Origin of the sequence: Pseudomonas sp. S11P7 (genome assembly GCF_023195435.1) — a bacterium.
In the GTDB taxonomy this organism is placed as follows: Bacteria; Pseudomonadota; Gammaproteobacteria; order Pseudomonadales; family Pseudomonadaceae; genus Aquipseudomonas; species Aquipseudomonas fluorescens_G.
The window spans coordinates 3,938,420-3,996,090 of sequence record NZ_JALPKS020000002.1 but is presented as its reverse complement, the minus strand read 5'-3'; the positions used below and the strand labels follow the sequence as shown (position 1 = coordinate 3,996,090).

Annotated in this window: 44 protein-coding genes and 1 pseudogene (2 of these 45 running past the window's edge); 23 read left to right on the top strand and 22 right to left on the bottom strand. The window is 60.9% G+C overall.

Features of this window, described 5'->3' with window-relative positions; genetic code table 11:
- Positions 1 to 677 carry the 3' portion of a DMT family transporter gene (locus tag M0746_RS18335; protein WP_258450139.1) on the top strand. The gene continues 190 nt to the left of window position 1, outside the view, so only the last 677 of its 867 coding nucleotides appear in the window; its start codon lies off the left edge, out of view; its stop codon occupies positions 675 to 677.
- A 112-nt stretch (positions 678 to 789) separates the two neighbouring features.
- On the opposite strand, the pseudogene M0746_RS18330 reads toward M0746_RS18335, so the two are convergent.
- Positions 790 to 1,676 (bottom strand): annotated as a pseudogene (locus tag M0746_RS18330) (DMT family transporter).
- Positions 1,677 to 1,882: 206 nt separating this feature from the next.
- On the opposite strand from M0746_RS18330, the gene aceK reads away from it, so the two are divergent.
- From aceK to M0746_RS18305, 5 genes are all read left to right on the top strand, one after another.
- Positions 1,883 to 3,604, top strand: coding sequence for a bifunctional isocitrate dehydrogenase kinase/phosphatase (aceK, locus tag M0746_RS18325; RefSeq protein ID WP_258450138.1), 1,722 nt, complete (start codon positions 1,883 to 1,885; stop codon positions 3,602 to 3,604).
- A gap of 341 nt (positions 3,605 to 3,945) precedes the next feature.
- Positions 3,946 to 7,857 (top strand): ATP-dependent RNA helicase HrpA, encoded by a 3,912-nt coding sequence (gene hrpA / locus M0746_RS18320; RefSeq protein ID WP_258450137.1) that lies wholly within the window; start codon positions 3,946 to 3,948, stop codon positions 7,855 to 7,857.
- Between the two features lie 327 nt (positions 7,858 to 8,184).
- Positions 8,185 to 9,306 carry a beta-ketoacyl-ACP synthase III gene (locus M0746_RS18315; RefSeq protein ID WP_258450136.1) on the top strand — a complete coding sequence of 374 codons (1,122 nt, stop codon included), beginning with the start codon at positions 8,185 to 8,187 and terminating at the stop codon, positions 9,304 to 9,306.
- A 137-nt stretch (positions 9,307 to 9,443) separates the two neighbouring features.
- A complete protein-coding gene (locus M0746_RS18310; protein WP_258450135.1) occupies positions 9,444 to 10,055 on the top strand; it encodes an RNA polymerase sigma factor in 612 nt (203 codons plus the stop codon).
- Positions 10,049 to 10,285 (top strand): anti-sigma factor family protein, encoded by a 237-nt coding sequence (locus M0746_RS18305; RefSeq protein ID WP_258450134.1) that lies wholly within the window; start codon positions 10,049 to 10,051, stop codon positions 10,283 to 10,285. Before M0746_RS18310 ends, M0746_RS18305 begins: the two co-directional genes overlap by 7 nt.
- A 145-nt stretch (positions 10,286 to 10,430) precedes the next feature.
- On the opposite strand, the gene M0746_RS18300 is transcribed toward M0746_RS18305, so the two are convergent.
- Positions 10,431 to 11,753: a putative porin gene (locus M0746_RS18300; protein ID WP_258450133.1), complete on the bottom strand. Its 1,323-nt coding sequence runs from the start codon at positions 11,751 to 11,753 to the stop codon at positions 10,431 to 10,433.
- 279 nt (positions 11,754 to 12,032) lie between these two features.
- Between M0746_RS18300 and M0746_RS18295 the strand changes: the two genes are divergently transcribed.
- A complete protein-coding gene (locus tag M0746_RS18295) occupies positions 12,033 to 13,157 on the top strand; it encodes a GNAT family N-acetyltransferase (protein ID WP_258450132.1) in 1,125 nt (374 codons plus the stop codon).
- Positions 13,158 to 13,213: 56 nt separating this feature from the next.
- Here the strand turns inward: M0746_RS18295 and M0746_RS18290 are convergent, their stop codons facing one another.
- The 4 genes from M0746_RS18290 to M0746_RS18275 all read right to left on the bottom strand — a co-directional run bounded on the left by M0746_RS18290 (position 13,214) and on the right by M0746_RS18275 (position 17,443).
- Positions 13,214 to 15,046 carry an ABC transporter ATP-binding protein gene (locus M0746_RS18290; protein ID WP_203421141.1) on the bottom strand — a complete coding sequence of 611 codons (1,833 nt, stop codon included), beginning with the start codon at positions 15,044 to 15,046 and terminating at the stop codon, positions 13,214 to 13,216.
- 88 nt (positions 15,047 to 15,134) lie between these two features.
- Positions 15,135 to 15,698 carry a peptidylprolyl isomerase gene (locus M0746_RS18285; protein WP_053118162.1) on the bottom strand — a complete coding sequence of 188 codons (564 nt, stop codon included), beginning with the start codon at positions 15,696 to 15,698 and terminating at the stop codon, positions 15,135 to 15,137.
- 3 nt (positions 15,699 to 15,701) lie between these two features.
- Complete coding sequence (locus M0746_RS18280) at positions 15,702 to 16,505, bottom strand: alpha/beta fold hydrolase (RefSeq protein WP_258450131.1); 804 nt, start codon at positions 16,503 to 16,505, stop codon at positions 15,702 to 15,704.
- 14 nt (positions 16,506 to 16,519) lie between these two features.
- Complete coding sequence (locus M0746_RS18275) at positions 16,520 to 17,443, bottom strand: LysR family transcriptional regulator (protein WP_090282261.1); 924 nt, start codon at positions 17,441 to 17,443, stop codon at positions 16,520 to 16,522.
- Positions 17,444 to 17,492: 49 nt separating this feature from the next.
- Here M0746_RS18275 and M0746_RS18270 point away from each other — a divergent pair, with 49 nt between their 5' ends.
- From M0746_RS18270 to M0746_RS18260, 3 genes are all read left to right on the top strand, one after another.
- Positions 17,493 to 17,807, top strand: a complete 315-nt coding sequence (locus M0746_RS18270; RefSeq protein ID WP_258450130.1) for a 3-phosphoglycerate kinase — start codon at positions 17,493 to 17,495, stop codon at positions 17,805 to 17,807.
- A 235-nt stretch (positions 17,808 to 18,042) separates the two neighbouring features.
- Complete coding sequence (locus M0746_RS18265; protein WP_258450129.1) at positions 18,043 to 18,642, top strand: FMN-dependent NADH-azoreductase; 600 nt, start codon at positions 18,043 to 18,045, stop codon at positions 18,640 to 18,642.
- A gap of 334 nt (positions 18,643 to 18,976) precedes the next feature.
- Positions 18,977 to 19,834 carry a carboxylate/amino acid/amine transporter gene (locus tag M0746_RS18260; protein ID WP_258450128.1) on the top strand — a complete coding sequence of 286 codons (858 nt, stop codon included), beginning with the start codon at positions 18,977 to 18,979 and terminating at the stop codon, positions 19,832 to 19,834.
- A 106-nt stretch (positions 19,835 to 19,940) separates the two neighbouring features.
- Here the strand turns inward: M0746_RS18260 and M0746_RS18255 are convergent, their stop codons facing one another.
- Positions 19,941 to 21,239 carry a mechanosensitive ion channel family protein gene (locus tag M0746_RS18255; RefSeq protein ID WP_208938309.1) on the bottom strand — a complete coding sequence of 433 codons (1,299 nt, stop codon included), beginning with the start codon at positions 21,237 to 21,239 and terminating at the stop codon, positions 19,941 to 19,943.
- Between the two features lie 191 nt (positions 21,240 to 21,430).
- Between M0746_RS18255 and M0746_RS18250 the strand changes: the two genes are divergently transcribed.
- Positions 21,431 to 22,771, top strand: coding sequence for a DEAD/DEAH box helicase (locus tag M0746_RS18250; protein WP_203421146.1), 1,341 nt, complete (start codon positions 21,431 to 21,433; stop codon positions 22,769 to 22,771).
- 49 nt (positions 22,772 to 22,820) lie between these two features.
- Here the strand turns inward: M0746_RS18250 and M0746_RS18245 are convergent, their stop codons facing one another.
- Both M0746_RS18245 and M0746_RS18240 read right to left on the bottom strand, forming a co-directional pair.
- Complete coding sequence (locus tag M0746_RS18245) at positions 22,821 to 23,096, bottom strand: hypothetical protein (RefSeq protein WP_258450127.1); 276 nt, start codon at positions 23,094 to 23,096, stop codon at positions 22,821 to 22,823.
- A gap of 76 nt (positions 23,097 to 23,172) precedes the next feature.
- Positions 23,173 to 23,907: a DUF899 domain-containing protein gene (locus M0746_RS18240; protein WP_258450126.1), complete on the bottom strand. Its 735-nt coding sequence runs from the start codon at positions 23,905 to 23,907 to the stop codon at positions 23,173 to 23,175.
- A 174-nt stretch (positions 23,908 to 24,081) separates the two neighbouring features.
- Between M0746_RS18240 and M0746_RS18235 the strand changes: the two genes are divergently transcribed.
- Positions 24,082 to 24,474 (top strand): transcriptional regulator, encoded by a 393-nt coding sequence (locus M0746_RS18235; protein WP_258450125.1) that lies wholly within the window; start codon positions 24,082 to 24,084, stop codon positions 24,472 to 24,474.
- A 121-nt stretch (positions 24,475 to 24,595) separates the two neighbouring features.
- Here the strand turns inward: M0746_RS18235 and M0746_RS18230 are convergent, their stop codons facing one another.
- From M0746_RS18230 to M0746_RS18220, 3 genes are all read right to left on the bottom strand, one after another.
- Entirely contained in the window at positions 24,596 to 25,465 is an 870-nt protein-coding gene (locus tag M0746_RS18230) for a DUF6279 family lipoprotein (protein WP_258450124.1), read from the bottom strand.
- Positions 25,466 to 25,542: 77 nt separating this feature from the next.
- Positions 25,543 to 26,259, bottom strand: coding sequence for a TorF family putative porin (locus M0746_RS18225; RefSeq protein ID WP_208938304.1), 717 nt, complete (start codon positions 26,257 to 26,259; stop codon positions 25,543 to 25,545).
- Between the two features lie 204 nt (positions 26,260 to 26,463).
- Positions 26,464 to 26,652 (bottom strand): hypothetical protein, encoded by a 189-nt coding sequence (locus M0746_RS18220; protein ID WP_016985943.1) that lies wholly within the window; start codon positions 26,650 to 26,652, stop codon positions 26,464 to 26,466.
- Between the two features lie 340 nt (positions 26,653 to 26,992).
- Here M0746_RS18220 and M0746_RS18215 point away from each other — a divergent pair, with 340 nt between their 5' ends.
- From M0746_RS18215 to M0746_RS18205, 3 genes are all read left to right on the top strand, one after another.
- Complete coding sequence (locus M0746_RS18215) at positions 26,993 to 27,829, top strand: CvfB family protein (RefSeq protein WP_258450123.1); 837 nt, start codon at positions 26,993 to 26,995, stop codon at positions 27,827 to 27,829.
- Between the two features lie 44 nt (positions 27,830 to 27,873).
- The gene (locus tag M0746_RS18210; RefSeq protein ID WP_258450122.1) at positions 27,874 to 28,278 is read left to right on the top strand and encodes a DUF2177 family protein; all 405 of its coding nucleotides are present in this window, start codon (positions 27,874 to 27,876) and stop codon (positions 28,276 to 28,278) included.
- Between the two features lie 177 nt (positions 28,279 to 28,455).
- The gene (locus M0746_RS18205; protein ID WP_258450121.1) at positions 28,456 to 29,388 is read left to right on the top strand and encodes a DMT family transporter; all 933 of its coding nucleotides are present in this window, start codon (positions 28,456 to 28,458) and stop codon (positions 29,386 to 29,388) included.
- On the opposite strand, the gene M0746_RS18200 is transcribed toward M0746_RS18205, so the two are convergent.
- Positions 29,333 to 30,514: an MFS transporter gene (locus M0746_RS18200; RefSeq protein WP_258450120.1), complete on the bottom strand. Its 1,182-nt coding sequence runs from the start codon at positions 30,512 to 30,514 to the stop codon at positions 29,333 to 29,335. The genes M0746_RS18205 and M0746_RS18200 overlap by 56 nt on opposite strands.
- Before the next feature lie 104 nt (positions 30,515 to 30,618).
- Between M0746_RS18200 and ptrR the strand changes: the two genes are divergently transcribed.
- Both ptrR and M0746_RS18190 read left to right on the top strand, forming a co-directional pair.
- Entirely contained in the window at positions 30,619 to 31,512 is an 894-nt protein-coding gene (gene ptrR, locus M0746_RS18195) for a putrescine utilization regulator PtrR (protein WP_258450119.1), read from the top strand.
- Positions 31,513 to 31,654: 142 nt separating this feature from the next.
- Complete coding sequence (locus M0746_RS18190) at positions 31,655 to 31,783, top strand: PA1414 family protein (RefSeq protein ID WP_003198971.1); 129 nt, start codon at positions 31,655 to 31,657, stop codon at positions 31,781 to 31,783.
- A gap of 169 nt (positions 31,784 to 31,952) precedes the next feature.
- Here M0746_RS18190 and M0746_RS18185 read toward each other — a convergent pair whose 3' ends face one another.
- The 4 genes from M0746_RS18185 to speB all read right to left on the bottom strand — a co-directional run bounded on the left by M0746_RS18185 (position 31,953) and on the right by speB (position 36,441).
- Complete coding sequence (locus M0746_RS18185) at positions 31,953 to 33,332, bottom strand: sodium:solute symporter (protein WP_208938299.1); 1,380 nt, start codon at positions 33,330 to 33,332, stop codon at positions 31,953 to 31,955.
- A 162-nt stretch (positions 33,333 to 33,494) separates the two neighbouring features.
- Positions 33,495 to 35,006 carry a purine-cytosine permease family protein gene (locus M0746_RS18180; RefSeq protein ID WP_258450118.1) on the bottom strand — a complete coding sequence of 504 codons (1,512 nt, stop codon included), beginning with the start codon at positions 35,004 to 35,006 and terminating at the stop codon, positions 33,495 to 33,497.
- 51 nt (positions 35,007 to 35,057) lie between these two features.
- Positions 35,058 to 35,480, bottom strand: a complete 423-nt coding sequence (locus tag M0746_RS18175; RefSeq protein WP_258450117.1) for a YybH family protein — start codon at positions 35,478 to 35,480, stop codon at positions 35,058 to 35,060.
- Positions 35,481 to 35,490: 10 nt separating this feature from the next.
- On the bottom strand, positions 35,491 to 36,441 hold the full coding sequence (speB, locus tag M0746_RS18170) for an agmatinase (protein ID WP_003222717.1): 951 nt from the start codon (positions 36,439 to 36,441) through the stop codon (positions 35,491 to 35,493).
- 293 nt (positions 36,442 to 36,734) lie between these two features.
- On the opposite strand from speB, the gene M0746_RS18165 reads away from it, so the two are divergent.
- Positions 36,735 to 37,628: a LysR family transcriptional regulator gene (locus M0746_RS18165; protein ID WP_090282283.1), complete on the top strand. Its 894-nt coding sequence runs from the start codon at positions 36,735 to 36,737 to the stop codon at positions 37,626 to 37,628.
- A gap of 6 nt (positions 37,629 to 37,634) precedes the next feature.
- Positions 37,635 to 38,228, top strand: a complete 594-nt coding sequence (locus M0746_RS18160; RefSeq protein ID WP_258450116.1) for a tRNA-uridine aminocarboxypropyltransferase — start codon at positions 37,635 to 37,637, stop codon at positions 38,226 to 38,228.
- 263 nt (positions 38,229 to 38,491) lie between these two features.
- Here the strand turns inward: M0746_RS18160 and M0746_RS18155 are convergent, their stop codons facing one another.
- The 3 genes from M0746_RS18155 to M0746_RS18145 form a co-directional block, all read right to left on the bottom strand.
- Entirely contained in the window at positions 38,492 to 39,853 is a 1,362-nt protein-coding gene (locus M0746_RS18155; RefSeq protein ID WP_258450115.1) for an HlyD family type I secretion periplasmic adaptor subunit, read from the bottom strand.
- 9 nt (positions 39,854 to 39,862) lie between these two features.
- Positions 39,863 to 42,022: a type I secretion system permease/ATPase gene (locus M0746_RS18150; RefSeq protein ID WP_258450114.1), complete on the bottom strand. Its 2,160-nt coding sequence runs from the start codon at positions 42,020 to 42,022 to the stop codon at positions 39,863 to 39,865.
- Between the two features lie 181 nt (positions 42,023 to 42,203).
- Positions 42,204 to 43,562, bottom strand: coding sequence for a TolC family outer membrane protein (locus M0746_RS18145; protein WP_093103615.1), 1,359 nt, complete (start codon positions 43,560 to 43,562; stop codon positions 42,204 to 42,206).
- A gap of 532 nt (positions 43,563 to 44,094) precedes the next feature.
- Between M0746_RS18145 and M0746_RS18140 the strand changes: the two genes are divergently transcribed.
- Positions 44,095 to 51,969, top strand: coding sequence for a retention module-containing protein (locus tag M0746_RS18140; protein ID WP_258450113.1), 7,875 nt, complete (start codon positions 44,095 to 44,097; stop codon positions 51,967 to 51,969).
- Between the two features lie 383 nt (positions 51,970 to 52,352).
- Here the strand turns inward: M0746_RS18140 and M0746_RS18135 are convergent, their stop codons facing one another.
- Together M0746_RS18135 and M0746_RS18130 are read right to left on the bottom strand one after the other, a co-directional pair.
- Positions 52,353 to 52,748, bottom strand: a complete 396-nt coding sequence (locus tag M0746_RS18135) for a YbaN family protein (protein ID WP_208938290.1) — start codon at positions 52,746 to 52,748, stop codon at positions 52,353 to 52,355.
- A 10-nt stretch (positions 52,749 to 52,758) separates the two neighbouring features.
- The gene (locus tag M0746_RS18130; protein WP_039761053.1) at positions 52,759 to 53,346 is read right to left on the bottom strand and encodes a UPF0149 family protein; all 588 of its coding nucleotides are present in this window, start codon (positions 53,344 to 53,346) and stop codon (positions 52,759 to 52,761) included.
- 397 nt (positions 53,347 to 53,743) lie between these two features.
- On the opposite strand from M0746_RS18130, the gene recQ reads away from it, so the two are divergent.
- The 3 genes from recQ to M0746_RS18115 all read left to right on the top strand — a co-directional run.
- A complete protein-coding gene (recQ, locus tag M0746_RS18125; protein ID WP_208938289.1) occupies positions 53,744 to 55,873 on the top strand; it encodes a DNA helicase RecQ in 2,130 nt (709 codons plus the stop codon).
- Between the two features lie 144 nt (positions 55,874 to 56,017).
- A complete protein-coding gene (locus M0746_RS18120) occupies positions 56,018 to 56,452 on the top strand; it encodes a MarR family transcriptional regulator (RefSeq protein WP_208938288.1) in 435 nt (144 codons plus the stop codon).
- A 127-nt stretch (positions 56,453 to 56,579) separates the two neighbouring features.
- A protein-coding gene (locus M0746_RS18115; protein WP_258450112.1) for a FimV/HubP family polar landmark protein crosses the window boundary here: on the top strand, positions 56,580 to 57,671 show its 5' portion. 642 nt of this gene lie beyond the right edge of the window; the window shows 1,092 of its 1,734 coding nt (coding positions 1-1,092); it begins with the start codon at positions 56,580 to 56,582; its stop codon lies beyond the right edge, outside the window.

Sequence of the window (57,671 nt, the reverse complement as noted above, 5' to 3'; positions counted from 1 at the left end):
TGCCCAAGGGCGGCAAGCCGATGCTGTTCGCGATCGCTACCGGTGTGGTGCTGTTGGGGGCGTACCAGATCTTTTATCTGTTGGCCTTGAACAGCAAAGTCACCCCGGGGGTGATGGCGACCATCATGGGCGTGCAACCGATTCTCACCGTGGTGCTGATGGAACGGCAGCGCTCGACCCGTCGGATGTTCGGACTGGCGCTGGGGTTGGCCGGGCTGATCATGGTGGTGTATCAGGGGATCGGATTGGCCGGGATGTCATGGGTTGGCATGCTGTTTGGTCTCCTGGCGCTGGCAAGCATGACCCTGGGTTCGATCATGCAGAAGCGCATCACTGAAAATCCGCTCGGCACACTGCCGGTGCAGTATCTGGCCGGGCTGTTGCTGTGCGGGATATTCGTGCCGTTCCAGCCGTTCCAATTTGAACACAGCGCGGGTTTCGTCGTTCCGGTGTTGTGGATGGGGCTGGTGGTTTCGGTGCTGGCGACGCTGTTGCTGTATCGCCTGATCGCACGGGGCAATCTGGTCAACGTCACCAGCCTGTTTTATCTGGTACCGGCGGTGACCGCGGTGATGGATTACCTGATTTTCGGCAATCGCCTGGCGGCGTTGAGCGTGCTGGGGATGTTGTTGATTGTTGTTGGTTTGGGGTTCGTGTTCCGTAAAAGCGGTCAGTAGAACAGGCGCTGATTGATCCATCGCCTTCGCGAGCAGGCTCGCTCCCACATTGCACATGCATCCCTGTGGGAGCGAGCCTGCTCGCGAATATCAGCCGCAACACAATCTAGCGTTAAGACACTCGCGCAGGTTTCAACACCAGCCACAACGCCAGCGCAATCAAAACCCCGCCATACACGTGCGCCATCGACAACGGCTCATCCAGCAACAATGCCCCCACAACACCCCGAATGGCGGAATCATGAAGGTCACGGTCATCGACTTTACCGGGCCGATCGAGCTGAGCAGGCGGAAATAAATGATGTAGGCAAACGCCGTGCAACCCAGGCCCAGACCGAGCAGCGATAGCCAGACGTGCCATCCACCCCAGCTCACCGGCGGTGCAGTGATGACGCTGTAGCCGAACAGCGGCAGCAGAAACAATGTTGCCCCGAGCATGCTGCCCAGCGCCGATAAACGACTGTCCAGCCCGCCGGCCTGATCCAGCCAGCGCCGTGCTAGAAATCCGGCAAAGCCATAGCAGGTCGTGGCGAGCAAACAGGCGACCGCGCCCATCAGCAATTGCAGGTCAAATGCCACCGGGCCGGCGCGGGTCAGAACGCCTACGCCGAACAAACCGAGGAACACTCCGCCGAGTTTCGCCGCGGTGAGTTTTTCACTGAAGAACAAACCGCCGATCAGCACGCCCATCAACGGCGTGGTGGCATTGAAGATCGCTGAGTAACCCGCCGGCAATACTTGCGCCGCCACCGAGTACAGCGTCGCTGGAATCCCCGAGTTGATCACGCCGAGCAGCATCACGGTTTTCAGTTTGCCCTTGAAATCCCAGCTGACGCGCATCAGCCCCAGGATCACCAGCAAGCCGGCGGCGGCAATCGACACGCGAAAGAAACCGGTGGGGATCGTGCCGATCACCGGCGCAATGATGCGCATGAACAGAAAACTCGCGCCCCAGATAGCGGCCAGCGACAACATGCGGAAAATATCGACAGGGCTCACGGCGGGTCTCCTTCCTTGATCGGGACGAGAGTGTTGCCGAGTGCCCTGGCCATGGCAACCGCTAATCGGGCATTTAATTTCGCATTACGCAGCACTACCAGGCTTGTTGGGCAACCCGGTATCGGTTTTGGCTGAAATTGCACTTTTCCTGCGGGCCCTTCCGTGACTAAGCTCAAGCGAACCGAATTCGCGCCGAGGTTTCACCTATGCCGCAGCAATGGCCAGCCACCGACATCGCCCGCATGATCCTCGCTGGCTTCGACGATTACCGCGAGCACTTCCGGCGCATCACCGACGGTGCCCGCGAGCGATTCGAGCAAGCCCGCTGGCAAGAGGCGCAGGTCGCCTCGGCGGCGCGGATCAGCCTCTACGAGGAAAAGGTCGGTGAAACCGTAGCGCGCCTGCGCGAGCATTTCGATGAAGAGATGCTGATGAATGTCAGCTGCTGGCCACTGGTCAAAAGCGCCTACATCAGTGTGATTGACCTGCGCTTCGACGATGAGCTGTCCGAGACCTGGTACAACTCGATTTTCTGTGGGCTGTTCAGCCATGACCTGATCAGCGATGGCTGCATGTTCATCCACACCACCCGGCCGACCCTGCGTCGTGCCCGCGCCGCACAGACCCGGACCTACAAGCCGCAGGGCCAACTGTCGGGCATGCTCGCCAGTATCTTCGCCGACTTCCGTTTCAGCGAGGATTACGCCGATCTGCCCGGCGACCTCAACCGGCTCGAAGCCCAACTGCGGGAGAACCTGCCGGACTGGGTCTGCAAGGACCCGGAACTGGCGGTCGAGCTGTTTTCCTCGGTGCTTTATCGCAACAAGGGCGCTTATCTGGTCGGGCGCATTTACACCCGCGACGAGCAATGGCCGCTGGTGATTCCGCTGCTGCACCGCGAGGGGCGCGGCATTCAGATCGATGCGTTGATCACCGACGAAGCCGATGTGTCGATCATCTTCTCGTTCACCCGTTCGTATTTCATGGTCGACGTGCCGGTGCCGGCGGAGTTCATCGGGTTTCTGCGGCGCATTTTGCCGGGCAAGCACATTGCCGAGCTGTACACCTCGATCGGTTTCTACAAACACGGCAAATCCGAGTTTTACCGGGCGCTGATCAATCACCTCGCCAACACCGACGATCAGTTCATCATGGCGCCGGGCGTGCGCGGCATGGTCATGAGCGTGTTTACCCTGCCGGGTTTCAACACCGTATTCAAAATCATCAAGGACCGTTTCTCACCGTCGAAAAACGTTGACCGCGCCACGGTGATCGAAAAATACCGACTGGTGAAAAGTGTCGACCGGGTAGGGCGCATGGCCGATACCCAGGAATTCGCCGACTTCCGTTTTCCGTTGAGCAAGTTCGAGCCGGCGTGTCTGCAGGAACTGCTCGAAGTCGCGCCCTCGACCGTTTCGGTGGAGGGCGACACGGTGCTGATCCGCCACTGCTGGACCGAGCGGCGCATGACTCCACTCAACCTCTACCTGGAAAACGCCAACGAGGCTCAGGTGCGCGAGGCGCTGGAAGATTATGGGCTGGCGATCAAGCAACTGGCGGCGGCGAACATCTTCCCCGGCGACATGCTGCTGAAGAACTTCGGTGTCACCCGGCACGGGCGGGTGGTGTTTTATGACTACGACGAAATCTGTTTTCTGACCGAAGCCAACTTCCGCCATATCCCCGCGCCGCGCACGCCGGAAGATGAAATGGCGTCCGAACCGTGGTATTCGATCGGGCCGCTGGACGTGTTTCCCGAGGAGTTTCCGCCGTTTCTGTTCGCCGATGCCGGGCAGCGCAAATTGTTCGATCAGTTGCATGGCGAGTTGTACGACGCCGACTACTGGAAAAGCTTGCAAGAGGCGATTCGCGCCGGGAAAGTCATCGACGTCTTCCCGTATCGACGCAAGGGCCTCAATAAAGAATGACGGCAGCTACAAGCTGCTCAAGCTTCAAGCTAAAGGCCGCTACGGCTTTTAACTTGCAGCTTGTGGCTTGCCGCTAATAGCTGCTTTTCGCTGATCGTTCCCATGCTCTGCGTGGGAATGCCTCACCGGACGCTCCGCGTCCGCTTCTGGGACGCAGAGCGTCCCCGGCTGCATTCCCACGCAGAGCGTGGGAACGATCACTAGACAAGCAGCTACAAGCGGCAAGCTTCAAGCTACAAGTCACAGCGGCTTTTAACTTGCAGCTTGCGGCTTGGCGCTGACAGCTGCTTTTCTGCCACAATCGCCCCCCTGCATAAATAGACGACCGAATTGCCTACCCGATGACCGACGAATCGCCCTCCATCGACAAACTGCTGAAAAATCTCGATCACGCCATGCTCGCCGACCGTCACCGGTTGCGCCGGCAGTTGCTTGAGTTGCGCAAGAAACCCGATGAGGCCAAGTTGGCTCAGTGGGTCGCGCGCATGCAGGCGTCCTGTGATCAAGTGCTGGCGCGCAAGGCCAGTCTGCCGGTGATTCGTTACGACGACAGCCTGCCGATCGCGGCCAAGCGTGACGAGATCAAAAAGGCCCTGGAACAGCATCAGGTGCTGATCATTGCCGGCGAAACCGGCTCGGGTAAAACCACCCAGTTGCCGAAGATCTGTCTGGAAATCGGCCGCGGTCAGCACGGTTTGATCGGTCACACCCAGCCGCGTCGAATCGCAGCGCGCAGCGTCGCCAGCCGCGTCGCCGAAGAGCTCGGCACACCGCTCGGGTCGCTGGTCGGCTATCAGGTGCGCTTCGAAGATCAGAGCGACGCCAACACCCTGATCAAGCTGATGACCGACGGCATCCTGCTCGCCGAAACCCAGAACGACCGCTATCTGGAACGCTACGACACGATCATCGTCGACGAAGCCCACGAACGCAGCCTCAACATCGATTTCCTCCTCGGTTACCTGAAAACCCTGCTGCCGCGCCGTCCCGATCTGAAGGTCATCATCACCTCGGCGACCATTGATCTGGAGCGCTTTTCCAAACACTTCGACGACGCGCCGATTGTTGAAGTCTCTGGCCGTACCTTCCCGGTGGAGACCTGGTATCGCCCGCTGACGCTGGAGCAGGACGAGGAGGGCAACCGCGTCGAGGACGACCTGACCGTCGATCAGGCGATCCTCGCCACCCTCGACGAGATCGCCGCTTACGAGCGCAGCGAACGCCGCAGCCCCGGCGATGTGCTGGTGTTTTTGCCCGGTGAGCGCGAGATCCGCGATGCCGCCGACATGTTGCGCAAGGCCCAGCTCAAACACACCGAAATCCTGCCGCTGTACGCGCGCCTGTCGCCGGCCGAGCAGCAGCGGATTTTCCAGTCGCACCCCGGTCGCCGAGTAGTCTTGGCGACCAACGTCGCCGAAACCTCGCTGACCGTGCCGGGCATCCGCTATGTGATCGACAGCGGCACCGCGCGCATCAGCCGTTACAGCTACCGCGCCAAGGTCCAGCGTTTGCCGATCGAAGCGATTTCCCAGGCCAGCGCCAATCAGCGTAAAGGGCGCTGCGGGCGGGTCGAGCCGGGTATTTGCGTGCGCTTGTACAGCGAGGAGGATTTCCTCGGCCGCCCGGAATTCACCGATCCGGAAATCCTGCGCACCAACCTTGCCGCGGTTATTTTGCAGATGTTGCATCTGCGCCTCGGTGAAATCACCGCGTTCCCGTTCATCGAACCGCCGGATGGCAAAGCGATCAGCGACGGTTTCAATCTGCTTCAAGAGCTTTCGGCCGTTGATCGCAACAGTCAGCTGACGCCGCTGGGTCGCCAGTTGGCGCGCCTGCCGGTCGATCCGCGCATGGGCCGCATGCTGCTCGAAGCGGCGAAACTCGGCAGCCTGCAGGAAGTACTCATCGTCGCCAGCGCCATGTCGATTCAGGACCCGCGCGAGCGTCCGCCGGAGCGTCAGCAAGCGGCCGATCAGGCTCACGCGCAATGGAAAGACAGCGATTCCGACTTCGCCGGGCTGGTCAATCTGTGGCGCGGTTTTGAAGAACAGCGCCAGGCGCTGACGGCCAGTCCGCTGCGCAACTGGTGCCGCAAGAACTTCCTCAATTACATGCGCTTGCGCGAATGGCGCGACTCGCATCGCCAGTTGAGCCTGATCTGCCGTGATCTGCAGTTGAGCCTGAACAAAGAGCCGGCCGACTATCCGAAACTGCACAAAGCGGTGCTGGTCGGTCTGCTCAGCCAGATCGGCCAGAAAACCGAAGACGGCGATTACCTCGGCGCGCGGCAGCGGCGCTTCTGGATTCATCCGTCTTCGGGCATCGGCAAAAAGCGCCCGCAATGGCTGATGGCCGCTGAGCTAGTGGAAACCACCAAACTCTATGCGCGCATGGTCGCCAAGATCGACGCCGACTGGATCGAACCGCTGGCCGGGCATCTGATCAAGAAAAACCACTTCGAACCGCACTGGGAGAAGAAGCGCGGCCAGGTCGTGGCCTTCGAACAGATCACCTTGTTCGGCCTGATCGTCGTCGGCCGGCGCCCGGTGCATTACGGGCCGGTCGATCCGGTGGTGTCGCGCGAACTGTTTATCCGCGAAGGTCTGGTGCGCGGCGAGATTCAGTCCCGAGCCAAATGCCTGGCCGCGAACCAGCAACTGCTGGAACAGCTCGACGAACTGGAAGCCAAGGCCCGCCGCCGCGACATACTTGCCGACGAAGAAACCCTGTACGCGTTCTACGACGCGCGTTTGCCGGCCGAGATTCACCAGACCGCGACCTTCGATAGTTGGTACAAGGTCAACAGTCAGAAAAATCCGCAACTGCTGATCATGCGCGAAGAGGACGTGCTGGCCCGCGAGGCCAGTGAAGTCACCGCCCGTGATTACCCGGACACGCTGCACATCGGCGATCTCGAACTGGCGCTGACCTATCACTTCGAACCCAATCACCCGCGCGACGGCGTGACCCTGCGTGTGCCGGCGCCGCTGTTGCCGATGCTGCCGCCGGAGCGTCTGGAGTGGCTGGTGCCGGGGCTGATCGAGGCCAAATGCATTGCGCTGGTGCGCAACCTGCCGAAGGCCCTGCGCAAAAATTTCGTGCCGGTGCCCGACTTCATCAAGGCTGCGTTGCAGCGCATGACCTTCGCCGAAGGTTCGCTGCCGCAAGCGCTTGGCCGTGAGTTGCTGCGCATGACCGGTGCGCGGGTCAGTGACGAGGCGTGGGCGGAAGCAGCGCAGCAGGTCGAAAGCCATCTGCGCATGAACCTGGAAATCGTCGACGGCCAAGGCAAGTTCCTCGGTGAAGGTCGCGATCTGGCCGAGCTGACGGCGCGCTTTGCCGAAGCCAGTCAGGCGGCACTGGCGGTGCCGCAGAGTGCCAAAAGTCAGCAGCCGGTGGAGGCGAAAGTCTTCGCGCCGGTGGCGCAAAAGACTCAGCAAAAAATTGCCGGCCTGTCGATGACGGTGTATCCGGCGCTGGTCGAGGAGGCCGGTGCGGTCAGGGAAGGGCGCTTTTCGACGCCGGCCGAGGCCGAGTTCCAGCATCGTCGCGCCTTGCAACGCTTGCTGATGCAGCAATTGGCCGAACCGGCGAAGTTTCTGCGCGGCAAGTTGCCGGGGCAGACCGAACTGGGTTTGCTCTATCGTGAGCTGGGTCGCGTCGATGCGCTGGTCGAAGACATTCTGCTGGCCAGTCTCGACAGCTGCATCCTTGACGGCGAAGACCCGTTGCCGCGTGACGGCGCCGGTCTGGCGGCACTGGCCGAGCGCAAGCGCGGCAACTGGAGCGAGCACGCCGAGCGCGTGGCGCGCCTGACTCTGGAGATTCTCAAGCTGTGGCACGGCTTGCAAAAACGCTTCAAGGGCAAGATCGACCTCGCTCAAGCCGTGGCGCTCAATGACATCAAGCAGCAAATCGGCCATCTGGTTTATCCGGGGTTTGTCCGTGAAACGCCGATGCAATGGCTCAAGGAACTGCCGCGTTACCTGAAAGCAGTCGAGCAGCGCTTCGACAAGCTTGCCGCGCAATTGCAGAAGGACCGGGTCTGGAGCGGTGAACTCGCCGGCCTCTGGGCGCAGTACCAGGCTCGCGCCGCCAAGCATGCGCAGGAAGGCAAGCGCGATCCTCAACTCGAGTTGTACCGCTGGTGGCTGGAGGAATATCGCGTCTCGCTGTTTGCCCAACAGTTGGGTACCAAAGTGCCGATTTCTGATAAGCGCCTGAGCAAGCAGTGGAGTCAGGTCGAACCCTGATCAGCCAGATCTGATCGTTCCCACGCTCTGCGTGGGAATGCCTCTGGGGACGCTCCGCGTCCAGTGACGCGGAGCGTCACGGGCTGCATTCCCACGCGGGAGCGTGGGGACGATCAAGGGTGTTGAACTTGAGAATGGCGCCAAATCGCTGGGTTTATGGCAAACTTCGCCACCATAAACGCCGGTTTCGCGACCCAGAGCCTTCGGCCGTGTCGCGCCGCGGAATAAAACGATGCCAGGTTTGCGTCCCCCGGACGGGAATAGACCCTTTGTGTGTTGGTACGACGGTTCCAGCACTTTCTGCCTGAACAGATTAGAGAAACGAGCATGCATAACGTCGTCATCAGCGGCACCGGCCTGTACACCCCGGCCAACAGCATCTCCAACGAAGAGCTGGTGGAATCTTTCAATACCTACGTCGCCCGGTTCAACGCCGACAATGCCGAGGCCATCGCCAGCGGCGAAGTCCAGGCCCTGACTGAATCCAGCGCCGCGTTCATCGAGAAAGCTTCGGGCATCAAGAGCCGCTTCGTCATGGACAAGGACGGCATCCTTGATCCGCAACGCATGGCCCCACGTCTGCCGGAGCGTTCCAACGACGAATGGTCGGTGCTCTGCCAGATGGCTGTTGGCGCCGCCGAGCAAGCCTTGCAGCGTGCCGGCAAGACCGCCGCTGATATCGACGGCGTGATCGTCGCCTGCTCGAACCTGCAACGCGCCTATCCGGCGATCGCCATCGAAGTTCAGGAAGCACTGGGCATTCAGGGCTTCGGTTTCGACATGAACGTGGCCTGCTCCTCGGCGACCTTCGGCATTCAGGCGGCGGCCAACAGTGTGCAACTGGGCCAGGCGCGGGCGATTCTGATGGTCAATCCGGAAGTCTGCACCGGGCACCTCAACTTCCGCGACCGCGACAGCCACTTCATTTTCGGTGACGCCGCCACAGCCGTGATCATCGAACGTGCCGATCTGGCCACCTCCGAGTACCAATTCGATGTAGTCAGCACCAAGCTGCTGACCAAGTTCTCCAACAACATCCGCAACAACTTCGGTTTCCTCAACCGTGCGGCTGAAGAGGGCATTGGCACGCGCGACAAGCTGTTCGTCCAGGAAGGCCGCAAGGTGTTCAAGGACGTTTGCCCGATGGTGGCCGAACTGGTCGGTGAACATCTGCAGGAAAACCAGCTCAACGTCGCTGATGTGAAGCGCTTCTGGCTGCACCAGGCCAACCTGAGCATGAACCACCTGATCGTACGCAAACTGCTCGGCCGCGAAGCCACCGAAGAGGAAGCCCCGGTGATTCTCGACACCTACGCCAACACCAGCTCGGCCGGTTCGGTCATCGCGTTCCACAAGTATCAGGACGATCTAGCCGCCGGCTCGCTGGCGGTACTCAGTTCGTTCGGTGCGGGCTATTCGATCGGCAGCGTGATTCTGCGCAAGCGTTGAAATTGGTTTAATTTCCGCTTAATCGCGGCGACCTTTCCTACATCCGAATCGGCTCTAACGCTGTAATTTTTCCGCAGAGAGCGGCAGGCCAATCGCCTGCCGCATTCATCTATGGAATCGGAACAAGGGGATGATGGATGGCGGCTGACGATACCCTCCTGCTCACGCGGCTGCTGGCCGGCGAGCAACAGGCATTCAAGGAACTGGTGACGACGTATCAGAGCGCCATGCGCGCCGTGGCTTATGCCATCGTCGGCCAGCGTCATGTCGAAGAGGTGGTGCAGGACGCCTGGCTGTCGGTGGTACGCCATCTGGGCAGTTTCGAGGGGCGTTCCAGCCTCAAGACCTGGCTGCTGACCATCACTGCCAATTCGGCGAAAAGCCGCTACAAGCTCAATCGCCGCGAAGTGCTGATGGATGATCTGCCATCGCCGCACGGCAGCATCGACGACGATCGTTTTTCCTCGGCTGACGGCCACTGGCTGGTGGCGCCGTTCGCCTGGCATCAGGACACACCCGAAGCGCTGCTCACGCAAGACGAATTGCGTGACTGCCTGGAGCACACGCTGCTGAGCCTGTCGGAACTGCAGAGCAGCGTCCTGCTGCTGCGCGAGCGGCAGGGACTGGAGCTGGAAGACATCTGTAATCTTCTGGAGATCTCGCTCTCCAACGTGCGAGTGCTGCTGCATCGTGCGCGGCTGAAAGTCTTCGCGACCGTGGAGCATTTTGAGGAGACCGGAGAATGCTGACGTGTAAGGAACAAGTGGCGCGCTCCAGCGATTATCTCGATGGACAGTTGAGCTTTCGGGAAAAACTGATGGTGCGCCATCACCTGCTGTTTTGCCCCAACTGCCGCCGATTCATGCGGCAGATGCGCGTGATGCAGGCGACGCTGAAGGCGATGCCGGAGCAACCGCAAGAAGGGATAGACGCGCTGGCTGAACGTCTGGCGACGCAGCGACGCGACGACAGCCCTTGAAAAAAATCAGCCCGGGGCAGCGCCAGCGAACGGATGATGGGGATCGCTGTGACTGTACCGGGCTGCAGGAAAACCAGCTTCGTTCGACAAGCCGCAAGGGGAGCGGTGACTTGCAGCTTGTCGCTCGAAGCCTGGAGCTGTTTTCTTAGAACTTGGCTTCCGCGTCCAGTTGCAGGGTGTTGGCGTCTGCATCGCGCTGACCGCGGCTGGCGAAGTCGGCCTTGGTCAGGAAGTAGGTCGCGCCGATGGCGAAGTTCTTGTCGATGTCGTAACCGACCTTGAACTTGTGCCCACGCGAACCGGTAGTGCCGTTGGCAAAGTCGGAGTCGGTGAAGGCACCGACCACGGCGTTGCGCTGCACGTCGCGATAGTTGTAATCGAGGTTCAGGCCAAACACTTTCGACTTGGCACCGAGCAACCAGGCGGTGTCCTGGTCGGTCACGGCATCGTTGTTTTTCACGTACTGACCGTAGAACGACAGTGGCATCGGCAGACCGCCGATGTCGACCTGGCTGAACCCTTCATACAGACGGAATTCGTTGTTGGCCGAGTTGCCGTTGACGGCCAGGGCGCACGGTGTCGAAGTACCGGTGCAACGGCTGTCGTCGTCGTTCTGGTAGGCGTAGACGCTGCCGCCCAGAGTCACTTTCAGGTTGTCGGTGATGTTGAAGCGGCTGCCCAACTGGCCAGCAGTCAGGCGCAGGTCGTGGCGGAATTGCACGCCGTCGCCGTCGACGTTGTCCTTGAGGTTGTAGTTACCCAGGCTGCCGAACAGTTCGGCGCTGCCGCCCAATGGGTACTTGTAGGTCAGTGCCAGACCTTCCGGGTTGATGTCGCTATCCCAGATCACGTCGCCCATGCTCACCCACGGTTGCAGCATCTTGCCGCCGATGATGTGCAGGTTCTTGATCTGGTCAGGGTGATAGTCGATGTAGCCGAGGTCGAGCCAGATCTGCTTCTTGTCGAAGTAGTTGTCCTGGTCCTGGTTGGTCGAACGCGCGTCGTCACCGCCGCCAGTGGCAATACGAATGCCGGTGTCGACCTGCGGGTTGATCTCGGTGTAGGCGCCCAGACGGGCACGGATGCGCTGACGGTCCTTGTCGCGGCCACCGTTGTTTGGCTCGCCGTCGATCTTGATGGTTTCCTGACGGACACGCACATCGCCTTTGAACTGGGTTTTGGCCGCCCAGGCCAGTTTCTGGTCGAAGGCGCTTCGTTCGTTGCTCTTCTTGGCGACCGCCGCGACTTGTTCGTTGGTCTCTTGCTGCGCCTGCTGGGCGATTTGCTGAGCCTTCTGATCCTTGGCCAGTTCCGTTTGCAGTTCAATGTACTGCGCCTGGGAAATCGAACCGTTGGCCTTGAGCATGTCGAGCAGTTTGGCGTCGACTGCGGCACTGGCCGGTACACTCATGGCCAGCAACAGGCCGCCACACAGGGCTGCCGCAGTTTTCGTGGAAGCAAGACGCATAGCAATCTCCGAAGATGAAAGGGATGGCTGAACCATCCTGGGCACAACCGACGTTGACGTCGGAAAACTGTGTCCGGGCTAGAACCCGGCGCTCTAAAAACAGGCGCCAGTATCGCGATCGTTTATGACAGAGCAGTGGCACAGTGATGGCAGGATGATGACGATCGCGATAGGTCCTGAACTATCGGGCTAGAGCACTGTCGCCGCGATGACGGGTGTGCAACGGCGCGCAATCGGCGATACTCGCCGGGCGCTGAAGTCTGTCTGGAGAGTTTGTCGATGCCGTTGCAATGCCTGCAAAACCTGTCGCAAATCGCCCCGGCGAGCTGGGATGCACTGGTGCCGGAAAACCAGCCGTTTCTGCGTCACGCTTTCCTCAGTGCGATGGAGGACAGCGGCAGCGTCGGCCCGCACAGCGGCTGGCAGCCCGAGCATTTGCTGCATGTGGAAGGTGATCGTCTGATCGCCGCATTGCCCGGTTATCGCAAGTGGCATTCCTACGGCGAATACGTCTTCGATCATGGCTGGGCCGACGCCTGTGCCCGCGCCGGCATCGACTATTACCCCAAGTATCTCAGCGCCGTGCCGTTCAGCCCGGTCGGCGGTCCGCGCCTGCTAGCGGCGAATGTCGAAGACGGTTTCGAACTGCTCCAGAGCCTGCCGGGCTATCTGGAGATCGAAGGGCTTTCCAGTGCGCACATCAATTTCACCGATACGTTCACCGACGCGGCGATGGCCGAACAGCCTGGCTGGCTGCAGCGCATTGGCTGTCAGTATCACTGGCAGAACCGCGGCTACCGCGATTTTCAGGATTTCCTCGATGCGCTCAGTTCGCGCAAGCGCAAGCAGATGCGCAAAGAGCGCGAGCAGGTGGCGGGGCAGGGCTTCGAGTTCGAGTGGCTGGAGGGGCGCGAGCTGGACGAGGCGCAATGGGATTTCGTTTATGCCTGCTATGCCAATACCTACGCGGTGCGGCGTCAGGCGCCGTACCTGACGCGCGAATTCTTCAGCCTGCTGGCCGAGCGCATGCCCGAAGCGATTCGCGTGGTGCTGGCCAGACAAGGCTCACGGCCGGTGGCGATGGCCTTCAGTCTGGTCGGTGGCGACAGTTTCTACGGGCGTTACTGGGGTTGCCTGGCCGAGTTCGATCGGCTGCATTTCGAGACGTGCTTCTATCAGGGTATGGATTATGCGATTGCCCAGGGCTATCAGCGCTTCGACGCCGGTGCGCAGGGCGAGCACAAGTTGATTCGCGGATTCGAGCCGGTGATTACCCATTCGTGGCATTACTTGCGCCATCCAGGGTTGAAGGCGGCGGTGAAAGATTTCCTCCAGCAGGAACGCGCCGGCGTTCTCGCTTATGCCGAAGAAGCCCGTAGCGCCTTGCCCTACCGCCAGACCTAGCACCACTGTGGGAGCGAGCAGGCTCGCTCCCACAGGTCTTGTGGTGTTCGGCAGATTTAATCGATGCCGACAAAGCCTCCGGTCTGATGCGCCCACAGTCGCGCGTACAAACCACGGTGGGCGAGCAGTTCGGCGTGGGTGCCGCTTTCGGCGATCTTGCCGTTTTCCAGCACCACCAGCCGGTCCATCCGGGCGATGGTCGAGAGGCGGTGGGCAATAGCGATCACGGTCTTGCCTTGCATCAGGGTTTCCAGGCTTTCCTGAATCGCCGCTTCGACCTCCGAGTCCAGCGCCGAGGTCGCTTCGTCCATGATCAGGATCGGCGCGTCCTTGAGCAGAACCCGCGCGATGGCGATACGTTGCCGCTGGCCGCCGGACAGTTTCACCCCGCGCTCACCGACATGCGCGTCGAACCCGGTACGGCCCTCAGCATCGGACAGCAGCGGAATGAACTCATCGGCGCGGGCCTTGTGCACCGCTTCCCACAGCTCGGCATCGGTCGCATCGGGTTTGCCGTAAAGCAAATTGTCGCGGATCGAGCGGTGCAGCAGCGACGTGTCCTGGGTGATCATGCCGATACGCTCGCGCAGGCTTTCCTGGCCGACTTCGGCGATGTTCTGGCCATCGATCAGAATCCGCCCGCCCTCGACGTCGTACAGACGCAGCAGCAGGTTGACCAGCGTCGATTTGCCGGCGCCGGACGGGCCGATCAAACCGATCTTTTCCCCCGGTTTGATGTTCAGGTTGAGGTCGCCGATGATCCCGCGCTTTTTGCCGTAGTGAAAATCCACGTGCTCGAAACGCACTTCGCCACGGGCCACTTGCAGCGGTTTGGCCTGCTCGTGATCGGTGACGCTGACCGGTTGCGAAATGGTCCGCAAACCGTCCTGGACCATACCGATGTTTTCGAAGATCCCGGTGACCACCCACATGATCCACCCGGACATGTTGACGATGCGGATCACCAGCCCGGTCGCCAGGGCAATCGCCCCGACCGTGATCAGCGACTGCGTCCACAGCCACAAGGCCAGCGCCGTGGTGCCGACGATCAGCAGGCCGTTCATGGTGGTGATCGTGACGTCCATGCTGGTCACCACGCGGCCGGCCATTTGTGCTTTGACGGTCTGTTCTTCGATCGCCTCTTTGGCGTAGTGCTGTTCGAAGTTGGTGTGGGCGAACAGTTTCAGCGTGGCGATGTTGGTGTAGCCGTCGACGATGCGCCCCATCAGTTTCGAGCGCGCATCGGAGGCTTCCACCGAGCGTTCCTTCACGCGGGGCACGAAGTAATACAGCGCACCGATGTAGGCGACGATCCACGTCAGCAACGGGATCATCAGGCGCCAGTCGGCCTCGGCGAACAGCACGAGTGAACTGATCGCGTAGATCACCACGTGCCACAAGGCGTCGACCGCCTGCACCGCCGAATCACGCAGCGAGTTGCCGGTCTGCATGATGCGTTGGGCGATGCGCCCGGCGAAGTCGTTCTGAAAGAAATTCAGGCTCTGCTTGAGCACGTAGCTGTGGTTCTGCCAGCGAATCATGCTGGTCATGCCCGGGCTCAGGGTCTGGTGCACCAGCAGGTCGTGCAGGGCGAAAAAGATCGGCCGCAGCACCAGCGCCACCACCAGCATCCACGTCAGTTCGAGGGCGTGGTCGCTGAAGAAATTCGGATTGGGCGTGCCCTGCGCCAGATCAATGATGCGGCTCAGGTAACTGAACAGCGCCACTTCGATCAGCGAGGCAAACAGGCCGACAACCAGCAGGGCGGCGAAACTGGGCCAGACCTGCTTGAGATAATAGGTATAGAAAGGCCAGACGCGGTCTGGAGGAGACGCCGTCGGGGCGTCGCGGAATATGTCGATCAGTTGTTCGAAACGGCGATAGAGCATCAGATAATCGCCCGCAATACGGGCTCTCCTTTTATCAGTGTGAGCGGCGCGGGATCAGGCCGCCGCCGCTCGTAATGCCCTGCAGCAATCAGTCGATGCGCTTGGCCGACTTAATGATCACAGGGTCGACAGGCACGTTTTGCATGCCGCTTTTGGTGGTGGTTTGCGAGTTGACGATGATGTCGACGACATCCATGCCCTTGACCACTTTGGCGAACACCGCGTAACCGGCGTCACGGCCCGGGTCGAGAAACGCGTTGTCAGCCACGTTGATGAAGAACTGGCTGGTGGCCGAATCCGGGTTGGAGGTGCGCGCCATCGACAGGGTGCCGCGAACGTTGTGCAGGCCGTTGCTGGCTTCGTTCTTGATCGGCGCCTTGGTGTCTTTCTGCTGCATCTGCTGGGTAAAGCCGCCGCCCTGGGCCATGAAGCCCGGGATCACGCGGTGGAAAATCGTGTTGGTGTAAAAGCCGCTGTCGACGTACTCGAGGAAGTTCTTGGTGCTGATCGGTGCCTTGACCGGGTCCAGTTCGATTTCGATCTGGCCGTTGGTGGTGTCGAGCAAAACATGGGGCGCCTTGGCTGGGGTGGCAGCCATCAGGTTGGCGGCAAACAGCACGGTACCAGCGGCGAGGGCGAGTTTTTTCAGCATGGGTCAGTGATCCTGAGATTGAATATCGGCTGCGGCGAGAAACTCCAGCAGCGTGTGGTTGAAGCGTTCGGGTTGATCGAGCGGCGTGGCGTGGCGCGAGTCGGCGATCACCACCAACCGCGCATTCGGTAGCAGTTTTACATAGGTTTCTTTCAGCGCCACGGGCGTGTAGTCGCGGTCGGCGCTGACGATGAGGGTTGGACAGGTCACCCGGGAAAGTCGTTCCTGAACCCCCCAGCCCACAATCGCATCGAAGCTGGCGAGATAAGCACGTTTGTCGTTTGTTGCCCAGCGTTCGGCCATTTTTCGTCGCAGGTCGGCCTGTTCCGGTTTGGGAAACAGTTTGCTGCCGAGGGCTTTGCCGATGGTTTCCAGACTGAGCAGGCGCATCAGGCTCCAGCGTTTGAACCACTGCCAGTAATCGTCGCGGCTGTGCAGTTTGACCTGGGGTGCGCTGTTGACGATGGTCAGGCTTTTCAGCGCCTGGGGCTGATCGACGCCGAGCTGGAAGCCGATCATGCCGCCCATCGACAGGCCGACGTAATGCACCGGGCCCAGGTCCAGATAATCGATCAGCGCGAGCAGGTCGGCGCTGAAACCGGCGATGCTGTAACGCTCGCGCGGCTTGTCCGAGCGGCCGTGACCGCGAATGTCCGGGACGATCACCCGGTAATGCGCGGCCAGGGCCGGAATCTGCATCTCCCAGTCCAGCGTGCTCGAACCGAGCCCGTGAACCAGCAATAACGGCGCACCGTGGCCATATTCTTCGTAGTGCAGGTTACAACCTTCGTGCTCGAAAAAGGCCATCGGTGAACTCCGTGTCAGGCTTGTTCGGGGGCGGCGAACGGGGCGTCCAGCGGCAAGGTATCGAAGGTGCGCAGCAGCTCGATGAGGATTTGCGTGGCCGGGCCCAGCGGTTTGTCCTTGTTCGAATACAGATAGAAGCTGGAATTGCGATTGCCGCCTCGGTCCAACGGTAGCAGCTTCAGCGAGCCATCCTTGAGTTCCCGCTCGATCATGTGCCGGGGCAGCCAGGCAAAGCCCAGTCCACTGCTGACAAACGTTGCGGCAGTGGCAAGGCTGCCAACCGTCCAGCGCTGTTCGGCGCCGAGCCAGCCGACATCGCGCGGCTGCTGGCGACCGGAGTCGCGGATCACCACTTGCATCTGGGTTTCCAGATCCTGAAAACTCAGCTCGCGATTGAGCCGGTGCAGCGGGTGATCCGGGTGGGCGACGGCGACGAACTCGACATCGCTCAACTCCGCCCCCAGATAACCGGGAATGCTCAGCCCGGTAATGGCCAGGTCGGCAACGCCTTCGAGCAGGACTTCCTCAACGCCCGACAATACTTCCTCGCGCAGGCGCACCCGGCAGCCGCGGCTCTGCGGCATGAACGCGGTCAATGCGCGCACGATGCGCGCGCTCGGGTACGCGGCATCGACCACCAGCCGCACTTCGGCTTCCCAGCCTTGCTCCATGTGGTGGGCAAGGTCTTCGAGCTGGCTGGCCTGTTTCACCAGTTGCCGGGAACGGCGCAGCAGCACGCCGCCGGCCTCGGTGAGCACGGCCTTACGGCCGTCGATGCGCAGCAGCGGCACGCCGAGCTGGTCCTGCATGCGCGCCACGGTGTAGCTCACCGACGATTGCGAACGGTGCAAGACCTCGGCAGCCTGGGCGAATCCGCCGTGGTCGACCACGGCCTGCAACGTTCGCCATTGATCTAGGGTCACGCGGGGCGCTTTCATCAATAGCTCCTCTTGTCCTAAGCTGGCCGTTCCCCATGGAGAGCGGCGAATGAAAAAATTCTGTTGTGTGGTGCTGGCGTTGCTGCCGTTAACGGCTTTTGCTTATCCGATCGATGTGCGGAAAGACCTTAACGGCATGAAGATCGATTACGAGACCTTCGACACCGATAACGACATCGGCTCGATCCGCGTGGCCAACTACGGTGACGTCGACGCCACGTGTCGTGCCGTATTCAGCAACGGCCCGGAAGCGCCGCGTACACGCAGCATCGACGTGCCGGCCGGCAAACATAAAAACGCCACGGCCAAGTTCACCCGCGAGATCATCAAGCTGCGCATCAAACTGACCTGCACCCCGAAATAACAGCGGATCCCTGTGGGGAGCGAGCCTGCTCGCGAAAGCGGCGTATCAGATACATCAATGTTGGCTGACACACCGCTTTCGCGAGCAGGCTCGCTCCCACACAGGGAAGATGGGGTTAGCTTATAAACGAATTTATCGATCGGTTACAGCGGATATTTGCGCTTTTTAATCGATTCGACCCTGTTTAACCTTCACTCCATCGACCTACAACATATTCGGATGGAGGCTACACAGCATGTCCCGCGTTCTGATCATCGAAAGCAGCGCCCGCCAGCAAGACTCGGTTTCCCGTCAACTGACCCAGACCTTCATCGCTCAGTGGAAAGCCGCGCACCCTGCCGATCAGATCACCGTGCGTGACCTCGCCGTGAACCCGGTGCCGCACCTGGACGCCAACCTGCTGGGCGGCTGGATGAAGCCGGCCGAACAGCGCAATGCCGGCGAGCAAGCGTCGCTGGACCGCTCCAACGCCCTGACCGATGAGTTGCTGGCGGCCGATGTGCTGGTAATGGCGGCGCCGATGTACAACTTCGCCATTCCGAGCACGCTCAAAGCCTGGCTGGACCATGTGCTGCGCGCCGGGGTGACCTTCAAGTACACCGAAACCGGTCCGCAAGGTCTGCTCAATGACAAGCGTGCCTTTGTCCTGACGGCGCGCGGCGGGGTGTATGCCGGTGGCCCGGCGGATCATCAGGAACCGTACCTGCGTCAGGTCATGGGTTTCATCGGCATCCACGACGTGACCTTCATTCACGCCGAAGGCATGAACCTTGGTGGCGACTTCCAGGAAAAAGGCCTGAATCAGGCCAACGCCAAACTGTCCCAGGTCGCTTGATATGTTAATCGCCAGATAATCGCTGGATGGTCTAGTGACCTGGCGCAACCCCTTCAAGGCTTTACGCGCAACGAACCTCCCTTTGCACTTTTGCTCCTGAGTGCTGTAGCCCGATTGAACGCTTTAGCGAGATCGGGCTTTTTTTTGCCTGGAATTCGACGGCCAATACAATTCCCCTTGCAGGAGTGAGCCTGCTCGCGATGACGGTGTTACAGCCAATACAGATGTGTCTGAACGACCGCTATCGCGAGCAGGCTCACTCCTACAGGGGATTTGTGTTGGTTGCAGAATCGAAAACCGCTATCGTCGCCGCCATTCGATTTTCGAGGCGAACATGGGCTATCTACTTTTTGTGACGCTGATCCAGGCGTTTTCCTTCAGTCTGATCGGCGAATACCTGGCGGGGCATGTCGACAGTTATTTTGCCGTGCTGGTGCGCGTGGTACTCGCCGGCCTGGTGTTCATTCCGCTGACGCGCTGGCGCTCGGTCGAGCCTGGGGTCATGCGCGGCATGCTACTGATCGGCGCGCTGCAGTTCGGCGTGACCTACGTCTGCCTGTACCTGAGCTTTCGCGTATTGACGGTGCCGGAAGTCTTGCTGTTCACCATTCTGACGCCGCTGCATGTGACGTTGATCGAAGACGCGCTGAACCGGCGCTTCAACCCCTGGGCGCTGATCGCTGCACTGGTGGCGGTAGGCGGGGCGGCGGTGATTCGTTTCGACAGCATCAGCCCGGACTTCTTCATGGGCTTCCTGCTGCTGCAACTGGCCAACTTCACTTACGCGGCGGGGCAGGTGCTGTACAAGCATCTGGTGGCGAAACACCCGAGCGATCTGCCGCATTACCGGCGCTTCGGTTATTTCTACCTCGGCGCACTGGCCGTGGTATTGCCGGCGTTCCTGCTGTTCGGCAAAGCCAATTTCCTGCCCGAAGCACCGCTGCAGTGGGGCGTGTTGTTGTTTCTGGGGCTGGTGTCGACGGCGCTGGGTCTGTACTGGTGGAACAAGGGCGCGTGCATGGTCAACGGCGGCACGCTGGCGGTGATGAACAATCTGCATGTGCCGGTGGGGTTGTTGCTGAACCTGCTGATCTGGAATCAGCATGAGGAACTCGGGCGGTTGTTCCTTGGCGGGGGTGTGATTCTCGCTGCCGTGTGGATCAGCCGGTTGGGCATCAGGCGCACCGCGTGACTTTGTAGGAGTGAGCCTGCTCGCGATAGCGGTGTGTCAGGCAACATTGAATTGTCTGGTACACCGCTATCGCGAGCAGGCTCGCTCCTACAGTCGATGGGTGGTGTTACATCAAATGCTTTTCAGGTTCAGGAATGCTCGAAGCGCCCAATACCGCCGGCAACAACCCCGAGCGCAAATCCCCACCACTCGGCTGCTGATACAGGCTCAGGCCAAACTCCGGCAACACCGCCAGCAGATAATCGAAAATATCCCCCTGAATCCGCTCGTAATCGGCCCAGACCGTGGTGCGGGTGAAGCAGTAGATCTCCAGCGGAATGCCTTGGGCGGTGGTCTGCATCTGCCGGACCATGCAGGTCATGTTCGGCTGAATCTCCGGATGGCTCTTCAGGTACGCCAGCGCATACGCACGGAAGGTGCCGATGTTGGTCATGCGTCGGCGGTTGGCCGACATTGCCGCGACGTTGCCTTGCGCCTCGTTCCAGGCTTTGAGCTCGGCTTTCTTGCGGCTCATGTAGTCGGTCAGCAGGTGCACTTGCGAGAGCTTTTCTTCTTCATCGTCACGGATGAAGCGCACGCCGCTGGCGTCGATGAACAGGCTGCGCTTGATCCGTCGTCCGCCGGATTGCTGCATGCCGCGCCAGTTCTTGAATGACTCGGACATCAACCGCCAGGTCGGGATCGAAACGATGGTCTTATCGAAATTCTGCACCTTGACCGTGTGCAGGGTGATATCGACCACATCGCCGTCGGCGCCGACCTGCGGCATTTCGATCCAGTCGCCGACGCGCAGCATGTCGTTGCTGGTCAGTTGCACGCTGGCGACGAATGACAGCAGCGTGTCCTTGTAGACCAACAGAATCACCGCCGACATGGCACCCAGACCGGACAGCAGCAACAGCGGCGAGCGGTCGATCAGGGTGGCGACGATGATGATCGCGCCGAACACGTACAGCACCATTTTCGCCAGTTGCACGTAGCCCTTGATCGAGCGCGTGCGCGCGTGTTCGGTTCGCGCATAGATGTCGAGCAGGGCGTTGAGCAGGGCGCTGACCGCCAGCAGCAGGAACAGAATGGTGAACGCCAGCGCCACGTTGCCAAGGAAGTTCATCGCGTTTTTGCTCAGCTCGGGCACCAGATGCAGGCCGAACTGAATCACCAGCGACGGCGTCATCTGCGCCAGCCGCTGAAACACCTTGTTGTGACGAAAATCGTTGATCCAGTGCAGCGCCGGCTGACGCCCGAGCATGCGGCTGGCGTGCAGGATCAGATAGCGCGCCACTCGTCCGAGGACGAGCGCGACCACCAGCAGTACCATCAGCGCCAGCCCTGATTGCAACAGCGGGTGCTGTTCGAGGGTGCCCCAGAGGTCCTGAGCTTTGAGCCAGAGCTGTTTGATATCCATAAGCGAAACGGTTCTTCTGTAAGACGCGAGGGACGATTAGAGCATTTAAGACGCTGCGTATTACGATTGGAGACAAATCAGGCAACAAAAAAACCACTGATTGCGCCCGTTTGCATAAAGAAACTCGGCCTGAGCGCTCGAAACCGGTAACCTATGCAGCTGTTTTTTTGCATATCTTCGAGGTAGCACCCGTGTTTTCCCAATTCGCCCTGCACGAACGCCTGCTTAAAGCTGTGGCCGAGCTGAAATTTGTCGAGCCAACGCCTGTGCAAGCCGCGGCCATTCCGCTGGCGCTCCAAGGGCGTGATCTGCGGGTGACGGCGCAAACCGGTAGCGGCAAAACCGCCGCTTTCGTTCTGCCAATCCTCAATCGCCTGATCGGCCCGGCGAAGATTCGCGTCAGCATCAAGACGCTGATCCTGCTGCCGACCCGCGAACTGGCCCAGCAGACCTTGAAGGAAGTTGAACGCTTCTCGCAGTTCACCTTCATCAAGTCCGGCCTGATCACCGGCGGCGAAGATTTCAAGGTCCAGGCGGCGATGCTGCGCAAAGTGCCGGACATCCTCATCGGCACTCCGGGCCGGATGATCGAGCAACTCAACGCCGGTAACCTCGACCTGAAAGAAGTAGAAGTGCTGGTACTCGACGAAGCCGACCGCATGCTCGACATGGGTTTTGCCGAAGACGTGCAGCGTCTGGTCGACGAATGCCCGAACCGTCAGCAGACCATGCTGTTCTCTGCCACCACCGGCGGTTCCGGCCTGCGCGAGATGATCGGCAAGGTGCTGAACAACCCTGAGCACTTGCAGCTCAACGCGGTCAGCCAACTGAACTCGACCACCCGTCAGCAGATCATCACGGCCGACCACAATCAGCACAAAGAGCAGATTGTGAACTGGCTGCTGGCCAACGAGACCTATCAGAAAGCGATTATCTTCACCAACACCCGCGCCATGGCCGACCGCATCTACGGCCGCCTGGTGGCGCAGGAATACAAGGCGTTCGTGCTGCACGGCGAGAAAGACCAGAAGGATCGCAAACTGGCGATCGATCGCCTGAAGCAGGGCGGCGTGAAGATTCTGGTCGCGACCGATGTGGCGGCCCGTGGTCTGGATGTTGATGGTCTGGATCTGGTGATCAACTTCGACATGCCACGCAGCGGCGACGAATACGTGCACCGCATCGGTCGTACTGGCCGTGCCGGTAACGACGGTCTGGCGATCTCGCTGATCTGCCACGGCGACTGGAACCTGATGTCGAGCATCGAGCGCTATCTGAAACAGAGCTTCGAGCGCCGCACCATCAAGGAAGTCAAAGGCACCTACGGCGGGCCGAAGAAGGTCAAGGCCTCGGGCAAAGCGGTGGGCGTGAAGAAGAAAAAGACCGACGCCAAGGGCGACAAGAAGAAAACCGCGGCCAAGACACCGACCAAGCGCAAGAGCGCCAACCGGCCAAAACCGGACTCGCTGGTGAGCAGCGACGGCATGGCCCCGCTCAAGCGCCGCAAGCCGGCAGAGCCTGCGGCTGAGTAACGCTTTCTCTACGCACAAAAAAACCGGACATTGTCCGGTTTTTTTCGCCTCAACTGTCGGCTTTTTTCTCCGCCGCCCCCAATTCCTGCAAGCGTTTATCAATCAACTGGCACTTGTCCGGCAGATTGGCGCTGGCCGTGCCCAGATCCATTTTCTGCAGCTCGGCGTTGATCTCTTTGGCTTTTTCAGGGTTCTGCTCGGTGAGTTTCGAGACTTCCTTCGCCAGTTGTTCACGTTTGATCGTCGCCTCTTCCGGCGTGCAGGCCCAGACGGGCAGGGCGCAGGCGAGGGTAGCGGCAAGGGTGAGCTTGATCAGGGTTTTCATCGGGGCAGGCCTCAGTTCCGGTTAAGGCGGTTACGCGGTTGAGGGCGAGAAGCAGGGAAAAGTTCATGAATTCGTCTCAACTGCCGTGGCAGCAACCGGAGCGGGTAGCCCCTTCGTAACGATCATGATGCCGCACCCATTCCATGATCTCGTCTTCATTGCGGCCCTTGGGCGTGAGGTCAAGGTAGTGGTAGGCGCCGACCAGCATGTCCAGGCCACGTGCATAGGTTGAATAAGTGTGGAAAATCTCGCCTTGATCGTCGCGATAAAACACGCTTAATCCGGGCATTTCTTCCTCGGCGCTGTCGGTCTTCTCGTAATTGTAGGTAGCCGTCCCTGCCGCGACGTCGGCCGTGCGTGCACAGACGCCGAAGTCGTAGTTGAAGTCGCAACCCTCTGACGACACCCAGTCGAATTTCCAGCCCATGCGCTTTTTGAAATCCTGAAACTCGCTGAACGGTGCGTGAGACACGGCCACCACCGCCACATCGTGATGGGCCAGATGCTGGTTGGCGCCGTCGATGTGGTCGCTGAGGAACGAGCAACCCTGACAACCTTCCTGCCAGTCCTTGGCGAACATGAAGTGGTAGATGATCAACTGGCTGTGCTTGCCGAACAGGTCGGTGAGCTTCAGTTCGCCGTTCGGGCCCTGAAAGTGGTAGTCCTTGTCGATCTTGACCCAGGGCAGGGCGCGACGCTCGGCGCTGAGGCGGTCGCGCTCGCGGGTGAAGGCTTTTTCGTGGGCCAGGTGTTGCTGGCGTGCGGCGAGCCATTCTTCGCGCGATACCACCGGATGGTTTTCAACGTTCATGACGATGTCTCCTGCGGGGTTGAACCGGCTGTTTCAGACTAGTCGTTCAACCGCCGGGCAAATCGACAGACCGCCGGTCGGTCAGTGCCGCAAACGCGGCTGAACGGCTGTGCGCCGCTCCGGTCACAACCTAAGAACGCACCATTACCGATGCGCACCGGAGGTTGAATTAGGATGACCAAATACGACTGGGATTTGATTGAACGCTTGCTGCATGAAGTGCAGAACAGCGCCGGGCACAGTTTCACGCCGCGCCCCTATGCCGAGGAGCACGCCGCGAATATGGCGGCGGCGGGTGAGCCGGTGAAAAATCTGGATCATTTGAAAACGCAGGCGTGCCAATACGAGAAATTGCTGCTGGAACGCGGTTTCATCGAGCCACGGCCAGAGCACGAGGGCGGCAACGGCGAAAACTTCGTCTTGACCCCGCGCGGTGCGAGCCTGCTGAGCCTGATCGACAGCAGCATTCCCGGCAATGACCACCCGCGTCAGGTGCTGGATGAACAGAAAGACGCGCTGGATGAGCTGACGTTTGATGAAGTCGCGTCCAAGGCCCAAATTGCCTGAAGCCAACACCTGAACCTGTAGGAGTGAGCCTGCTCGCGATAGCGGTCTATCAGTCACATCACTGGTGACTGAACGACCGCTATCGCGAGCAGGCTCACTCCTACAAGGGATCTCGGTTTACTCAGGATTTCTGTGCGCCCTTCAGGCACTTGAGGTCATTGAAATCCTTGCGCACGCCCTCGATCTTTTTCAACAAGCGTTCACGCTGCTGCGGCGTGCTTTCGGCCATCAGGTCCACCGCCAGCGCGCGGCCCTGGGCTTCGGTGTTGGCGTAGGCCTTGCGATAATCCGCCGTCCATAAACGCTCACGGTTGACCAGCAGGGTCTCGATGCGTTGCGCGAACTCAGGGCTCTGGCGCTGCGCCACGGCCGCGCTGAATTGCTGCTGCCAGTGGGCGCGGTTGGCGATCCACTGGGTGTTCTGATCGCCCAAGGCTGCGGACCACTGCGCCACCCGTTGTTTTTGCTTATCGCTGAGTGGGCCGAGCCAGTCGCCGAGGCGTTTTTCCATGCGCTCGCCGCGTTCCTTGATCTGTTGCGCGACAGGCGGCTCAACGTATTCCTTCTGGCGTTTGCGCAGGTCCTTGGCGAAGGCGTCGTTCATTTCGGCGACCTGTTTGTCATCCAGACCCTGCAGCAGTTCGATGGCCGACGGCGTGATTTCTCGTGCGGTTTCGGCGATCGCCTGCTTCGCTTCGGCGGTGCGTTGCTGCAACGCGGCGTCGGTGACCTGATTGCTTTCAACCATGCTTTGCAGGCGATCAAGCCAATCCAGATAACCCGGCAATTGCGTGGTGCAATGCCAGCTCAGGTGCTCCTTGAGCCGTTCGTTGAACCAGTCTTTCTGCTCGCCGTTCATGTCCAGGTAGTCGCCCAGCGTCCATGGGATGATCACGTCGAGGTTGCGGTAGGCGAGACCGACACGGCTGCAGGCGCCGAGGGCGAGGGTGAAGATCAATAATGCGGCGATGTGTTTGAACCAGCGAGACATGGGCAAATCCTTGCGAGAGCCTGGCGTCGGAAATCTGATTCTTATGTGATGCAGGATGCGCGCGGCAGTTCAGCCGATCAATAGAACGCGCGTGCGGCTTTCAGGGTGACGAGGCCGTCGCACTGGCTGTTGTGCCCGGAATAGGCCGAGCAGTCGTCGCCGCTGAGGCTGGAATTGCTGTAGATCAGGTCGAGGTCGACGCCCATGAACGGCCGCGACAGTTTCACCGACCAGTCAGTGAAACTGCTGACGTAGCCGCCGTCCACCGCCACCGGCGTGTTCAATTGGTGCGTGGTGTATTTCATGCTGACGCCGATGCCGAACGGCTGATTGCCGCCAAGGTCGGCAAACAGGGTGTTGTTCTGTTTATCCGGGTCATTGCTCAAAGCTACGCCGAAACGGCTGCCAAGCAGGGTCAGGCCGCCAAACAGCTCCTGACTGTCGAGGGTGTCCACGCTGGGATAGCTGTAGTGGATCATGCCGACTTCGTAGCCGAGGACCTGATCGAAAGGCTGTTTGAAGCCGACGTAGGAATCGATTTCCAGATCCTTGCCTGGCGTCAGGCCCATGCTCGGCGCGTACTGGCCGACGTACAGGCCGCTGTCGTGGCTCAGGTCGAGGCCGCCGTGGAACGAGCCGACCGCCGCCGGTTTGACCAGCCCTTGGGCCATGCTGCGGCTCGGGGTGGTGCCGAGCTTGAGGTCGAAGTCGCCCAGTTCACGCTGAAACACCTGCGCAGGCGCGGACGCGCTGGCGCAAAGGCTGACGAGCAATAAACAGGAAGATGGGCGCATGCGTCACTCCATGAACTGCGAGGGCAGGGCTGTGCCTGCTGAAACGCTTGATCTAGACGCGTGCAAGGATACCGGCGAATGCTCGGCATTGAAGGCCGTTCGTCGATTTTCAGGGATTTTTGTTTAAAGCGGAGAGGAATTGCGCGGTGCCAGTCCAGACGCTTCGAAGCTCAAAGCGCCTCTGGACGGGTGTAAAACCGGGTATTACTTCTTGCCCAGGCTGATCTGCTTGGACGGGCCGAATGTCTGGCCACTGACGCCTTTGGCAATTTGCTGAATCTCGCCGCCAGACTTGAGGAACGCGGCGATCTGATCGTTGATCGATTCGCTGGTTTCAACGGCTGGAGCTGGCTTTGCTTTGCTGGTGGATGCTTTTACACGCATGGCGGCCATTAACCTGTAGAAAGTAACTCGGCCAGGCATCGTACAGGAATAACTTGACAATTGCTTGGTAAATATCCTTCGGAATAACCAACCGCAGCGCTGCAGCATTATCGCTTCGATATCCGAAATAAGCGTCTAACCCGCTGTTTTAAATAAGAAGATTTATCTGGCGCAGGCGTTGAATATTCATTCGGGCGTAGCGTCGTCGGTCTGACGAATGGCATGTGGACCGTCCGCAAATCAGCTAGATCAAGGCCTTGCACAGGTTAAACGCGGCGCGCCGATCTGTCGCCCGACGCTCAGGCCAAAAACGGGTAGAATGCCGCCCACGCAATGAGGGTTCTGGAAAATGGCTTTAGTCGGGCGTTACAACAGTTTGCAAGTGGTTAAACACACTAACTTCGGTTTATATCTGGATGGCGGTGCCGACGGCGAAATTCTTTTGCCCAACCGTTATATCCCCAAAGATATTCCCAGCGAAGATGAAGACTGGCTCAATGTTTTTGTTTATCTGGACAGCGAAGACAAACTGCTCGCGACCACAGAAAAACCGAAAGTCCAGGTCAGCGAGTTTGCCAGCCTGAAAGTCGTTGAGGTCAACAGCATCGGTGTGTTCCTCGACTGGGGTCTGCCCAAGGATCTGCTGCTGCCGTACTCCGAAGAAAAACGCCAGATGACCGCTGGCGAATACTGCGTGGTGCACGTCTATCTCGACAAACACACCCGCCGCATCACTGCCACGGCGCGCCTGGATCGCTACCTCGACAAGACCCCGGCCAACTACAGCCCGGGCCAGGAAGTCGACCTGCTGGTTGCTGAAGCCACCGACATGGGTTTCAAGGCGATCATCAACAACAAGCACTGGGGTCTGATTCACAAGAACGAGATCTTCAAGTTCATGCGCGCCGGCATGCTCGAAAAGGGCTACATCAAGGAAGTGCGTGCCGACGGCAAGATTGCCCTGAGCCTGCAACCGGTGGGTCAGGAAGCGGCCAGCAGCCTGAGTTCGAAGATTCTCGCCAAATTGCGCGACAACAGTGGCACGCTGGCGGTCAGCGACAAGAGCGACCCGGCGCTGATCAGCAGCCTGTTTGGCGTGAGCAAGGGCAATTTCAAGAAGGCCATTGGTTCGCTGTACAAGGAAGGCAAGATTGTCATTCACGCCGATCGCATTGAACTAACCTGAGCCCTGAATGGCCCATGCTCCATGGGCACACAGGGAACGGTTCGATGAAAAAGACGCTGATCGCTTACGTCGCCACGCTGCTGACGTTTCTGTTGCTCGACGGCGTCTGGCTCGGTCTGTTGATGGCACCGACCTACCGTGAACTGCTCGGTCCGCTGATGCTCGATAAACCGCTGCTGGTCCCCGCAGCGGTTTTTTATTGCCTGTACGTTATTGGTTGCGTGGTGTTTGTGGTGGTGCCAGCCCTGACCTGGCAACGCGCGGCGAAAATGGGCGCATTGCTCGGGCTGGTGGCGTATGGCACGTACGATCTGACCAACTGGGCGACGTTGCGCGGCTGGTCGGTGCAGGTGAGTCTGATGGACTGGGCGTGGGGGACGTTTGCCACGGCGGTGGCGTGTGCGGTGGGGTTTTTAGCGGTGAACCGGCTTGTACGGGCAAATCATTGAATTTCGTTGTCTGGCCTGGCTTCTTCGAGAGCAGCCGACAACCATTCACCGCTGACGCCACAGAAACACTTAATGTCTTTTCCAGGCGCCTTTTTCCGCGCGCCTGATCAATAATCCCCGATTCTTTTTCTGACCATTGGATGGCCTGCCCATGTTGTGTGTGTTCGAGGTGTTGCGGTGAGTGTCGAGCGGCGCAATGCCGACAGCTTTGCCCTGCAAGTGATGATCGGCCTGTGCCTGATCTGGGGTGTACAGCAAGTGCTGATCAAGTGGGCGGCGGCGGATATCGCCCCGGTGATGCAGGCGGCGGCGCGTTCGGGGATTTCCGCGTTGCTGGTTGGCTTGCTGATCTGCTGGAAGGGTGGGTGGGGTCAGGTCGGTAGCACCTGGCGCGGCGGCTTGCTGGCCGGTGCGCTGTTCGGTCTCGAGTTTCTGTTTATCGCCGAAGGTCTGCAGTTGACCACCGCCGCACACATGTCGGTGTTCCTCTATACCGCGCCGATTTTCACCGCGCTCGGTGTGCACTTTCTGTTGGCCAGTGAGCGCCTGCGACCTCTGCAATGGCTGGGGATTCTGCTCGCTTTTATCGGCATCGCGATTGCCTTCGCCGGCGGCGTGTCGTGGGACAACCTCGATCAGCGCATGCTGCTTGGCGATGCGTTTGGCGTGCTGGCCGGGGCCTGCTGGGGCGCGACCACGGTGGTGGTGCGCGCTTCGCGGCTGTCGGAAGCGCCGGTGACGCTGACGCTCTTTTATCAGTTGATTGTCGGCTTCCTGGGTCTGTTGCTGATTGCGCTGTTCAGCGGCCAGATCACCCACGTCAGCCTGACCACCGTAGCAATCGCCAGTGTGCTGTTTCAGGGATTGATCGTATCGTTCTTCAGTTATCTGGTGTGGTTCTGGCTGCTGCGTCGCTATCTGGCGGCGAACCTGGCGGTGTTTTCGTTCATGACGCCGTTGTTCGGGGTGACCTTTGGCGTGTTGCTGTTGGGCGAACAACTGACGCTGAATTTCATCATCGGCGCCGTGCTGGTATTGCTCGGCATCACCTTCGTCAGCGCCGAGCAGTGGCTGCGTCGGCGTTTGCGCAGCGCGCTGGGCCAACGCTAGACACCTGCATCGCCAGGCCGCCAGCGATCAGCAAGCCGCAGCCGGCGATCACCAGCGCCGGTTGCAGACCACCGCTGAAATGGCTGCTCAGCGCCGCCAACAACGGGCCGCTGAGCTGGCCGACGGCGAAACAGGCAGTGAGCAAACCGGCGTTGCGCTGAGTGGCGTGAGGCGCCAATTCCCTTGAGCGCTGCATCACCAGTTGCATGCACGCCAGAAACGGCGTGCCGCACAGGATCACGCCCAGGCCGAGACCGACGCCGCTGCCCAACAGGCAAGCGAACACTCCGCCCGCTTGCAGCCACAACGTCGCCATCAACCAGTGCCGCGTGGTCTGCGGATCGTGACGACGCAGGCTGACCAGCAACACCCCCAGCGCTGCCGCCAGACCGAAGCACGGCCAGAACAGATCGGCCTGCCATTGCCCGTTGAATTGTGCGTTGGCCATCTGTGAGAGGAACGTCGCCGGGATGATGTAGCCAATCCCGTACAGCGCATAAACCAGCGCCAGACGTCCGATGCCGCGATTCGCCGGGCTCGACGCAGGCGCAGCCACTGCAACCGTGGTGACTGGCGTGGGCAACAGGCGCCAGACGCTCAACATCATGACCAGCGCGGCGCCGGCATAAATCAGCCACAACGTCGCCGACGTCTGCTGCAATCCATGCGAGACCAAGGCCAGTAAGCCGGTCAGAAAAATCCCCAGCCCCGGTCCGGCAAATACCAGCGCACCCAGCCGTGGTCGACCCGCCGCTGCAGCCAACGGCTGACTCAACGCGGTGATCATCACCAGCACCCAGGCGCTCGCCACCCCGGTGCCGAAGCGCAACAGCAAGTGCGACCAGAAGCCGTCCGCCCAGAACGACGCCAGCGTCAGCACCACGCACAGCCACAAGCCACCGTGCAGGCGCCGCTGCACTTGCGACGGGCGGTGCGCGAACATCGCATCCACCGCGCCGAGCAGATAACCCAGGTAATTGGCCGCAGCGATCAGGCCGGCGCCCGTCAGGTCGATCTGGTCTTCGCTGAGCAGGTGTGGCATTTGCGGGGTGAGGGCAAATCGACCGATGCCCATGGCCATCATCAGGGCAACGAAGCAGGCGGATAAGCGAATCAGAGGCGACATGGTCGGGCTTCCGTCGAGAGAGCAATGACCGTCAGGCTAGGACTGATTGACTTTCTTTAAAATTGAATAATAGTGAGTAACTTGTTCTGTTCTGGAGAAGGGCTGTGGAATTCAGTCAACTGCGGATCTTTCAGGCCGTCGCCGAGGAAGGTTCGATCACCCGCGCCGCCGAGCGCTTGCATCGGGTGCCGTCGAACCTGTCGACCCGGCTTAAACAGCTCGAAGAGCAATTGGGCGTCGAATTGTTCGTGCGTGAGCGTCAGCGTTTGCAGTTGTCGCCTGCGGGAAAAGTCCTGCTGGACTACACCGGCAAGCCTTTCGCGTTGCGCGATCAGGCCAGCGCGGCGGTGATGGGCAGGCAACCGGCCGGGGATTTTGTGCTCGGTACGATGTACAGCACGGCGGCGATTCATCTGCCGGAATTGCTGGCGCGCTATCACCAGCAATATCCGGCGGTGAATCTGCAAGTGCAGGCGGCGCCGAGCGGCGAGTTGCTGGAAGGTTTGCTCACCGGGCGCCTCGACGCTGCACTGGTCGACGGCCCGCTCGAGCTGGCCGGGCTCGACGGCGTGCCGTTGTGCGACGAGCGTCTGGTGTTGATTACCGAACCCGAACATCCGCCGGTGCGCACCGCCCTGGATGTCGCCGGGCGTGCGGTGTTCACCTTTCGCCAGGGCTGCTCGTACCGCATGCGCCTGGAAGCCTGGTTCGCCCATTACCACGCCGCGATGGGTCGGCCAATGGAGATCGAGTCGTATCAGGGCATGCTCGCCTGTGTGATTGCCGGCAGCGGCGTCGCGCTGATGGCCGAGTCGATGCTCGCCAGTCTACCGGGGCGCGAGCGCGTGGCCGTGCATCCGCTGGCCGAGCCATTCGTGGGTGCGACAACGTGGCTCATGTGGCGTAAAGGCATGGTCGGAGCCAATCTGAATGCCTGGATCGACGTGCAGCAAGCGGTCTATCCCGCGGCTGTGGCGCAAACGCGCGAAACAGCCTGAACCAATAGCAACAGATTCTGATCAATTCAGTAACAGATCATTGCGGATTTGCCCGAGCATTGCGTAGGACTTCGGACTATTATCAGTGCGAAGCGACCTCAGAATTCCGGCCGCTCAGCACCACCCTGAAGGGGGCACAACGATGAAAGAGAAAATTCAAAACTGGCTGCACGATTTGGGTGTTGCGCTCGGGTTGATCGAACCGCCAATGCAACCTGTGCCGATTCGCACCGATGACGAGCAGCGCCGCCGCCAGCCACGTCGGCGTTAACGCCCTCAGGGTTCCAGATTCAGAGAAATCGCAGTCTTCGGCCGCACCTGCCAATAACCGGCAGGCGCGACCGGAGGCTGCGATTTTTTGCTTTCTGCAGACGTAAAAAAACGGGGGTGGCAACCGACGCCACACCCGTCGAAGAAAACATCAAATCGTTACATCACGCTCAGATCGCAGGCGCCACAGCCGCCGGACGCGGCGAAAACAGGCTGACCAGCACGAAGCTCACCAGGCTGACGCCGAGGCTGTAATAGATCGGCGTGTTCGCGTCCATACCGTCCTTGACCATGAACACCAGCGCAGTAATGAAGCCCAGCGTCATGGCGCTGATCGCCCCGGCGGTGGTCGCGCGTTTCCAGAAAATCGCGCCCATCAGCGGAATCAGCATGCCGCCGACCAGCAGGTTGTAAGCCAGAGTCAAGGCACTGATCACGTCGTTGACTACCAGAGCGATGCCCAGCACCGCCACCCCGGTCAACAAGGTGAACAGGCGGCTGACGGCGACGTTCGACTGTTTGCCGCCACGCAGTTTCGGCAGCAGGTCTTCAGTCAACGTGGTGGAGGCGGCGAGCAAACCGGCGCTGGCGGTGGACATCATTGCCGCCAGTGCAGCAGCGATCACAAGACCACGAATGCCGTCCGGCAGCGAGACTTTGACGATGGCGGCGAAGGCGTTGTTGACGTTGTCCAGATCGGGAATCAGCACATGCGCGGCCATGCCGATCAGCGCGCAGACCAGGCCGTAGACGATGCAGTAGATCCCGGCCGAGGTGCCGGCGTACCTGGCGACCTTCTCGCTTTTGGCAGTGAACACCCGCTGCCAGATGTCCTGACCGATGAGGATGCCGAAGAAGTAGATCATGAAGTAGGTGATGATCGTGTCCCAGCCGATGCTGGTGAAGTTGAAGCTGGCCGCTGGTAGTTGCGCGACCAGTTGATCCCAGCCACCGACGCGGTACAGGCAGATCGGCAGCAGCAGGAACATCAGGCCGACGGTCTGGATGCCGAACTGAACGATGTCGGTCAGGGTCAGCGACCACATGCCGCCAATCGTCGAGTAGATCACCACGATCCCGCCGCCCAGCAACACCGATATCCAGAACGGCAGGCCGAACAACACTTGCAACACGGTGCCGATCGCCAGAATCGAGGTCACGCCGATCATCAGCGCGTAAGCGAGCATGATGGTTGCGCTGGCGGTGCGGGCCATCGGGTTGTAGCGCTTTTCCAGCACCTGAGTGACGGTGAACACCTTGAGCTTGAGCAGTGGTTTGGCGAGGAACAGGTTCAGCGCGACGATCCCGCAACCCAATGCTGCGCACAGCCAGAACCCGGAAATGCCATGCACGTAACCCAGCCGCACGGTGCCGACGGTGGACGCGCCACCCAGCACGGTCGCGGCCATGGTGCCCATGTACAGCGACGGCCCCAGGTTACGCCCGGCGACCAGGTAATCCTCGTGGGTCTTGGCCTTGCGCATGCCGTAGTAGCCGAGTATCAGCATCGCGGCGGCGTAGAGGAGTACGACGAATAAATCCAAAGCCATGATGGCGAGTCTCCGATTGTCTTTTTTATGGTGAATCAATTGGGGTCAGCAGGGCTTCCTGTGGGAGCGAGCCTGCTCGCGAAGTCGCACGCACATTCAATAAAGATGTGACTGACAGATTGCTTTCGCGAGCAGGCTCGCTCCCACAGGTTTTGCGTTTATTCAGGCGGCCTGGCGCATGGCGGGTTTAGCCGGGGCATCGTTGCTTTGACTGCGCACATCCGTTGGCCCAAACACCTCCCGAGGTTCGGGGAACAGGCGTAGCAGCGTCAGATACACCACCGACGCCAGGCCCAGGGTCACCGGCAGGCTGATGTCGATGCCGCCGGCCAGTTCACCGAGCGGGCCGACGAACTGCCCCGGCAGATTGACGAAGCACAGGCCAACCGCCGCGCTCGGAATCCATGCGCCCAGACCGCGCCAGTTCCAGCCGTGGCTGAACCAGTAGCGCCCGCCCTGTTCGCCACGGGTGAACACCTGCAGGTCATCCGGGCAGTAGAAGCCGCGACGCACCACCAGGCCGATGATCATGATCACCATCCATGGCGTGGTGCAGGTGATGATCAGCACGGCGAAGGTCGACACGCTCTGCACCAGATTGGCGGCAAAACGGCCGATGAAGATGAAGGCAATCGACAGCACGCCAATCAGCAGCGTCGCCTTGACCCGCGACAATACGCGCGGGAACACGCTGGACATGTCCAGTCCGGTGCCATACAGCGAGGTGGTGCCGGTGGACATGCCGCCGATCACCGCGATCAGGCATACCGGCAGAAAGAACCAGCTCGGCGACACCGCCAGCAGACCGCCGACATAGTTGTTCGCAGCGATGTAGTCGGGTGCCTTGATCGCCACGATGGTCGCGGTGGCGAGGCCGAACAGGAACGGAATCAACGTCGCGAGTTGCGCCGCGATCACCGCCAGCATGATCTGGCCTTTCGGCGTCGCCCGCGGGATGTAGCGCGACCAGTCGCCGAGAAACGCACCGAAGGAAATCGGATTGCTCATCGCCACCAGCGCCGCGCCAATGAACGCCGCCCAGAAACCGGCCTGGCCGAGCGCGACGCTGCCGGCGTACTGGCTGTCGAAGGCCGGCGCAAAGGCAAAGATGCCGAGCAGGAACAACAGGCTCGCGGCCCACACCGCGATGCGGTTGACCCACAACATAAAGCGGAAGCCGTAGATGCACACGGTCAGCACCAGCAGCGCGAACAGACCATAGGCGAGGCCCAGGGTCAGGTCGGTTTCCGGCAGATCGAGCAAGCGTTTGGCGCCGCCGACCAGCGCGTCACCCGAACTCCACACCGACAGTGAGAAGAACGCGATTGCGGTCAGCAATGACAGAAAGGAACCGACGATCCGCCCGTGCACACCGAAGTGCGCACCGGAAGACACGGCGTTGTTGGTGCCGTTGAGCGGGCCGAACAGGCCCATCGGCGCCAGAATCAGCGCGCCGACCACCACCCCCAGGACAATCGCCCAGACACCGGCCTGAAACGACAGACCGAACAGCACCGGAAAACTGCCCAGCACTGCGGTGGCAAAAGTATTGGCGCCGCCGAAGATCAAGCGAAACAGGTCGCTGGGTCGGGCGGTGCGTTCGTTGTCCGGGATCTGTTCGACCCCGTTGGTTTCGATGCTGCTAAGGCTTTTTTCGTTGTTGTTGTTATTCATGATCTGCTCCGATCATCAGGCGCGCTCATCGTGCGTGAGCGTCACCATTGGCTAAGGGGATGGCAGCCCTTCCGGCATTGCGGACAAATGTTCGTGACAGGCCAGCCATAGGCCTTGTTGTTCTAGGCTCGACGCTTGTTTGCGGAAAACAATCGTCTCGCGCTCCTGGCTGAAGTGTTGCTCCCCTTGCATGCGCAGCTCGGTGGCCACGTCATGAATGAAAATCGCCACGTCACCCTGCAGGCTGACGAAGGCGTTGCTCGAGGTGCACGACAGCACCCCGAAGCCATCCTCGCTGCGCCAGCGGTCCCACAACGCCTGATAAGCATCGCGCGACAGCAGTGGCTGTTCGAGGGTGTAAAAAACGAAACTCGCATCGGCGCTGAACGCACCGAAGTAGGCTTCGCGGTCATTGCGGGCAAACGCGGCGACCAATTCGGCGGCCGCGTGCAGAACCTGATCGCATTCGTTCATGACCCTACCCTCAGCGATGGACCACGCCAGGCAGTACGCAGAGCATTTCGTACAGCAGGTTGGCGGCCAGCAGCGAGGTATTGCCGGTGGTGTCATAAGCGGGCGAGACTTCTACCAGATCGCAACCGATCAGGTCGAGGCCCTGGCAGCCACGGACGATTTCAATTGCCTGAATGGTCGTCAGACCGCCGATTTCCGGGGTGCCGGTGCCAGGCGCCCAGGCCGGGTCGATGCCATCGATATCGAAGCTCAGGTACACCGGACCACCGCCGACTTTCTCGCGCACTTCGGCCATCAACGGCGCCAGCGACTTGTGCCAGCACTCTTCAGCCTGCACCACGCGGAAACCCTGATCGCGGCTCCAGTTGAAGTCATCAGCGGTGTAACCCTGCGCGCGCAAACCGATCTGCACGACGCGGTCGCAGTCCAGCAGGCCTTCTTCAACGGCGCGGCGGAAGGTGGTGCCGTGGGCGATCTTCTCGCCGAACATGTGATCGTTGACATCGGCGTGGGCATCGATATGCACGAGGCCGACCTTGCCGTGCTTCTTGTGAATCGCACGCAGGATCGGCAGGGTGATGGTGTGGTCGCCACCCAGGGTCATCGGGATGACGTTGTGCTCGAGGATGTTGTCGTAGGCTTCTTCGATGATGCGCACGGCGTCGAGCAGGTTGAAGGTGTTGATCGCCACGTCACCGATGTCGGCAACCGACAGCGAATCGAACGGCGCGGCGCCGGTGGCCATGTTGTACGGGCGGATCATCACCGATTCGGTGCGGATGTCGCGCGGCCCGAAGCGAGTGCCGGGGCGCAGCGAAGTGCCGATGTCCAGCGGCACGCCAACGAAGGCAGCGTCGAGACCGGCAGCGGTCGGTACATGGGGGAGTCGGAGCATGGTGGCGATGCCGCCGAAGCGCGGCATTTCGTTGCCGCCCAGTGGTTGGTGAAGAATCTTGTCCACGGGTAGGGCCTCATCGTCTTTGTTTTATTTATGTCGGCGCGCCGATGAATACGGGTTCGGACGCCGCTGTGGGGGCGATGATGCGAAATGCAGTGGCGGGGAAGAATCGCTACGGGCAAAAACTTAGTTCAGGTTTTTCTAAACTAATGCCAGACTTCCACCCGCGCTCGTTCCCATGCTCCGCGTGGGAATGCATCCACGGACGCTCCGCGTCCAGCCGTACTCGCAGGTGACGCAGAGCGTCACAGGCTGCGTTCCCACGCAGAGCTTGGGAACGATCCTTGGGAGCAGAAATGGCCAACGCTTTACCCGACCTGAAACTGTTGCGCATCTTCGTCAGCGTCGTGCGTCATCAGGGTTTTGCCAATGCGCAGCAGGAACTCAACCTGTCGACCTCGGCGATCAGCACCTACATGAGCCAGCTTGAAGCGGCGCTCGGCCTGGTGCTGTGCCATCGCGGGCGCGGCGGGTTCAGCCTGACCAGCAAGGGCGAGCTGTTCCATCAGGAAACCCTGCGCCTGCTCGGTGAACTCGAGGGCTTCGAGCAATACGCCGCCGCGCTCAAAGGTGAACTGCGCGGCACCCTCAACCTCGGGGTGATCGACTCTACCGTCAGCGACAAGGCCTTGCCCTTTGCCGAAGCCATCGGCGCCTACAGTCAAGAGCACCCGGCGGTGCATTTGCACTTGTCGGTGATGAGCCCTTATGAACTGCAACTCGGCGTGCAGGACAACCGCCTCGACCTGGCCATCGGCGCGTTTTCCACGCGCATGAGCGGGCTGGTCTACATGCCGCTGTATCGTGAGCAGCACTGGTTGTATTGCAGCAGTCGCCACCCGCTGTTCAACGAGCGGCGCATTCCCGAACAGGTCATCACTCAGCAGCGCATGGTCGGGCGTGGTTACTGGAGTCAGGCGGAACTGGCGCGGCACGGTTTCAAACACAGCGCCGCCACCGTGGAAAGCATGGAAGCGCAGCTGATTCTGGTGCTCTCCGGCGCCTACATCGGTTACTTGCCGGAGCACTACGCCCAGGCCTGGGCCGACAAGGGCGACTTGCGCGTGTTGCTGCCGGCCACCTTCGGTTATCAGGCGCCGTTTTCGATGATCATGCGCCGCGGCCGCAGTCGCGAGCCGCTGATCCAGACCTTTCGCGATTTGCTCAAAGCCCAGTTGAATCAGGCGTAATCCTTCATGTCCCGACCTCAATGCCCGCGCTGCCTGCGCCCTCTAACCCACTGTCTGTGCCCGCTGATCCCACACCTCGACAGCCGCACGCGGGTGTTGCTGTTGCAGCATCCGAGCGAGGTCAACCATGCGCTGAATACCGCGCGGCTGGCGGCGCTGGGCCTGAGCAATGCCGAATTGATCGTGGGTGAAGTGTTCGACGATTTGCCGACGCTGTTGAACCGCCCGGGCTATCAGGCGCGGCTGTTGTTTCCGGCTGAGGATGCGCAGCCGCTGCAGGCTTATGCGCCGACCGACGAACCGTTGTTGCTGGTTGTGCCCGATGGTACCTGGCGCAAGGCGCGCAAGATGTTGCACCTCAATCCGTTGCTGGCCGCGTTGCCACGGGTGACTTTGGCTGACGGCGGCGTGTCGCGTTATCGCTTGCGCAAGGCACCGGGGCCTGGGGCGTTGTCGACTATCGAGGCCATTGTGCAGGCGCTTCAAACGCTTGAAGCGCCGGCGACATTCGAGCCGTTGCTCAAGCCGTTCGAAGCGTTGATCGAAGGGCAGATTGCGGCGATGGGGGAGGAGGTCTTCCAGCGTAATCACAACCGCTGATCGTTCCCACGCTCTGCGTGGGAATGCATCCAGTGTCGCTCTGCGTCACCGTTACAAAGGGACGCGGAGCGTCCGGGGCGGCATTCCCACGCGGAGCGTGGGAACGATCAGCAAAAATAGTCGGTGTTCTTGCTGGCCCCATCGCTGGCAAGCCAGCTCCCACAGTGTCCGTGTCGACCACAAAACTTGTGAGCACCACGGAACCTGTGGGAGCTGGCTTGCCAGCGATGGGGCCAGTCAATTCACCACAAATTCGGATATCTCTAGCGCTCGCGCATCGCCTCGGTCCGCGCTTTCAGCACCGGTTTGAGCAGGTAATCCAGCACGCTTTTTTCGCCGGTAATGATGTCCACCGTCGCCACCATCCCCGGAATGATCAGCAGCGGTTTGACGTCCCCTCCCAGATGGTTCTTATCGGTGCGCACCTGAATCAGATAGAAGCTGTTGCCCTTGTCATCGGTAATGGTATCGGCGCCGATCAACTCGAGTTTGGCGCTCAGCCCGCCGTAAATCGTGTAGTCGTAGGCACTGAACTTGACCATGGCTTTCTGGCCCGGGTGCAGGAACGCAACATCCTGCGGACGCACCTTGGCTTCGATCAGCAGGTTGTCTTCCAGCGGCACGATTTCGACCATGTCGCTGCCCGGCTGGACCACGCCGCCGATGGTGTTGACCTTCATCTGCTTGATCACCCCGCGCACCGGCGAGGTCACCGTGGTGCGGGTGACGCGGTCGTCGATGGCGATGCTGGTCGCGGTGATTTTCGACAGGTCAGTGCGTTTTTCGTTGAGCTCTTTGGCGGCCTCGGAGCGGAAGGTCTGCTCCGATTCGTCGATCTTGCTGCGGATCTCGGCAATCGCCGATTCGGCGCGGGGAATCGCCAGCGTTGTGGCGTTCAGCGAACCACGGATTTCCACCGCGCTACGCCTGAGGCGGAGGATTTCCACCGGTGACACGGCGCCGGTTTTCACCAGCGGTTCGGACATGTTCATTTCTTGCTGCAGCAAGGCCAGGCTGGAACTGAACTGGCCCTGCTTGGAACGAAACTCCGCCAGCTCCTGGGTTTTCTGCCGCAGCTGTTCGCTCAAGGTGCGCTGCTCGCTGGCGAGGCGGCGCTGGCGCTGTTCGTACAGCGAGCGCTCGTCTTCGGCGACTTGCGGAGCCTTGGCAATCACCTCGGCGGAGAGCTTGAACGGCCGGCCCTCGGCTTCGGCGGACAGGCGTTCGACTTGCGCGGTCAGCGCGTAGCGGTCGGCTTCGCTTTCGCCCTTGTTCGAGCGAAAACGCGTGTCATCCAGGCGCAGCAGGGTATCGCCCTTGCTGACCATCTGGCCTTCGCGAACGAAGATCTCGGTGACGATGCCGCCTTCAAGGTTCTGAATCACCTGGACCTTGCTCGACGGAATCGCCTTGCCTTCGCCCATGGTGACTTCTTCGAGCACGGCAAACTTCGCCCAGACCACCGCGCTGATCAGCAGCGCCGCCGCCAGCCACACGGTGATTCGCGATTTGCGCGGCGAGTCCTGCAACGAGGCGCCGGCGGTTTCCGGCATGAAGTCGGCCTCGGCGCTTTTGCCAAAGCTGTCGAAGTAGCCGCGATCCTTGCTATCGGTGGAAGCAGACATGGGCAACTCCTAGACCGCCGCCGAGCCGACACGGCCCTTGCGCAGTGCATCGATGACCGCTTCTTTCGGACCGTCGGCGACGACCCGGCCGTTGTCCAGCACCAGCAAGCGATCGACCAGGCTCAACATCGAGGTACGGTGGGTGACCAGCAGCAGGGTTTTGCCCTGCACCCATTGATGCAGCTTCAGCCGCAGCTGGTCTTCGCTGCTGTTGTCCATGGCGCTGGTGGGTTCGTCGAGCAGCATGATCGGCGGGTCGAGCAATAACGAGCGTGCCAGCAGCACGGCCTGACGCTGCCCACCGGAGAGCAATTGCCCGCGCTCGCCCACCGGCCGGTCGAAGCCTTGCGGGTGCTGGCGGGCCAGTTCGGTGACGCCGGTCAGCTCGGCCACTTCGAGCATGCGCGCATCGCTGATGTAGCGGGCGCCGAGGGTGAGGTTGTCGCGCAGGCTGCCGGCCAGCAGCGGCAAGTCGTGGGCGACGTAGCCGATCTGTTGGCGCAGGTCGGCCACATCGAGCTGGCGCAGGTCGAGGCCGTCGAGTAGCAGTTGACCTTCTTCGGGTTCGTAGAAGCCCATCACCAGCCGCGCCAGGGTGCTTTTGCCCGAGCCGCTGCGGCCGATGATGCCAACCCGTTCCCCGGTCTTCAGACTGAAACTGACGTTGCTCAGCGCCGGCGCATTCTGGCCGTTGTAATGGAACGTCACGCCGCTGACGTCCAGCGCGCCTTGCAGTTGCGTGCGTTCCAGCGGCCGTTGCTTGCCGTCGCGTTCCTGCGGCAGGGCCATCAGCGCATCGGTGCTTTTCATGGTCAGTTGCGCTTGCTGATAGCGGGTGATCAGCCCGGCGATCTGCCCCAGCGGCGCGAGCACCCGGCTGCCGAGCATGTAGGTGGCGACCAGCGCTCCGACGCTGAGGTTACCGGCAATGATGCCGTAGACCCCGGCGACAATCGTCGCCATCCCGGAAAACTGCTGAATGAACAAGGTGCCGTTGGTCGCCAGCGCCGAAAGATTGCGCGCATGGCTGTCGAGGCGGGTGAGGGCGCCGTGGGTGCTTTCCCATTTGTGCTGGCGCTCGCTTTCGGCGCTGCAGGCCTTGAGGGTTTCCAGGCCGCCGAGGGTTTCGATCAGCAGGGCCTGGCGTTCAGCGCCAAGGCTCAGGCTTTTTTGCACGGTGTCGCGCAGTTTGACCTGAATCACCATGGCGAAAATGATTGTGAGCGGAAACGCCAGCAGCGGAATCACCACCAGCCAGCCACCGAGCAGGCCGATCACCGCCAGCATCAACACCACGAATGGCAGGTCGATCAGGCTGGTCAGGGTCACGGCGGTAAGGAATTCGCGCAGGCCCTGAAAATCATGGATGCTCTGCGCGAACCCGCCGATGGTCGCCGGCCGCGCTTTCATCGACATGCCGGTGATGCGTTCGAACAAGGTTGCAGAGAGGATCACGTCGGTTTTCTTGCCGGCGGTGTCGAGCAAGTGCGCGCGCACCACGCGCAACACCAGCTCGAATCCGGTGCCGATCAACAGGCCGATCGACAGCACCCATAAGGTCGAGGTGGCCTGATTCGGCACCACGCGATCGTAGGTCTGCATGACGAACAGCGGCACCATCAGGCCCAGCAGGTTGATCAGGAAACTGGCGAGAATCGCGTCGCTGTACAGCCATTTCGACAGCTTCAAGGTGTCGCGAAACCACGCCCGCACCCGGGGCACCAGCGGCGCGCGCAGGTCTTCGAGTTCGTGGCGCGGACGGGCGAACAAGGCCTGGCCGCTGTAATGTTCGACGAGCTCTTCGCGACTGACCCATTGCTCGCCACCGTCGGCTTCACTGGGCAGGAGCAAGGCTTTGCCGTCGTCGCCGAAGCGCCGTAGCACCGCCGTGCGGCCGTCGTTGAGCAGCAGCAGGATCGGCAGATTGAGCGGCGAGATGTCTTTCAGGTCACGGCGCAGCAGCCGCGCCTGCAATCCGGCGCGGGCAGCGGCGCGGGGCAGCAGATCCAGGCTCAGACGTTGTTTGTCCAGCGGCAGCCCGGCGCTCAGGCTGGCGCGGCTGACTGTTGCACCGTGCAGTTTGCAGAGGATCAGCAGACCGTCGAGTAACGGATCATCGAAGCTCGCGCGCGGATCGATGCCGGCGACGCCGGTTTCCATGCGGGTCATATTGATTGCCTCTGTTGAACAGGCTCAGGTATTCAGAGCAGCCACTCGATCGTCTGATCGTTCCCACGCTCTGCGTGGGAATGCCTCAAGGGACGCTCCGCGTCCCAGTGACGCAGAGCGTCACGGGCTGCATTCCCACGCAGAGCGTGGGAACGATCAGAGGTGAAGGCGCCTGTGTGGGTTATTTCAACTCAGGCAAGCGCGCCTGGTTTTTCACCTCGGTTGCGGCGATCGCGTCGGCCGGCAACACCACCCGTTGCTTGCTCAGCAACTGACCCATGTTCGCCAGCACGCGGTACATCGAGTATTCCTCGGTGTAGCGGATTTCGGTGTAGCGGCGGTTGGCGTTGTACAGCTCGTTTTCGCTGTCGAGCAGGTCGAGCAGGGTGCGTTGGCCGAGGCCGAACTGGTCTTGGTAGGCGGCGCGGACGCGTTTGGTGGTTTCGGCGTATTCGCGCGCGGTCGGGGTTTGTTTCTTCGCGTTCTCCATGGCGTTCCAGGCCAGACGAATGTTCTCGTTGAGCTGGCGCAGGGCGTTGTTGCGGATGTCCATCGCCTGGTTGATGTCGTGGGCGTTGGCCGCCAGGCGCGCCTTGTCGCTACCGCCGCGGAACAGGTTGTAGTTCATCACCACACCGACGCGCCATTCGTTGTCGTGGCCTTCGTCGCCCTGCACGTTGTTGTTCGCGCCCACCGCGGCTTCGGCGTCGAAGCGTGGGTAGAACGGCGACTTCGCTACTTCGTATTGGCTTTCGGCAGACTGCACGTCAGCCTGGGCCGATTTCAGGTACGGGTTGTTGTCGACCATGCTCTGCTGGGCTTCGCGCAATTCGGTCGGCAGTTCGCCGCGGGTCGAGGCCGGCGTTTCCAGCTCATCGGGCATACGCCCGACCACGCTGTAGAAGTTCGATTCGGCGTCAGCCAGATCGACTTCGGCGGTATCGAGGTTGTTCTGCGCCAGCGCTTTACGCGCTACCGATTGATCGGAGTCGGCCGTGCTGCCGACGCCACGCTCGGTGCGCAGGCCGATCTGGTCGTTGACGCGCAAGTGCGCCTGCAGATTGTTTTTCGCCAGCGTCACCAGTTCGCGACGCTTGAGCACTTCCAGATAGACCTCGATGGTGCGCAGGGCCAGATCCTGCGCGGTGCCTTGCGCGTAATAGGCGCGCGAGTTCGACACGCCTTTGGTGCGTTCGACCTCGTTGGCGGTGTTGAAGCCGTCAAAGATCATCTGCCGCAAACGCAGTTCGGACTGGGTGTAGTTGAGGATTTCGGTGTTGTGGTTGCCGAAGGCCCGGGTGTTGGTGTTGTCGCTGTAGCCGCGACCGTAGGCGGCATTCAGGTCCACGGACGGATAGAAACCGCCCTTGGCCACTTTGACTTGTTCATCCGCCGACAGGCGCGCATCCACGCGTGAAGCCAGTTCCGGGTGAGTGGCAATCGTGCTTTGAATGGCTTCAGTCAGATTCATGGCGTGGGCTTGAGAAGTGCAAGCCATGGCCAGCAAAACCGCGCTGCAGAGGGGGGTTAGAACGCGCATGGGTGCATCTCCCTGGGTCTAAATGTTGTGTTACCGTCGCCAAATATTTGACGTAAATTAACGGTGTTAGCGTTTCACTCTTGTAACATCAGAGCTAAGAACATCCTGAAGCGTAGCTAAGAAAAAATTTTCATAAGGCTTATGCCAAAAAAAACTTATGCGGTTTTGCAAAAGCAGCACATTGTTCAGCTCGAAAGCCTTTGTTTTATGCGCTTTAGGGAGCTCAAAAGGGCTTGAGGAAAGTTCCATTCACTTTGCTTTACACGGCGAAGTACTGCTGAAGGGGAGGGACGCGTAACGGCGAGCGAGCGACAGATTTTTGTCACTCAAGTGATTCACCACCGTTACGTAGCGCTAGTGGGTGTGTTGCCTTGAACAGGGTGCCGAAGTGCTTGAATGCGCTGAAGTTTTCCCACCAAGGAACCCGCGAAACGAACTGTCGAGGGTGCGAGCGTCGCTCCCGACAACCCGATTGAGCCATGGGCTGCTTCGCGAACCAGTGCCGACGGTGGTCGGCAGCGGAGGATTTCACATGGCAACGCTCATCGGTACGGTCACAAAAGTCATTGGTCAGGTGTTCGCGCAGGCAGCGGATGGCAGCAAACGTGCCTTGGTCGAGGGCGATCGTTTGTACGCTGGCGATCAATTGATCACGGGCGCGGAAGGCGCGGTGGCGGTGAAACTGCAAAACGGCGAGCAATTGACCCTCGGCCGCGGCAGCAGCATCACCATGACCGGGCAACTGCTGGCCGATCAGGCGGTGCCGGTGAATGTTGACGAAGCGCAGACCCCGAGCCAGGCGCAGCTGACCGACGTCGAGCAGATCCAGAAAGCCATTGCCGCTGGTGACGACCCCAGCCAGAGCGCCGAAGCCACCGCTGCCGGCCCCAACGCGCCGACCGGCAATACCGGTGAACTGGGCGGCGGTCACAGTTTTGTGCTGCTGAGCGAAGTCGGCGGCCGGGTCGACCCGATCATCGGGTTCCCCACCGCCGGTTTCAACGGCATTCCTGAATTTCCCGAGTATCGCCGCGACGCGGACATCGACAATGGCGATGACGCGCCCGCACCGATCATTGCGCCACCGCCACCGGTGAACAACCCGGTAACGCTGACCGGCCTGGCCGTGCAGGGCGGCGAACTGTCAGTCAACGAAGCCAATCTGCCCAACGGCTCGGCCAGCAACAACGGCGCGCTGACCCAGAGCGGCACGTTCAGCATTTCCGCGCCTGATGGTCTGACCAGCCTGAGCATTGGCGGCATCAACATCATCGTTGGCGGGGTAGCGGTCGGCTTTCCACAGTCGATCACCTCGCAACTGGGCAACACCCTGACCATCACCGGTTACAACCCGGCAACTGGCGTTGTCAGCTACAGCTACACCCTCACCGGCAACGAAACCCATTCGGCCGGTGACGGCGTGAATACCATCAGCGAACAGTTCACCGTGATCGCCGGCGACAGCAATGGCGACACCGCCACGGGCACCCTCGACGTCAACATCACCGACGACGTGCCCAAGGCGTTCGACGACAACAACGGCACCGCCTCGGAAACCCAGTTGACGCTGATCGGCAACGTGCTGACCAACGACGTGCAAGGCGCCGATCGCGTACCGACCGGCCCGGTTACGCCCGGCACCTTCACCGGTACTTATGGCACCTTGGTGCTCAACACCGACGGCACCTACACCTACACGCTCAACACCAGCGACGCGGATTTCAAAGCGCTGACCGGTGGCGGCAATGGCACGGAAACCTTTGCCTACACGATCACCGATGCCGACGGCGATACCAGCACCGCCAACCTCATTCTGCAGATTCACAACAACGACGATCCGGTGATCATCAACGGCCTCGACGTGAACGGCGGTGAACTGACGGTCAACGAAAGCAACCTCAGCGACGGCAGCGCCCCGAATGCCGGCGCACTGACGCAAAGCGGCACCTTTACCATCACCGCACTCGACGGCGTCACTACGCTCACTGTCGGCGGCATCGCCGTGGTCACCAACGGCGTGGCCGCAGGCTTCCCGCAATCGATCACCACACCGCTGGGCAGCACGCTGACCATTACCGGTTTCAACGCTACGACCGGCGTGGTCAGCTACAGCTACACCCTGGTCGACAACGAAGCGCACCCGAACGCCAACGGCACGAATAACCTGCCTGAGCAGTTCGCGGTCACCGTGGTCGATGACAACGGCACCACCGCCACCGGCACCCTCGACGTCAACATCACCGACGACGTGCCCAAGGCGTTCGACGACAACAACGGCACCGCCTCGGAAACCCAGTTGACGCTGATCGGCAACGTGCTGACCAACGACGTGCAAGGCGCCGATCGCGTACCGACCGGCCCGGTTACGCCCGGCACCTTCACCGGTACTTATGGCACCTTGGTGCTCAACACCGACGGCACCTACACCTACACGCTCAACACCAGCGACGCGGATTTCAAAGCGCTGACCGGTGGCGGCAATGGCACCGAAACCTTTGCCTACACCATCACCGATGCCGATGGCGATACCAGCACCGCCAACCTCGTTCTGCAGATTCACAACAATGACGATCCAGTGATCATCAACGGCCTCGATGTGAATGGCGGTGAGCTGACGGTCAACGAAAGCAACCTCAGCGACGGCAGCGCCCCGAACGCCGGCGCGTTGACGCAAAGCGGCACCTTTACCATCACCGCACTCGACGGCGTCACTACGCTCACTGTCGGCGGCATCGCCGTGGTCACCAACGGCGTGGCCGCAGGCTTCCCGCAATCGATCACCACGCCGCTGGGCAGCACGCTGACCATTACCGGTTTCAACCCGGCCACCGGCGTGGTCAGTTACAGCTACACCCTGGTCGACAACGAAGCGCACCCGAACGCCAACGGCACGAATAACCTGCCTGAGCAGTTCGCGGTCACCGTGGTCGATGACAACGGCACCACCGCCACCGGCACCCTCGACGTCAACATCACCGACGATGTGCCCAAGGCGTTCGACGACAACAACGGCACCGCCTCGGAAACCCAGCTGACCCTGACCGGCAACGTGCTGACCAACGACGTGCAAGGCGCCGATCGCGTCCCGACCGGCCCGGTTACGCCCGGCACCTTCACCGGTACTTACGGCACCTTGGTGCTCAACACCGACGGCACCTACACCTACACGCTCAACACCAGCGACGCGGATTTCAAAGCGCTGACCGGTGGCGGCAATGGCACGGAAACCTTCGCCTACACGATCACCGATGCCGATGGCGATACCAGCACCGCCAACCTCGTTCTGCAGATTCACAACAATGACGATCCAGTGATCATCAATGGCCTCGACGTCAACGGTGGCGAACTCACCGTTTACGAGAAAAACCTCAGCGACGGAACCAGTCCCGACACACCGGCCCTGACCCAAAGCGGCACGTTCACCGTCACCGCGCTGGATGGCCTGCAAACCCTGACCGTGGGCGGCATCAACGTGGTGACCGGCGGGGTCGCCGCTGGCTTCCCGCAGTCGATCGTCACGCCGCTCGGCAGCACGCTGACCATCACCGGCTACAACCCGGCCACCGGCGTGGTCAGCTACAGCTACACGCTGGTCGACAACGAAGCCCATCCGAACGCCAACGGTGCGAACAGCATTACCGAGAACTTCAACGTCGTTGCCACGGACACCGACGGCAGCACGGCCAGCGGCCAGATCAACGTCAACATCGTCGACGACTTGCCGAGCGCGTACGCCGACGCTGCGTCAGTGAAGGAGGGCGGCACCGTCAGCGGCAATGTGCTGGACAACGATATTGGCGGCGCGGATGGCCCGGCGGTTACGGGTGCGGTCGTCGGCGTGCGCGCCGGTGCCGACACGTCCACTTCGGCCATTGGCGGCCTCAATTCGCAGATCAACGGCACCTACGGCTACCTGACCCTCGATGCCAACGGCAATGCGGTTTATCACAGCAATCCCAACACCGTGAACGGCCCGGGCGCGGTGGACGTGTTTACCTACACCGTGCGCGATGCCGACGGTGATGAGAGCACCACTACCATCACCATCGATGTTTATAACAGCTGCCTGAAAGCCGTCAGCGACAGCGATGTCACCGTCTATGAAAAAGCCCTCGATCTGAACAAGGACGGCCAGGATCTGGCGGCGGGCAGTGTGGTCGGCAGCGAGCCCGGCAACAGCGGCGAAACCGCGTCCGGCACGCTGGTCGGTTCGGTCACCGGCGCGGTCGGTGCGATCAGCTATGCGCTGGTCGGCAGCGCCAGCGGCAACTATGGGCAGATTCAGCTCAACCCTAACGGCACCTACACCTACACGCTGACTTCGCCGGCGAGCACCACGCCGCAGGCCGACGACGGTGCCAACACCCTGACGGAAACCTTCACTTATCAGGCCACTGATTCACTGGGCAACATCGTCACCAGTACGATTGTGATCAGCGTCGTCGACGACGTGCCGAAAGCACTGAATGACAGCAACGCCAATTCAGCTTCTGAAAACCAGCTGAGCCTCACCGGCAATGTATTGACCAACGACGTGCAAGGCGCCGACTTGGTGGCGAGCGGACCGAATGCCGGACCGATCACCCCCGGCACCTTCACCGGGACTTACGGCACGCTGGTGCTCAACGCCAACGGCACTTACACCTATACGTTGAACACCAACGATGCGGACTTCAAAAACCTCGGCGGCGGGGGCAATGGCAATGAGACCTTCACCTACACCCTGACCGATGCCGACGGCGACACCAGCACCGCGAATCTGGTCCTGAACATCCACAACAATGACGACCCGATCTGCCTTGACGGCCTCGATGTGAAGGGCGGCGAACTCACCGTCTACGAGAAAAACCTCAGCGACGGCACCAGCCCCGATACACCCGCCCTGACCCAGAGCGGCACGTTCACGGTAACGGCCCTCGATGGCCTGCAAACCCTGACCGTCGGTGGCATTGCCGTGGTGACCAACGGTGTCGCCGCAGGCTTCCCGCAATCGGTGGTTTCGCCACTGGGCAGCACCTTCACCGTCACCGGTTACAACCCGGCCACCGGCGTCGTGAGTTACAGCTACACCCTGGTCGATAACGAAACGCATCCGAATGCCAACGGCGCCAACAGCCTCACCGAGAATTTCGATGTCGTCGCTACGGACAACGACGGCAGCAGCGCCAGCGGCCAGATCAACGTCAACATCGTCGACGATCTGCCGACTGCCAACCCGGATGCAGCTTCGGTCGCGGAAGGCGACACCGTCAGCGGCAACGTCTTCAGTAATGATGTGGGCGGCGCTGACGGCCCGGCGATCACCGGCGCAGTGATTGGCGTGCGGGCCGGCGGTGATACTTCCACTGCTGCCATCGGCGGTTTGAATTCGCAGATCAACGGCACCTACGGCTACCTGACCCTGGACGCCAACGGCAACGCCGTCTATCACAGCAATCCCAACGTGGTGAACGGCCCGGGCGCGGTGGATGTGTTCACCTACACCGTACGCGATGCCGACGGCGACGAAAGCACCACCACCATCACCATCGACGTGCACGACAGTTGCCTGATCGCCGCCAGCGATGCTGACGTGACGGTCTATGAAAAAGCCCTCGACCTGACCAAGGATGGCCAGGATCTGGCGCCCGGCACGGTGACCGGTAGCGATCCTGCCAACAGTGGCGAAACCGCGACCGGCACGCTGGTGGGGGCAGTTTCCGGCGGAACAGGCGCGATCACGTATACCCTGGTCGGCAGTGCCACCGGCAGCTACGGGCAGCTGCAGCTCAACGCCGACGGCACCTACACCTACACGCTGACCTCGGCGCCGAAAACCACGCCGAACGCCAACGACGGGCCGAACACCCTGAGCGAAAGCTTCACCTACAAAGCCACCGATGCGCTGGGCAACAGCACCACCAGCACACTGGTGGTGAACATCGTCGACGACGTGCCGAAAGCCGTCGCGTCGGATCGCTCGGTGGCGGCGGTGGAAATCGATTCCAACATTCTCATCGTACTCGACATTTCCGGGAGCATGGCCGACGCTTCTGGCGTTCCCGGCCTGTCACGGCTGGACCTGGCCAAGCAGGCCATCAGCGCCTTGCTCGAAAAGTACGACGACCTTGGCGATGTGAAAGTGCAACTCGTCACCTTCAGCAGTGGCGCCACCGATAGCACCTCGGTGTGGGTTGATGTCGCCACGGCGAAAACCCTGCTCGCCGGGCTCAACGCCGGCGGCGGCACCAATTACGACGCCGCGGTGGCGGTGATGCAGAGCGCGTTCAACACTTCGGGCAAACTCACCGGGGCGCAGAACGTCGGTTACTTCTTCTCCGATGGCAAACCCAACGAGGGCGACATCGGCACGGCCGACGAAGCCGCGCTGAAAAACTTCCTCGATGCCAACAACATCAAGAATTACGCCATTGGCCTGGGCAGCGGCGTGAGCAACGCCAACCTCGACCCGCTGGCGTATGACGGCATCAGCCACACCGACACCAATGCGGTGGTGGTCACCGACCTCAATCAGCTCAACTCGGTATTGTCCGGCACAGTGCAGGGTGCGCCGGTCACCGGCTCGCTGCTCGGCGAGGGCGGTTCGTTCGGTGCCGATGGCGGTTTCATCAAGTCCGTCGTGATCGATGGCACCACCTACACCTACGATCCGAAAGCCCTCAGCGGCCAGGGCTCGTTGACGGCAAGTGGCGGGGCCAATCACGGCACCTTCAACACCGCCAACAACACGCTGAGCATCGCCACCAACAACAGCGGCACCTTGCTGATCAACCTCGACACCGGCGAGTACACCTACACCTCGCAGAAAACCACCGCTGTGGTCATCACCGAGAACATCGGTTTCACCGTCAGCGACAACGACGGTGACCTCGCCAGCTCGACGCTGACCGTCAAAGTGATTCCCAACGCGCCACCCGTGGCGATGGATGATCACGTCATTACCAACGTGCTGTCGGGCAACATCGTGGTGCCGGGTGAACTGTTGCTGGCCAACGACACCGATCCGAACGGCGATACGCTCAACGCCACGCCGACCAGCTTCAATACCGGCTGGATTTCAAAAGCGGCGGACTTCACCGGCACGGGGGCGATCACCTTCAACAACCAGACCAACAACACGGCCAACCAGAACCTCGCCAACGTGCGCAACGCGTTCAATGCCAACGCTGCGACCATGACCGCCGTGCTCGTTGTCACGGGTTATCTCGGCACGGTGAGCAACAGCAACGCCAACGACGAGGACCGCATCACCGTCAACCTGCGCCAGGGCGAAACCCTCAACCTGGATCACAACCTCGATCCCGGCCGGATCAGCATGGAGTACTCGCTCAATGGCGGCGCGTGGATAACCTTGGCGGACGGGCAAACCCTCACCGCGTCGGCCGATGGCGTTTACCAGATCCACATCACCAACATCGCCAACGCCACCGGTAACGGCAACCCGAACGGGGCGGAAAACTATCAACTGACCATGACGTTGAACTACGCCGGAGCCCATGACGTAACCGCGGATTATCACGGCACCTACACTGCCAACGACAACCACGGCGGCAGCGACACGGCCAACGTCAGCATCAGCTATCAGGACGGCCACATCCTCACCGGCACCTCAGGCGACGATGTATTGGTGGCCGGTACTGGCGACAACATCATCAACGCCGGCGACGGCAACGATGTACTCACCGCCGGCAACGGCAACAACGAGCTGCACGGCGGCGCGGGTAATGACTTGCTCTACAGCGGCGCGGGCAATGACCTGCTCGACGGCGGCACTGGCATCGATACCGCCAGCTACGCTCACGCAACGGCCGGCGTCAGCGTCAATCTCGGCCTGCTCGGCGCGCAAAACACCCTGGGCGCCGGCAGCGATACCCTGACCGGGATCGAAAACCTGCTCGGCTCGAACTTCAACGACAGCCTCACCGGCGACAACAACAGCAACGTGATCAACGGCGGCCTCGGCAACGACACCCTCAACGGTGGCGGTGGCGACGACCTGCTGATCGGCGGCCTGGGCAACAACACCCTGACCGGCGGCGCCGGCGCCGACACCTTCCAGTGGCTCAAGGGCAACAGCGGCCACGACCTGATCACCGATTTCACCCCCGGCACCGACAAGCTCGACCTGTCGCAACTGCTGCAAGGCGAAAACGGCAGCACCGCCTCGCTGGACGACTACCTGCACTTCACCGTCAGCGGCAGCGGCGCGTCGGTGATGACCAGCATCGACGTCAGCGCCATGGCCGGCGCCACGCCGAACCAGACAATTGATCTGGCCGGCGTCAACCTTGCCAGTCACTACGGCGTCACGCCGGGGGCGGGTGGCATGGTGGCTGGCGGGCATGACACGGCGACGATCATCAGCGGGATGCTGAATGATCATTCGTTGAAGGTGGATACGGTGTAAGCGCCGTCTGAAACGAAAAAACCGCCGTCCCGGTTATCGGGACGGCGGTTTTTTCTGCCAGAGGGTGCTGCATTGCTCACACGTCCGTCTTCGCGAGCAGGCTCGCTCCCACAGTAGACCGCATTTCAATGTGGGAGCCTGCTTGCAATGGGGCCAGAACTGGCACCGATCATTCGGCAGGTGTGGCAATTATGGGGGCGCCAGTTCAGCAGACTTGTCGGTGTCGGAATGAATATTCATGGCCTGTTACTGGCCCTCATAGGCCGGCTGATAAATGTCCGCCTATCACATGCCAGCCAACGCCTCTTGCCTACGGTCACTTCTTACTAGTGCGAGCGGTTATCCGACGAGCGGTCAATTGCCTGCAATGCATGAGTGGGGCTTCACGGCCTGCGCAACGTCTTCTGCCGCAATATATAAACCGTCACCAGCACCGCACTGGTCAGCATGAACCCCCGCGCCCACGCCATCGGCACCAGATAGCACGAAAACAAGATGCTCGCCCACATCAGCCCGATCGCATAGACCTTGGCCTTGAGCGGAATGCCGTTGCCGTCGAGATAATCGCGGATCCATGGCCCGAGCCGTGGGTGCTCGACCAGCCATTGATAAAAACGCGGAGAGCTGCGCGCAAAGCAGGCTGCGGCGAGCAGGAGAAAAGGGGTGGTGGGCAGGACCGGCAGAAAAATGCCGATCACCCCCAATGTCACGCTGAGCCAGCCGACGGCCAGCAGAATGTAGCGCAACATCAGGGAGCGATTGCCTATGGGGTTGTCCATAGGCCGGGTCTTAGTGGTGACGTGGCTTGAGGATCGCCGGTTTTTCGTCAGGCGCCTGGCACAGCAGGTACAGCGCGGTCAGGGCTTCCGGAATCTGCACGATCATGTCGTCCATCAGATTGGCGTCCTTGGCGATGTCTTCGAACTCGGGCTGTTCGTCGAACAGGCCGGAACCGACCATGATCGGCAAGAGCATTTCGCTGACTTCTTCCTCGGCGGTTTCGAACCAGGCGGCTTCACGCAGGAAAACGCCTTCCATGAAACCGATGCACCAGCCGCGCAGTTCGGAATCGTCCGGCTCTTCGCCCAGATCCAGTTCGCAAGGCAATTCGAATTCTTCATCCGAGGCCAGTTGGCGAGCAATGTGCGCCTTGAGGCCGATCAGCGTGGCTTCGATTTCGGCTCGCTGGGCTTCGTCGCTGTAATGCGGCTCTTCGGCGAACAGGGCGTCGATCCATTCACGCTCCGGGACGTCTTCAGAGCAGATCGACAGCGCGGTCAGGTAACCGTGGGCGGCCACATAATCCAGCGCCTCGTCGTGCAGCTCGTCGGCGTCGAGGAAGACTTGCAGGCGGGTCAGTTGCTCAGCGAAGGACATTACGGGGCTACCTTGGGGAATAAACAATGCGGGAATTCTAGGCCTTCTTGCGCGCTCAAGCCAGCCGCGTGGCAGATTTGCCGCAATTGCTGGACGGTATACAAGCCCATGTGGGAGCGAGCCTGCTCGCGAAGGCGCCGGTCCAGTCAGTGCAATCGAACCTGACACACCGCCTTCGCGAGCAGGCTCGCTCCCACAGGGTTTTGTGTGTGGCAGGTTTATCAGTGTCTTATCAGCGGCACCCTGTGCACGAGAGGCCTCGGGTATACTGCCGCGTTTTGCGCTCCCTGCCCGCGTTGCGCTGGTCATGCAACGGCTTCTTACGTTTTGTTTAAGCGGTCGCGGCTGTTCTGAACCAGCCTGAGCAGGGATGTACCGGTAGATTTTTGGAGTTTTTATGCTCGAACAGGCTCAACGCGTCCTCAAGGACATCTTCGGCTACGACAGTTTCCGTGGCCGTCAGGGTGCAATCATTGAGCGTGTGGCCAGCGGCGGTGATGCGCTGGTGCTGATGCCTACCGGTGGCGGCAAATCCCTGTGTTTCCAGGTGCCGGCGCTGTTGCGCGATGGCCTGGCGGTGGTGGTGTCGCCGCTGATCGCGCTGATGGACGATCAGGTCGCCACCCTCGAAGAACTCGGCGTGGCAGCCGCTGCGTTGAACTCAACCCTGAGCGCCGAACAGCAGCGTGACCTCGCCGCGCGGATCAAGCGCGGCGAAGTGAAGATGCTTTATCTGGCGCCCGAGCGTCTGGTCCAGCCGCGCATGCTGGCGTTCCTGCAAAGCCTGGAAATAGCCCTGTTCGCCATCGACGAAGCGCATTGCGTGTCGCAGTGGGGCCACGATTTCCGCCGCGAATACCTGCAACTCGGCCAGTTGGCCGAGCTGTTTCCCAACGTTCCGCGCATCGCCCTCACCGCAACCGCCGACAAGCGTACCCGCGAAGAAATAGTCGATCGTCTGCACCTGCAGAACGCTGAGCGCTTCCTGTCGAGTTTCGACCGCCCGAACATTTTTTATCGCATCGTGCCCAAGGAGCAGCCGCGCAAGCAGTTGCTGGCGTTCCTTGCCGAGCGACGCAGCGATGCCGGCATCGTCTATTGCCTGTCGCGTAAAAAAGTCGAAGAAGTTGCCGCGTTCCTCAGTGAACAAGGTTTCCCGGCGCTGCCGTATCACGCCGGTCTGCCCAATGATCTGCGCGCCTATCACCAGAAGCGTTTCCTCAACGAGGAAGGCCTGATCATGGTCGCCACGGTGGCGTTCGGCATGGGCATCGACAAGCCCAACGTGCGTTTCGTTGCGCACCTCGACCTGCCGAAATCCCTTGAGGCGTATTACCAGGAAACCGGTCGCGGCGGCCGGGACGGTTTGCCGGCGGATGCGTGGATGGCCTACGGTCTGCAAGACGTGGTGATGCTCAAGCAGTTGCTGCAGAACTCCGAAGGCGACGAGCGCCACAAGCGTCTGGAGCAGCACAAGCTCGACGCCATGCTCTCGCTGTGCGAAGAAACCCGCTGCCGGCGTCAGACCCTGCTGGCCTATTTCGATGAAGACATGCCCGAGCCCTGCGGCCATTGCGACAACTGCGTCGATGGCGTGCAGACCTGGGATGCCACCGAGCCGGCGCGTCAGGCGTTGTCGGCAATTTTTCGCACCGGCCAGCGTTATGGCGTCGGGCATCTGGTCGATGTCCTGCTGGGCAAGGACAACGAGAAAGTCCGCAGCTTCGGGCATCAGCATCTGTCGGTGTATGGCGTCGGCAAGGCCCTGAGCGAGAGCGAGTGGCGCTCGCTGTACCGCCAGTTGGTCGCGCGCGGTCTGGCTGATGTCGATCACGAAGGTTATGGCGGTCTGCGCCTGAACGACAGTTGCCGCCCGTTGCTCAAGGGTGAAGTGACCCTGGAGCTGCGTCGCGATCTCAAACCGCAAGTCACCGCCAAAACCGCCAGCAAAAGCCCGGCCAGCCAACTGGTGCGTGGCGAAGAGCGCGAACAGTGGGAAGCCCTGCGCGCGCTGCGGCGCAAACTCGCCGAAGAACATGGCGTGCCGCCGTACGTCATCTTCCCCGATTCGACCTTGCTGGAAATGCTCCGCAGTCAGCCGACCTCGCTGGCGGAAATGGCCCGGGTCAGCGGCGTCGGCGCGCGCAAGCTGGAACGCTACGGCGACGCCTTCCTCGAAGTGCTCGGCGGCGCGGCCGAGGCGCCGAAACCGGTCGCCGACGTGCGCCACGAACTGATCACCCTGGCCCGCGCCGGCATGACGCCGCTGCAGATTGCCGGGCAGCTGCAGTGCTCGGAAAAGAACGTCTACACGATGCTGGCCGAAGCGATCGGCAAGCAGCAGCTGTCGCTGGAGCAGGCGCTGGATTTGCCGGAAGAGCTGATGGGCGAGGTGCAGGACGCGTTTCTTGACGGGGAGGGCGAGTTGCCGTCGGTCGCTGAAGTGGCTGAGTTGTTTGCCGGACGGGTGCCGGAAGGTGTGCTGTATTGCGTGCGTGCGGCGTTGCAGTCTGAATTCGAGATGTAATCGGGCCGTTCCGATGAGGGTGATTTTGATCTTCAAGCAGTTGTAACGATTCAGTACAGACCGCCACTTGCCTATAACTGCCGCTCATGCTTAGCTGACTAATAATTAGATTTTCCGCATTTTCAGTCTATCCGTGAGTGTTTTATGCCGTTAACCGATCAACACCGCTTTGGCATGCAACTGGCCCAGATGTCTCGTGGCTGGCGTGCCGAACTTGACCGTCGACTGGCCGGGCTGGGGCTGTCCCAGGCGCGCTGGCTGGTGCTGCTGCACCTGGCACGGTTCGAAGATGCGCCGACCCAGCGTGAGCTGGCGCAAAGCGTCGGCGTCGAAGGGCCGACCCTGGCCCGCTTGCTCGATAGTCTGGAAACCCAGGGGCTGGTGCAACGGCAATCGGTAATGGAAGACCGCCGGGCGAAAAAAATCGTCTTGTGCGCGCCGGCCCTGCCGTTGATCGAACAAATCGAAACCATTGCCACGCAACTGCGTCTCGAGCTGTTCGATGGCGTCGACGAGGCGGATCTGAAGGTGTGCATGCGTGTTCATGGGCACATTCTGGGCAACCTGGAAAAATCCTGAGGCACATCCACGTGCCGATTCTTGGAGAGATGGCGCAGAGCCGACTATAAGAACTACTGGGCAATATCGTGTTCGTACCGGATGTGCGAACGCATAGAAGTCGGTTTTGCTTATTTAAGGGATGCTCATGCTCGCAAGTCGGCACGTGGTACTGCGCAGTGGCGCCAAATGGCTGCTGGTCGCTGGCGTATTCAGTTATTCGGCCTGGTCGATGGCCTTGGGGCTGGGTGACATCACCGTTCATTCAGCGCTCAATCAGCCGCTCAAGGCCGACATTACCCTGGTGGACGTCGGCGGGCTGACGCAAAACGATCTGGCGGTGAACCTGGCCACCCCGGACGAATTCGCTCAGGCCGGGGTCGAGCGGGTGTTCTTTCTCAATGACCTCAAGTTCATTCCGATCCTGCACGGCCAGCGCCAGATGATCCGGGTGACGTCGAGCAAGCCGGTCAACGAACCCTTTCTGAATTTCCTCGTGCAGCTCAATCAGCCCAATGGGCGTTTGCTGCGTGAATACACGGTGCTGATCGATCCACCGGGTTCACCGGGGATCGTGCCGGCCACCGATGAGCCTGATCCCCGCGCACAATCCTCGGGCTTTCCCACCGTTGAGCCCGTCACCGCGGTGCAGGCCGCTCAAGGCAAGCGCGAAACAGCACCTGCGGCAAAGCCTGCACCGGTCGATGACAGCAAAGAGCAATTGGCTGCCATCGAGTTGCTGAATCAGCAATTGCAGAAAACCGTCGACGAATTGAATGCGAAGCTGCAAGCGCAGGATGTGCAGATTGCCGACGGCAAGAAGCAGCTCGCTGACCTGCAGACCCGCTTGGCCGAGCTGCAGAAAGCCCCGCCACCCACCGTTGTCACACCCGCGCCGGCGCCAGTGGTCACGCCGGTCGAGCCCGCCGAAGATGGCTTGAACTGGCCTTTGCTCGCCGCGCTGGTGCTTTTGCTGGGCGCCTTGGCAGCGTTGTTCGTGCGCAAACATCGTCAACGGAACCAGCAGCCTCTGGCGCAAATGGCGCCGCTTGCCGAGCCGCCAGGCGACGCAATGGACGCTGCCGAGCCTGCCACGCCTCAAGTCAGTGCCGATCACCGCGAAGAGCCGACAGCCGGGGATGTTCTGGAGGCGGTGGGGATCTATCTCGCCTATGGCCGACTCAACGAGGCGGCAGGATTGCTGCGTGATGCCTTGCACAAAGAGCCCGAACGCCTTGAT

What these genes read in the sequence shown, in the direction of transcription:
- aceK (WP_258450138.1), top strand. Translation starts at nt 1,883, where the DNA reads ATGCCGCAGCAATGGCCAGCCACCGACATCGCCCGCATGATCCTCGCT.
- hrpA (WP_258450137.1), top strand. Translation starts at nt 3,946, where the DNA reads ATGACCGACGAATCGCCCTCCATCGACAAACTGCTGAAAAATCTCGAT.
- M0746_RS18315 (WP_258450136.1), top strand. Translation starts at nt 8,185, where the DNA reads ATGCATAACGTCGTCATCAGCGGCACCGGCCTGTACACCCCGGCCAAC.
- M0746_RS18310 (WP_258450135.1), top strand. Translation starts at nt 9,444, where the DNA reads ATGGCGGCTGACGATACCCTCCTGCTCACGCGGCTGCTGGCCGGCGAG.
- M0746_RS18305 (WP_258450134.1), top strand. Translation starts at nt 10,049, where the DNA reads ATGCTGACGTGTAAGGAACAAGTGGCGCGCTCCAGCGATTATCTCGAT.
- M0746_RS18300 (WP_258450133.1), bottom strand. Translation starts at nt 11,753, where the DNA reads ATGCGTCTTGCTTCCACGAAAACTGCGGCAGCCCTGTGTGGCGGCCTG.
- M0746_RS18295 (WP_258450132.1), top strand. Translation starts at nt 12,033, where the DNA reads ATGCCGTTGCAATGCCTGCAAAACCTGTCGCAAATCGCCCCGGCGAGC.
- M0746_RS18290 (WP_203421141.1), bottom strand. Translation starts at nt 15,046, where the DNA reads ATGCTCTATCGCCGTTTCGAACAACTGATCGACATATTCCGCGACGCC.
- M0746_RS18285 (WP_053118162.1), bottom strand. Translation starts at nt 15,698, where the DNA reads ATGCTGAAAAAACTCGCCCTCGCCGCTGGTACCGTGCTGTTTGCCGCC.
- M0746_RS18280 (WP_258450131.1), bottom strand. Translation starts at nt 16,505, where the DNA reads ATGGCCTTTTTCGAGCACGAAGGTTGTAACCTGCACTACGAAGAATAT.
- M0746_RS18275 (WP_090282261.1), bottom strand. Translation starts at nt 17,443, where the DNA reads ATGAAAGCGCCCCGCGTGACCCTAGATCAATGGCGAACGTTGCAGGCC.
- M0746_RS18270 (WP_258450130.1), top strand. Translation starts at nt 17,493, where the DNA reads ATGAAAAAATTCTGTTGTGTGGTGCTGGCGTTGCTGCCGTTAACGGCT.
- M0746_RS18265 (WP_258450129.1), top strand. Translation starts at nt 18,043, where the DNA reads ATGTCCCGCGTTCTGATCATCGAAAGCAGCGCCCGCCAGCAAGACTCG.
- M0746_RS18260 (WP_258450128.1), top strand. Translation starts at nt 18,977, where the DNA reads ATGGGCTATCTACTTTTTGTGACGCTGATCCAGGCGTTTTCCTTCAGT.
- M0746_RS18255 (WP_208938309.1), bottom strand. Translation starts at nt 21,239, where the DNA reads ATGGATATCAAACAGCTCTGGCTCAAAGCTCAGGACCTCTGGGGCACC.
- M0746_RS18245 (WP_258450127.1), bottom strand. Translation starts at nt 23,096, where the DNA reads ATGAAAACCCTGATCAAGCTCACCCTTGCCGCTACCCTCGCCTGCGCC.
- M0746_RS18240 (WP_258450126.1), bottom strand. Translation starts at nt 23,907, where the DNA reads ATGAACGTTGAAAACCATCCGGTGGTATCGCGCGAAGAATGGCTCGCC.
- M0746_RS18235 (WP_258450125.1), top strand. Translation starts at nt 24,082, where the DNA reads ATGACCAAATACGACTGGGATTTGATTGAACGCTTGCTGCATGAAGTG.
- M0746_RS18230 (WP_258450124.1), bottom strand. Translation starts at nt 25,465, where the DNA reads ATGTCTCGCTGGTTCAAACACATCGCCGCATTATTGATCTTCACCCTC.
- M0746_RS18225 (WP_208938304.1), bottom strand. Translation starts at nt 26,259, where the DNA reads ATGCGCCCATCTTCCTGTTTATTGCTCGTCAGCCTTTGCGCCAGCGCG.
- M0746_RS18220 (WP_016985943.1), bottom strand. Translation starts at nt 26,652, where the DNA reads ATGGCCGCCATGCGTGTAAAAGCATCCACCAGCAAAGCAAAGCCAGCT.
- M0746_RS18215 (WP_258450123.1), top strand. Translation starts at nt 26,993, where the DNA reads ATGGCTTTAGTCGGGCGTTACAACAGTTTGCAAGTGGTTAAACACACT.
- M0746_RS18210 (WP_258450122.1), top strand. Translation starts at nt 27,874, where the DNA reads ATGAAAAAGACGCTGATCGCTTACGTCGCCACGCTGCTGACGTTTCTG.
- M0746_RS18200 (WP_258450120.1), bottom strand. Translation starts at nt 30,514, where the DNA reads ATGTCGCCTCTGATTCGCTTATCCGCCTGCTTCGTTGCCCTGATGATG.
- M0746_RS18190 (WP_003198971.1), top strand. Translation starts at nt 31,655, where the DNA reads ATGAAAGAGAAAATTCAAAACTGGCTGCACGATTTGGGTGTTGCGCTC.
- M0746_RS18185 (WP_208938299.1), bottom strand. Translation starts at nt 33,332, where the DNA reads ATGGCTTTGGATTTATTCGTCGTACTCCTCTACGCCGCCGCGATGCTG.
- M0746_RS18180 (WP_258450118.1), bottom strand. Translation starts at nt 35,006, where the DNA reads ATGAATAACAACAACAACGAAAAAAGCCTTAGCAGCATCGAAACCAAC.
- M0746_RS18175 (WP_258450117.1), bottom strand. Translation starts at nt 35,480, where the DNA reads ATGAACGAATGCGATCAGGTTCTGCACGCGGCCGCCGAATTGGTCGCC.
- M0746_RS18165 (WP_090282283.1), top strand. Translation starts at nt 36,735, where the DNA reads ATGGCCAACGCTTTACCCGACCTGAAACTGTTGCGCATCTTCGTCAGC.
- M0746_RS18160 (WP_258450116.1), top strand. Translation starts at nt 37,635, where the DNA reads ATGTCCCGACCTCAATGCCCGCGCTGCCTGCGCCCTCTAACCCACTGT.
- M0746_RS18155 (WP_258450115.1), bottom strand. Translation starts at nt 39,853, where the DNA reads ATGTCTGCTTCCACCGATAGCAAGGATCGCGGCTACTTCGACAGCTTT.
- M0746_RS18150 (WP_258450114.1), bottom strand. Translation starts at nt 42,022, where the DNA reads ATGACCCGCATGGAAACCGGCGTCGCCGGCATCGATCCGCGCGCGAGC.
- M0746_RS18145 (WP_093103615.1), bottom strand. Translation starts at nt 43,562, where the DNA reads ATGCGCGTTCTAACCCCCCTCTGCAGCGCGGTTTTGCTGGCCATGGCT.
- M0746_RS18140 (WP_258450113.1), top strand. Translation starts at nt 44,095, where the DNA reads ATGGCAACGCTCATCGGTACGGTCACAAAAGTCATTGGTCAGGTGTTC.
- M0746_RS18135 (WP_208938290.1), bottom strand. Translation starts at nt 52,748, where the DNA reads ATGGACAACCCCATAGGCAATCGCTCCCTGATGTTGCGCTACATTCTG.
- M0746_RS18130 (WP_039761053.1), bottom strand. Translation starts at nt 53,346, where the DNA reads ATGTCCTTCGCTGAGCAACTGACCCGCCTGCAAGTCTTCCTCGACGCC.
- recQ (WP_208938289.1), top strand. Translation starts at nt 53,744, where the DNA reads ATGCTCGAACAGGCTCAACGCGTCCTCAAGGACATCTTCGGCTACGAC.
- M0746_RS18120 (WP_208938288.1), top strand. Translation starts at nt 56,018, where the DNA reads ATGCCGTTAACCGATCAACACCGCTTTGGCATGCAACTGGCCCAGATG.